This is a genomic window from Bacillus sp. JAS24-2 (genome assembly GCF_008274905.1).
Lineage (GTDB): Bacteria > Bacillota > Bacilli > Bacillales > Bacillaceae_G > Bacillus_A > Bacillus_A cereus.
Genome location: NZ_CP031070.1, coordinates 115,344 through 173,014, shown reverse-complemented (window position 1 = coordinate 173,014; position 57,671 = coordinate 115,344). Strand labels below are relative to the sequence as shown.

The following is a 57,671-nucleotide window of genomic DNA, read 5'->3' as shown; positions in this document are numbered from 1 at the left end:
TTATATATTGATCAACTTTTCCTGCAAGAAGAGCAGCGGTAGCTAATGCGCCTGCTCCTTCTACGACAGCTTTTCCACGTTGTAGTAAATCCTTCATGGCTACTTCCAATTCATCTTCTGATACCGTTACAATATCATCTACTAATTCTTTTACAATTTCAAAGGTTAAATTTCCTGGTATTTTAACAGCACATCCATCTGCTATTGTAGGTGCTTCATAATGTGATACAATTTTTCCAACATCATAAGAAGCTTTCATTCCATGGAAATTAGCAGCTTGAATACCAATAATATTAATTGAGGGATTAAATGATTTAAGTGCAACTGCAATTCCTGAAATAATACCTCCACCACCAATAGGCACAATTACAGTATCAACATCCCACATATCATCAAGAATATCTAAACCAATTGTTCCTTGGCCTGCCATTACCTCCGCATCGTCATATGGATGTAAATATGTTTCGCCTGTTTCCTGGATTATTTCTTCACATTTAACCTTAGCATCATCAAAGGTATCGCCATGTAAAATAACTTCAGAACCATATCCTCTAGTAGCATCAACTTTAGCTTGTGGTGCAGAAGTTGGCATAACAATTTTACTTTTGATTCCAAGTAAATGAGAGGATAATGCAACACCTTGCGCATGATTCCCAGCAGAGCAAGCAATTACACCACGTGCTTTTTCTTCATCTGTTAAATTTGAAATTTTATTAAATGCACCACGAAATTTAAATGATCCCGTTAACTGCATATTTTCCAATTTCAAATATACTTCTCCGCCGGTTTTACTTGTCAAATAGAAAGATTTAACAAGAGGAGTCTTACGGGCTTTTCCAAAAAGAATCTGTTGAGCCTTTTTTATATCACCAATGTTAAGTGGCAAACTTTTATTGATCATATTAACACTTCTTTCAATGGGATATATTCTAACTCTAATGTTGAGCCTAAATTTTCATAGGTAATAGTACCTTTATAAATGTTTATACCAGATGCCAAAGCTGGTTTGATATTTATTGCATTTTCTAATCCATCTTTAGCAATTGCTAATAAGTATTCAATATTGCCATTTGCTAAAGCCATGGTCGAAGTACGTGGGGTGGCACCAGGCATATTTGGTACAGCATAATGAATTACATCATGTTTAATAAATATTGGGTTATCATGTGTTGTATAGTGATCAACTGTTTCAACTGTTCCACCCTGGTCAATTGCAATATCAACAATAACACTACCGGGCTTCATGGATTGAACCATATATTCTTTTACAATTTTCGGTGGTTTAGCTCCTGGTATCAAAATAGTTGAAATAAATAAGTCTGCCTCTTTTATATGTTTTTCTAAGTTTTTAGTATTAGATTCAATAACTTCGACAGAACCATTCGCATATTTTTCTTTTAAATAAGCAATTTGTGTTTTGTTTAGTTCTAAAATAGTCACATGGCAACCAATTCCAATTGCCATATCACATGCATTAATAGCCGCATTACCTCCACCTAAAATGACAACATTCCCAGCGTGGATACCCTCAATACCTGATAATAAAATTCCTTCTCCTTGATGTTGTTTTTCTAGATAATAAGCTCCCATAAAGACTGCACGACGACCAGCAATCGCACTCATAGGCTTTAATAGAGCTAAAACACCATTATTACTAATTGTCTCTCCAGCAATTGCAGTAGTTCCTACTTGCTTCATCGTTTCCACACATTCTTTAGAAGCTGCTAAGTGTAAAAATCCCCAGACAATAAGGTCTTTTTTAAAGTAATGATATTCTGCAGGTAAGGGTTCTTTTACTTTTACTACCATATCAACATCCCAAGCTTCTGCTTGAGTTACTAAACTTGCACCTGCATTTGCATATTCATCATTTGTATATCCAGAGCCTAAACCAGCATCTTTTTGTACTAATACTTGATTACCTTCTTCAACTAACTTTCTAACATTTTCAGGAGTCATTCCTACACGAGCTTCTCCTTTTTTTATCTCTTTTACTACTCCAATTTTCATTATTAACACGTCCTTTCAAAACGAGTTTATTTCTCAGACAATACCAGCGATTACGATTACGAGAGAATAATATAAAAATATATTTATGGTTTCCACATATATTCTTTTTTATCGCCTGATTGCCCCTATAAGATAGCAACATTCAAATTCCCATGTCAATTAATTGTGAGATATTTCACAAAATATCTTTAATTTGCAGGTAAAAAAAAAACATTGCAAAATAATGATTGAACCATAATTTTTTGTATGCTAGACTTTTTCAAGAAGAGCATCTCTTCTGAATTTAAAGAAATTTTGGCTATACACTGCAAATTTGAAAGTATATATTTATGTTGGATATAGATATTCATATCTATATGTTTTATTAAAAAATTCATTACAGATATATATGTGAAGTTTTTCACATATATATCTGTAATGATTAATGTCACTATTTTATTTAAAATTTAATTTTGTTAGTAACATATATTCTATTGGAAATTTTCTAATCCAATGTTCTGTAATAAAATTTAAAATTTCACTAGCAAAAATATTTTATAAACAAACAGGAGACAACATTTAAGTATTTAAACAAAAAACTTAAATTCATTAGAGAGTGTATCTATTCTTATAGAAGAGGAGTGATTACTTTGTCACAACAACAGTTAAAAAAAGAAATTGGTTTCTTAGCCGCTCTAACTACTGTTATTGGTACCGTTATTGGAGCGGGAGTTTTTTTTAAACCAACTGCATTATATGGTGTTACGGGAACTGCAAGTTTAGGTTTACTTGCATGGGTAATAGGTGGGATACTAACCATTTGTGCAGGTCTAACAGCAGCTGAACTATCTGCTGCTATTCCAGAAACAGGGGGTATGATGGCTTATTTAAAACGTACGTATGGTAATTTAACAGCTTTTCTACTAGGTTGGGCACAAACAGTTATTTACTTTCCAGCAAATATTGCAGCGCTTGCTATTATTTTTGGAACCCAAACAGTTAGTTTGTTTGGACTAGATGCCAATGAAAACAAGATGATGATTGTAGGAATAGCGGTTGTTACTGCTACTTTTGTAACCCTTATGAACTTTTTAGGTGCGAAAACTGCCGGAGGAATTCAAATGGTTTCCACCATATGCAAACTATTTCCTTTAGCTCTTATTATTATTTTCGGATTACTACACAAAGGTGATGTACCTTTTCAATTGCTCCCAATTGAAGCTGGAGCTAATAAATCTTTTATATCTGCTCTTGGTTCTGGTTTATTAGCAACAATGTTTGCCTATGATGGATGGATTCATGTTGGAAATATTGCTGGAGAAATGAAAAATCCTAAAAGAGATTTACCTAAAGCAATTATATTAGGACTATCAATTATTATGGTCGTTTATTTATTAATTAATATTGCATTCCTAATGGTTATGTCTGCAACAGCGCTTGCAGGAACTGATACCCCTGCATCTGAGGTAGTGACAATTATTTTTGGTAATATGGGTGGAAAATTAGTTAGTATAGGTATCTTAATCTCTGTATTTGGAACAATTAACGGATATATTTTGACGGGCATGAGAATTCCTTATGCAATGGCATTAGAAAACAAATTACCATGTAGCAAATGGTTTGCTACATTATCTAATAAAAGCAGAATTCCTTATAATTCTGGCATATTTATTTTATTGATTTCTGTAATTATGATGCTTGTTGGTGGTTTTAATACATTAACAGATATGTTAGTGTTTGTTATATGGATATTCTATACAATGACATTTTTAGCTGTTTTCATTTTACGTAAGAGAGAGCCGGAACTCATACGTCCTTACAAAGTACCGTTATATCCGTTTATACCAATAATATCTTTGCTGGGTGGGGCATTTATCGTATTAAATACATTATTTACACAACCATTATTAGCATTATGTGGAATAGGATTAACTGGTTTAGGTCTCCCAATATATTTTAAAATGCGCCATAAGCATACTAATGTTAAAGTAAAGAATTAGTGTGTTAGTTGCACCTGAAATAAACTCAATTATTATTAAGTAAACTTAAGATTATTATTAGTGTTCTTACAACTTTGGAAAAAGAAGAAAAATATGAACTTACAGTTGTCTTGGAAATTAGATAAGATTTAAATAAAAGTTAAATTGATTTTATCAATTTCTAAGGACTTTAAAAGTCTTTGTCATACTTCATGTTCCTTGAAAGAAATCCAAATAATTCAAAACAAAAACGCAGTTTGCAATCAAACTGTGCTTTTTCAACATACAATGAATTACAGTAATTACTTAAAATGCGTTTGTAATCAGCCAAATTTTTAATCTGTTAAAAAATTTTTGTTCCTTTAATTTACAAACATAAAAAGGATGAACTATCAATGATGCTAAAAAATATAACACCGATTGGGTTAAATGACGAAGTGAGTAAAACGTTAATTGATCAAATAGGGGTACCGCCACATCACTATCAAGCTAAGCTCATACAACGTCAATCATAGTAGAGATTGCTTCTTTTTCTAAAGGATACGTGTAGGGAATTTAAAGATTTGCATACGAAATAAACCCTAACGGGTTTCATTTTTTTGAATTAAGCCGCTTGATTATCAGACATGGTACAATTATAAACGACACCTAATATATCAAAGACTGTTTTCTTCCTGTATCGATGAGATTTTCGCCCATTTTGCTGTAGGAGGTTGAACAGGCGAATTAGAATCTTTGATAGCTCTTGGGTGTCTTTCTTACGATTAGTCAATCATTATTTTTAGATTTTTAATCAATTGAATATCGCATATATTAAATTTAATGCAAACTAAATACCCCTAATATGTATTGATTTTTTTACTAGGGGGAATAAATATAGTATGATGAATGAGACTATGATTTCAGGCGGTTAACCGATAATCATAGTGTATATTATGTGTAATAAGGTAGAAGAGAAGCTTCAATAACTTATTTACACATGCGATTGACGCAACTTTATGACATTTGTTATAAGGTTGCGTTTTTAATTTATCATAATACTCAACAATGTGGTTCTGTCCGTAACGACGTAGTTTTATCATGTTCTGGATAATAAGAAAAAGAAGCTTACGCAGATGCTTATTTCCACGTTTATTGATCTTATCTTTGAAAAAAGTTTTTCCTGATTGAAAACGGCGTATATCAATACCTGCAAATGCATTAAGTTGTTTGTTATTCTTGAAGCGAGTAATATCACCGATTTCAGCTAACAAACGTATAGCCGTATTGGGACCTATTCCCGGAAAACTAAGAATAATTGGATATTCTGTGCGACTTTCAGCTAATCGTACCATCTTCGTAATACACTGTTCTTTTTGATGAAGGAGCTCCTGATAGCGTTTCGCGTACGATTTGAGTTGTTCACATAAAACGTCATCTTGACGTACGGCTGGATAAGAATACCTGGCAGCCTCAAGTACTTCCATAGCCTTCTTTTCTGCTACACGGATTGAGATATTTTTATTGGTATTCTTACGAATCTGATTCTTCATGACCGTTTTAGAAAGATTTCGAACAAAATCTGGGTGAGGGAATAATTGAACAAAGTTTAAAAATAAATCTGACTTAGTTATGAAAATCTGTTCCAATTCCGGAAATGTCAATTGAATGACTTTATGCATTCGGCTACGAATCAAAGATAATTCGTCATCCAGTTCATTATAAAACCTTGAGAGTGATTTTAATTGATGAAATAAGTTATCTGTGCCTGTCTTTTCCCTCCGGGAAGCCGTGAAATGTGTGAGAGCTAATTGATGCGCGTCGCTTCTATCGGTTTTATGAATCCGTAAGGAATCGCATTGTAATTTTGCTTCTAAAGGGTTCAACAGAAAGTATTCAAACTTGTTATCTTGCATAAAACGCTCTAGTTGTCTCGAATAGACACCAGTTGCTTCGAACAAAATGTGAGGTGATTTCTTATTTTCAGTCATAAGTTGATCTATTCGTTTTCGGAGTTCTTCAAAATCAGGCTTAGAATGATTGATTTCACTTTCAAAAATACATTGTTTTTGAGCATTATAAATAACCATATAACTTTTTCCCATACTAACATCAAACGCAATTACATGTTGCATATTTTGCCTCCTTATGTAGAATTAAAGTCCTCACCTTACTCTTATCGATTCCCATTTCTTATACACGATCTCAAGGATCCACATACTAAACTGATTCAAATAAGGTAAGTGAAGAAGGTCTGTTTTGGGTACGGATTTAAAATCCCAATATCAAAGCGACCTACTCTTTACTTCTACTATAAAAAAATAGTAGTGTAAACCAATGCATTGGTTTACACTACTAATCTTAGTATGTTTTGGGTGTTGTTTATGAGTATACCACTTCTACTCATCTGGTAGCATAGTAAAAAAATTGAAGCCCGTCAGGGTTTATTTGATATGCCTACTTTTATAAAATCTATAAAAGATAATAAAAAACTATATGGAAAGACCACATTTTGTTTGAAAATATCCCTTAAGTTGATGGATGTGGGGTACCGCCACATGCCCATCAAGCTAAGATTTTTAATTCCCCCAAACGAAAATTTTATGCATCGTTATCGGAAGTTATTCTAATACGATAGAATCTCCAACATTCACTTTTCCTGGTTTTATAACTGATGCATAGACTCCAAAATGATTATTTCTTTTTTGTACAACAGTTTTTAAGAGAGTTTTTTCCAATGTTAATGGGTTAGGATCAATAGTAATAATCATGCAGCGTTCACAGTGTCTTACTATTTTTAGTCCTACTTCTCCTATACGTATACATTTTCCAAACCATGTATCTTCTGCAAAAGGAATATTTTCATATAATGAGAATATCAAGTTTGGACGAAATCTCCTATGGTTCACATCTTGTCCCCACATAGTGCTCATTTCTTGTAATGACGTATCAGTCACAATTAATATATGTTCTTCTTCAATTGCACCTAGAGGTACTTGCTGGGGTGAGTATTGTATATCTTTAATTTTACGATCTGATTTTTGTTCTAATTCTGTAAGTAACTCTTGATCTCCCCACTTGTATATTTTTCCTTCAGGAGAAACGATTTTGATTGGTGGATATGTATCCAAAGATTCTTCTCCTATAAAACTCGCCGTATAACCAATCATTTCAGGAAGTTGTGTTGCGGTTAAATACTTTCCTGGTCTTGTTTCATCTAAAAAAGCATGGCTTCTATCTCCATATAAACCATAGGATGCAATGTAAGTTTGTTGAACATTTTCTCTGCGAAATGATTTTATTGGATGTCTTACAATTTCTTTTATTTCTCCAATTATCATATTCCTACTCCTTTTTTATCTAATCTTATACTTTAATTATATAATCAATTGGAAGTAGTTACCTTATGAATATCGTATACATGTGAAGTTAACATAACGTCCTATTATCGGTAGCAAGATTTTCATAGAATCCTTGTGTTTATAAGGTTTCTTGTCTTTCTGTCTATATATATCTTGTATACAGGATTTTATACATGGTTGATATAGTGTGGATTCTAGGGATACCCACTATTCTTTTTTTGCATAAAATTTTGTATAAAAAGTAGTTAGATTAGAGTGTTTAGTCCGGTTAATTTTAAAATATAATTGAAAATCCTTCTTTAAATTTAAAAAAGAAGGTGTTACCTTTAAAAAAAAGAAAAAACATTACATAGCAACTGAAGAACATCTTGGAACAGAGGGAGGACAAAACACGGCTCAAACTTATTGGGGATCCGAGGTAGCCAAGAATTTAGGGATTGCCTCAAGTACTTTGCGTAAATATTGTCTTGCCCTGGAGGAAGCTGGGTACCCTTTTGATCGCGGGAATAATAATTCTAGAATTTTTTATTATAAAGACGTAGCAACTATAGAACGGTTAATAACAGCTATGAACAAGAAGAACGTAACACCAGAACAGGCTATAAATTTAGCAATAGCAAGTGTTGAAGAAGACGAGATAGCAACTGTTGCTATAGATAGTGTAGCAGATACAGAACATATAAAAGTATTATCAGAACGTATAGAACGATTGGATCAACAGAGTAAACTTTTACAGGAAACTGATGCTCAAAGGATAATAAGAGAAGAACAAAGGGATATTCAATTAATGCAAGTATTAAGAGAAATACAAGATAGCAAGCGTTTAGTAGCAGTTTCAAAACAAAAGAAGTCATTTTGGAGTCGCTTGTTTGGTAAATAAATTAAAATCTAATGGTAAAGAGAAATTAGCATTTTGTTGATGAGTTCCTATAATGAGTTTTTATATGGCGTCTTGCCAACAAAACGTGAATTTTGTACGTTATCAAGACTTAAATCTAGAAAACATTTAAAAATAAAAGCTCCTAACATATTAGTCATATACAATATGTTAGGAGCTTTTATTTTTAGTAATGAGTTTTGAAACTGAATTTGAATAGTATGTTTTTCTATTTATGGGGAGTCAAACCAACCAAATAAAGTAAATAAATTATGTATTGAATAAGTATAAGTACATAGACTTTTTGCCACTTTTTTCGTTCCTTTTGCTGTAACTTTTCAAAAGAATAACCGGCATATTTTTCCAACTTAGTAATTTGGTATATATATACATTCAGTCCGAAACATAAAAAGAATCCGATACATGCCCATAAGATGGATTGTTCTGTTTTATATAGATGAACAGAAATATAGATTTGTGAAGCGAGCATGACTAGTCCAATTGTCCAGAGTAAAGTTTCCATCATTGTTCATCCTTTCTTATACTTACAAATAACCAATATATGATAAGTTGTAATATACTGATCCATCCGATGAATAAGAGAGCTTCTATATTTAACGTTTTCCATACTTGAATTAACAATGAAAATGGCTCAATAAAGAGATGAACAGAGTGAAAGCGGAGAAATCGTCCAATGTAAATACCGAAGCTAGAAAGGAGAATCAACATCAAGAGTGCACCTTGTTTATATTTGAAATTGCCAAGTAAGGATTCAATTTGTTTTAGCATAAGTGTATAATAAAAAATGCTAAGTAATACACCGGCTGTTAAAATAGAAAAATTCCACCACTCTTTAAGGAGTAATTCTTTTTTATAATCAAATTTAAAAATATTTAGATGAATTAAATCTGTCACAACGTAAAATACATTAGGAGACAGTAATATGAAAATCCCATAAAAAGCTAAACTACTGGGGATATCTCGCTTTTCTTGTATTTTAAATAGTGGTAATAAAAAAGAAAGCTCTAGAGCTGAGAAAGCAAGAAACATATTTAAAATCAAAAATGATGAGTACTTTACATCACAAATAATAAGTAGTGAAATGTATATAAAAAAACTAAGCCGCGCTTTACTACGTTCGTTCACAAAAAAACTCCTTTTAATGTTTATCTTATTTTTATACTAGCAAATTGCACATAAAAGCACATCTTACATTTTCGTAAGGAATCGTTACCATACCCCATTGTCACTAAACATTTTAATCAAGATTGAATATGTTACAAATAATAGAAATTGTTTGACAGACTATAGATGCAATCTATGTCTAGGTATTAAAAAAACTTAACATGGCGAATTTCGGCTTTTTTCTTGTCGAAATAAACATAAATAAAAAAACATTGTAGTGGGGAATCTACAATGCTTTTTTAGGTGTCTCATTATTTCAGTGTTTAATTGTTACTTTCTAGTGATTTGAGAATAGGAGAGTTTGAAGTGATAACTTATTGTTTCGGTTTAGTTTTCTTTAAGTGATTTTTGATGTTACACTTACGATGTTGAACACTCCATGTTTCAATAGGATTTATAAAGATGATTTTTTGCTCTTGTTTAGGGGTCTTTTCTTCAAATTTACAACTTTTGTTCCATTTACACCACTTCATTGTAAATTGTGAAGAAGAATGATCGTCTTCTCGATTAAACAAGTGCGAAAGGTCCATCTTGCCATCTAGTATTATGGTATTGTTAGTTGATAACAAAGCAAAGGTTGTCCAACGTTTCTCCAATCTCTCCTACTCCTTTTCATATATAGGGGTAATCATTAGGGCTGACCATATCACTTTAAGAAAATTGTAAGATAAGGTTTTTCTAATCTATAAAAAGACAATAAACAGCTTGGATTTTTTGTAACTTATAAGGGATACAGATTAGAAAACAGAAAAAAACAAGTTAAGCAAATTCCGACATATTCTTTGCTTGGTTATTTTACAAAATGTTGGCAATAGATACGCCTATAAACGTGTTAAATATTGATTTTATAAGAGGCAAAGTTATGCTCTTGAAGGTATGCCTTTATAAACAGTGGTTTGCTTTTCCTATTACGAAAGTAATATTCTATTTGACATTAAAAAAATGTTGATTTTTCATTGCCAAATAGTCCTTATTTAGCTAAAAAGTAGTCTTAACGTGTACTAAATACATCTGAATGTGTCTAAACGTACAATTTTCTTTTTTTGATATGGTAAGGCCATATAGTGCCTAGAGCTTAATTTACCTAAAATGTGTTTGCCTTTTACCTTACACTTATAAGTTTATCCAAAAGATTGCTATTCAACTATCGATTTTCCTTACAATTCATCTTACATTTTTGTAAGAAATAAATTATTGAAAATAGCGAATGAGGAAGAACTTGCAGGGATTTTAGTGCATGAACTTGGTCATTTGAAATACGGAGACAGTAAACGTTCCATTATGGCGCATACGTTGAATATAGGGAAACAGTAGCTACGTAGCTATGGCAACAGTTTTATCTGTTTTATCGAATCGTATGCCAATTGTAGCTGTATTAGCGGCTCTTGCAGAAGTTGTTTTAAAAGCTATGCAAGTGGTTTTACATCGAGTTGCTGATTTATCATTTCGGGTAGTTGGAAGAAAAGAAGAAGTTCGAGTGGATGCTTATGCAGTAGAATTAGGAATGGGAGCAGGTTTGCTGTCCTTTTTGGAAAAAAATAGAAGGGACATAAGGTTCTTCAAAAGGGATCTGGGCGTGTTTAGAAGCGACACATCCATCTGTAGCATTTCGCATTGAACAAATAGAAATTGCATTAGAAGAACAACAGTAAAAAGAAATCATACAATAAATAAGAGGATTTATGATATAATAAGTGTTCATCACTAGTTAACTTAAGGGTTGCATTCTTTTAAAAATTTCTTTATATATTTTACATAAAGAGATTTTTTACGTTTATTTATTTGAATTTATGGTAAGGTTAATAAGACTACATTTGAAAATGTGGGTTCAAGTTGCTGTATTGACTGAATTGTACTAAAAAACCAATTCCATTACACGGGAATTGGTTTTTTAGTGTGAAATTTTAGTATATGAATTGCTAGCCTTAAGGAGATTTCTTTCTTTATAGTCTAGTATAGCTAAAATAAAAAGAAAATTCAAAAATAAAAGGATGAATATTTACATATTTTCAAATTCATATAAAAAATGTATATATATAGGTTACAATAAGTAGTGAAACACTCTCCTATGTTTCTAGTGATTGTATCTGTTATCTGTTTTTGTTGCGAAATCTGTAGATAGATTTCGCGCTTTTTTATTTGTTGTTTAAATAGGATCGGTGTGATTTTTTTATAAAGGGGGAGATTAGTATGTTTGGGAGTAAAGAAAATGATATTAAAGAAAATGATATTAAAGAATACCTTATACAAGAAGGTTATGAGATCAAAGAATATTTAAGAAAAAATGGAGATTGGTACCATTTTAAAGTACATACTTTTTGGTCTGGAACGCACTTAGTAAAAGTAAAAGATGGAGTATTTGGTTTTAGAATAGAAAAGCATAAGTAGGAGGTTTATCTCGTGTAAGTATACTTGTAAGTGTACTTACACAAATTAAAACTGCATAAATACTGTAACTAGCAAAATCAAGGTTATTATTTTAAAAGTTTTTACATTGGAGAATATCTATATCTTATTATGGTTAATACATTTTATAATTAGTTTATTAAAATTCATATGTAATAAAGGTGATAGAAAATGGCAGTAAAAAAAGAAAAGATAACGAGAAAAGTTATTTGTGGGAAGTGTAAATCAGATCAAGTAATTGGTAACAAACGTGGGTATAGTTTTAAAAGAATAGCTATAGTTTTGTTTACTTGTGTTCTATAAAGTAATTTTTTTAATCAATGCTAGTTTAGATGGGGAAAACATGTTTATAGCATTATCAATGGTAATTTTTTTCTGTTTTTCAATTCCTGTAGGGGTACTGTCAGCATTTAGGAAAAAACCACGCTAAGCAAATTTAGATAAGAAAAGAGCCGCATTTTACCCTGTTAAGAGTAAAGCGGCTCTTTAATATTTAAAAGACGTAAAAATATAGTTTGTATAAATTAATTTAATTGTTGTAGAAAATTTAATAAGTTTTTATGAATACGTAATAATGTTTGAATTTCTGTTTCCTGAAGTTGTTCTAATGCTAATGACATAGCTTTATAGGAAGTAGAATTTTCAATAGCTTTTATTGATGTTTCTCGACCTTGCGTTGTTACTTTTAATTTTACCTCTCTACGATCTTCTGATGAGGGCTTTCGTTCGATTAATCCTAGATTCACTAATTCATCCACATTTACACTCACTGTACTTTTAGGGACTGAAAGTCGTTTTGAAATACTTTTAAGAGTAATATTAGGAATTCCATAAATTGTGTTTAAAATTCCCATTTGTAGTACTGTTAATCCTAAACTAGAGGCATTTTGATTTGTAAATTTTATAATTTCTTTATTTATTGCTACAAATGACTGTACAACTTCTTCTTCTTTTTTGAGGCTCTGATTTTTTTGTATCATTGTAGTAACTTCCTCTCTTTTTACATGGTCCAACGATGAACAGTTTATGAATGTGCTATTTATTATGGACTATTTTCAGAGGAAAGTCAATTAAACCAATCTCAACATAAATCTACTTAATTTTAAAAGTAATAAGAACGATTAATACAACACAATGTAACTTGTGTTGCATTTAAAATGAGAAAAACTATTCAAATCGGTTGCTAACGCAACACAATTTACTCAAAATAGTCTACGTTTGTATGCAACGAAATTTAAAACAAGGATAAAATAAGGTGAAAACAACTCAAAAACTCTTAGCGTGGTTTTTTTCCAAAATGCTGGCGATACCCCAAATAGGAAATACATATTCAACATTTTTTTATTAATCCATCAGGGAATTTCTCTATAGATAAACATTTAAATAAAAATATATGCATTTATACTGTTTGTGGGGGATAATGGCTATAATTGATAATCAAATTCAAATAATAGAGCACCATCAAGTATTGTATCTCAACTAGGGGTACCACCCCACATCCATCAACTTAAGAATTATATAATACCCTTAGTTGTCAGAGCGCTGGTACTAATCCAAATTCCGTTATCGGCAATTAAAAAAATTCAATTTTTTTAATTATAAAAGGAAATATGTTAATGAAAAGTAAGGAGACAAGTCATGCCTTTTCTAAAAAGCAATTAGGTCCGTACAATGATGCATTAAAGTGATTCGGAATTCAGAAGGGATTTTTGATGCTGAAGAGAGTGCAAGGGATCATCCATACATGCTCATCAACTTAAGAATTTTCACTATCAGCAAGTGCCAAAAAACGTTATTCTTTCTAAAAGATTAACGTTTTTTATGAATCTTTCGATTTAAAATGTTGTCAAAATCAATATGAAAAGTTAACGGAATTCAAGTTCTGTTAACTAAAATGACGAGTGGCCCCAAAAAGAAGTAATCGTGACCGTGGTAGTGAACGCAATAAGTTTGTACCATTTTGTTTAGGAAATCCGAATAAGTTCCCTAAACGCAGCTACGCTGGTACGGGGCTAATAAGTATTATAGCGGGAGTATTCTGCTTTGATGAAGGAGCTGGATTATCGTTTTATTAGTAAAAAATATGTAGCTTGTAAGTATGGAATTCTTTTTTGTTATTTTGTATACTAATTTTGAGTTTTTCTTACAGTCAGCAATTTTTTGTACTATGCAACAATCAAATTTTTTATTGTCTGTTGTTATAAACAGGCTCTAGTGTATATTTACATAAGAGCCTGTTTGCATGTGTGTCACTCTTTTATGTACAATGAAAGAAAAACATCTTATGAGATGGAGAGAGGAAAACCCATGTCCAACCAACAATTAGTGAATTTGCGCATTGATTTTGCTTTTAAACAATTATTTGGTACAAGTGGGAATGAAGATATTCTTGTTGCCTTTTTAAATGCAATGTTACAGGATTCGTTAGAATCACCTATTGTTTCTTTACAATTAGAAGACCCACATTTGCATAGAGAACATGAAGAAGATAAGTTATCAATACTAGATATTTCAGCTACGCTAGATACAGGCACAAAAATAAATGTGGAAATCCAATTGAATAATGCACACAATATGATAAAAAGAAGCCTATATTATTGGGGGAGATTATATACATCCCAGCTACAAAAGGGAATGCCGTACAGTGCTCTTCATAAAACCATTACGATTAATTTGTTGAATTTCGTTATGTTTCCTGAATATGAAGTATTCCACACAACAGGAATCCTATGGAATCAACAACAACAAAAGGTATTGAGTGATGATATCGAAGTCCATATTGTGGAGATTCCAAAACTGATGCAACATTGGCGGAATGAACAGGTTAATCCCTGGGAGGATTCATTTGTTCGTTGGTTGTTATTACTTCCAGCGAATGAAGATGAACAATTAACCCAAACATTGGAGGAAATTGCGATGAACCAAGATCCGATTTTACAAAAAGCAATGAATAAATGGGAGCGTATGAGTCAAGATTCTTCTTTCCGACAAGCGTATGAAGCAAGGGAAAAAGTTCTAATGGATGAGGCAGCAAAGTATGCTCATGCCCGCAAGGAAGGTATTGAAGAGGGGAAAATACAACTCATTCGTGGTATGAGTAAAAATGGAATGACGATAGAAGATATTGCGAAGTTTACAAATTTACGTATAGAAGAAATACGAAATATTTTACAAGTCTAAAAGATGAAAAAACAACACCTACAAATATTGTAGGTGTTGTTTTTTGTGTTCGTTACCTTGTATTTTATAAGTTTTTATCTAGCCAATTATCGATTTTAGGATCTAGATGTATTGAAGCAGCATTTCGTTTTAACTCTTAAACGAATAACTTATCATTGTAGTCTGTTGCTAATTTAAGGTTATCTACAATTGAAGTGAAGACCTGTGTTTATATTATCTGCCAGTATGGCCATGAGCATATTGTACGACTTTATCCTGGCTGAATTAAATTACGATCTTAACCACCATGATTTCCGTGTGCATATTGAATAACATCAATAGCTTTCTGTGTTTCTGTAGGGGATTGGGCACCAAACATTAAAGTAAAAACAGTAATTACACCAACTAAACCAAGAATTGTCTTTTTCATTTTAATGCCTCCTTCTCAATAGCTTTTTTTCCTGCCTGAGAACATGAATAGAAATAATGACTTGCTTTAACATGGTTATTTTCTTTATAAAATGCAGTAGCAAGATATTCTTCGTATTCCTTAATGAATTCAAAAAGTTCTTGCACTTTAAAATATGATACGCCTTTTAACACTGTCCTTTCAAGTGCTTCGGCAGGAAAATCTCCATTCATTGCATCTAATATTTTAAAATGGTGAAGATACTCTATATTTTCAATCTCTTGACAAACAGAATATCCTTTTGCTATGAGATCTTTGGCAACGGAGTGATTTCCTTCCTTCATGTGTTCCCTTGCCTCAATAAAAAGTGCCTTATAATTGTTAGGCATTTTTTGATTTACTTCTGAAAGATATCTAATAGCTAATGGCGAAAGGTTTTGAGTAGCATACATTAATCCTAAATTTTGACGCACCATTAAAATAAATTGCTCTTCGTCTATTTTTTGGAACATATCCATTGCTTTCGTGAAATATTCTTCAGCGAGCTCCCATTCTCTCAAATGAGTACAAGCTAAGCCTATAAGATTATCACAGAATGCTACATTGATCTCATACCCAGCATGTTGAGCAAAGATTTCTCTTGCCTCTGATACTTTTTTATAAGATAGGAGCCCTTGATATATATCATAATGGAAGGCTCCAACTTTATAATAAAATTCCGCTTTTTCCAATTCATCAGGAATGCAGTCTAAAAGTTTTTCTGCTTTTTCATAATTCTCTTTTGCGATTTGATATTCGCCAATAGTAGAGGCATGAATCCCTTTGAAAAAGTGATAATAATAAGCTAAGAAATTATTAGTAGGCATATCAAAAGCCTCAACTTTGTCAAAACTGCTTTTTGAAACGCTTAAATTATCAGTTACAAATTGATATCTAAAATCTAGTAGTGAGTAGTAAAGCAATAAATTTTGATCTTCTTCAATACCATGAATCTTAGAATCGATTATTTCTTTTAATCGATGAGCATTACCTATACGCCTTGAGCGAATTTCAAGATACCAATTATTTAGAAGCTTTGTAATTTCATTATTCTCCTTAGTAGAAACAATCATAATATATTCCCCCATCCTATAGAAGTCTGCTAATGTTATATATTACCATTGTAGCAAAATAATCAGATTATTTGAGAGTTAAAGATTTATTTTTCAATAAAATTCAGAAAAAATAAATTGATTCAAAATAACCCTCTTACATTTAACCCCTATTTCTCTCTTTGAAATTTCACGCAAACGTGATATCTTAATCTATTGGATAATGAAATTTTAAGTAGTACGGATGCAATAGAAGAATGGGTAATTGAATCATCGACATTACGTAAAAGAATAAATGATTTCCCAAAAGGTTCAATTCGTAAAATTGGCACGACATATGCTGTGACTCGATTTGGAATGCGCTGTGTCTGCGGTTCAAATAAGAAATAAGTGAAAATAAAATAGGGGAGGTAGCGATTAATGAGGAATCACACAAGGAATTCTGAAGGTCAATTACTACAAACAAATAAGAAATGGTCTCACCCGAAAGCAAAAACAGCGTGAAACCATATCAAATTGGCTGAGAGAGGCTTATATAGAGAAGATTAAGGTTTCATAACCTTAGATTAAAACCGTGAGAACATGAGGATGTTTTAGAGAAGGTAATGAGTAAAATCTATGATCGTGAAATTTGGATTCCAGATTACGAATTAGAGAAGTATTACAAAGGGAAAATAAATAAATGGTATAACAAACACATTTCATTGAAAGAAAAAAATGATAAGGAGGAGAAAATATGAAACATAGTATCGGAAATGTCAGTACATCGTATATAATCCGTCTAATTTTAAATGATTTAGACACACTTATCACAGCAGGAAAAATGCAATTTACTTTCTGCTCAGAATCCGGAAAATCCTCTGTGGAGAAGCTAATTGCGGATTGGTTGGAATGGTTTAATGATTACCCGGAAGGTATGTCACTAGATGAATTAAAAGAAATTGAAAAAGAAATAGGAGAATTGATGGGGAGTATGTCAATATGGTCTCATCATTCAGAAGAAAGAGAAGAATTTATAAAGAAATTCAGCAGTTATTTTGGAGAATATATTGTTTTTTCAACTTAGTCAAGGATGTATACATAGAAGAATTGAAAGATAATTTATCGTCTTAACATCTTAAATACCGTATGTTCTGATGATGGAATATATAATCTTGAAGAATATAGTTAAAAATTTACAAGGATGATGAAAAATGAAATTAGAGATTGAAAAGTTTATTAGTGAACCCGAATAGTGGTACCTGAAAAAACACCTCCATTAATGGGAATCACTTTATTTTTCTAGGGATCTTTTAAATACAGAAACACCTCCATTTAGATTAGATGGATTAAAAATATTGTTTGTAAAATAATGTAAGTCAGATGATGGCTCATTTAGGTGTTAAGATAGAATGCTAAATTACGGTATGTTTTTCACGATATTATCTAGAAATTAATGAAGTTATTTTTTGAATAATTTGGTGAATAGCTTTTTTGTCATTTTAAATTTTCTACAATTCTAATTTCCTTCTTATTATACAAGAAATACCCTATCGACTAGACTTTTTTAAGTGTCTAGTCGATAGGGTATATTTTAAAGAAACCTCTCCTTTTTTTATTTATAGCAAAGGTTTTTAAGAATTTGTGAATTCCATAGAAAACAATCGGAATATCAAGTAAAATATTATGTATTGTTTTATACATTTCAAATGTTATTTTGTTGTTGTTTTTGTAAGTGTATGAGTGGAAGTATCATCATGAATACTACGATTGGAATGGTAAAAGAGAAATATTTCAGTTCTTATTATTCTCTTTGATAATTGTTTGAAATAATTTTAAATATTCATATATTAAGTAATATTTAGATGTTTCGATTGATTATATGCAATGAAAAGTGAAGGTGTTATTTTTAGGTTTCAAACTGCTATGATTCACATTAAAAGAAGTGTAAGGAGGAAGGTGTATCTACTAAAATAGCGAGATATACCAAATTAAACATGAGTATTAGATTTAATAAAAAGGTAGTAGCATTAACAGCTGGATTAACCGTATTATCCTCACCGATGGTATCGGTTGCAGAAGAACAACAATCAGTAAATAACTATCAATCCATAAGTGTTCAAAAACAAGCTGGAACAGCTTCACTTCAAGTATCAAACGAACAAGCTTTAAAAAGCATTGAAGAGAGTTTTGAAGGAGTAGACGGACGCGGTGGAGGTAGTGTCGATAATAAGAAAGTGGATAGTCTTCAAAATTCAGAAGGTATTTATGAAGAAACGGGTACATTAACGATCCCTAAAAATTCAAATAGAACAAAACGTAGTCTTTCTTTCTCAGCACCTAAAGTTTCTAGTACTATAAACGGTGTTCCATTTACTGAATGGATAGTTCCGCCAGGAAATGAGAATATTCGTCCTCAAAATCACATGATTCCAAGGTATATTACAATTCACGAGACTGATAATAAAAGTGTAGGAGCAGGGGCTAAAAACCACGCTCAATATTTATATAACCAAGCAGTAGGGAACACAGACCGCACTGCATCATGGCACTTTACGGTAGATGATAAAGAAATTTATCAACACTTACCGTTAAATGAGAATGGATGGCACGCAGCAGACGGTAATGGCCCAGGTAATAGAGAATCTATTGCAATTGAAATTGCAGTTAACAGTGATGGTGACTACAATAAGGCAGTAGATAACGCTAAGAAACTTGTAGCATATTTAATGAAAGAAACGGGTGTCCCATTAAATAACATTGTAAAACACCAAAAATGGAGTAATAAAAACTGTCCTGCTATTATGATTAACAGTGGACAATGGGTTCCATTCGTAAACGGTGTGGAAGGGTATTATAATAAATTTTATCAACCAACAGACGATATAACAGGAGGTTGGTATGAGCCAGCTATTCGTGATTTAAATAGAAGAGGTATTATGGTAGGAGAAGGAAACGGTATTTTTGCACCTAATAGACCCGTAACAAGAGCTGAGTTTGCTCAATTAACCTCTAAGTCTCTTAGTCTTCCAGCTGGAGATGCAACGTTTAAAGACTTAAATGATGCAAATCCAACTTTACGAGATGGTATTAAGCGTACTGCAAGTGTGGGTATCATTTCTGGAAGAGGAGACGGTTATTTCGACCCTAACACACCTATTACAAGGGAAGAAGCAGCGGTCATTGTAAATAGAGCTTTACAGTATAAAGGAATAAATGGACCATTGGTAAACTTACCATTTGCAGATAAAGATCAAATTATTTATAAAGAAGCTGTACAAAGATTATACGGTTTAGGTATTGTAAAAGGGATGGGGGATAATCTGTATGTCCCTAAAGGAACAACAACTCGTGGTGAAACAGCAGTATTCATTTTAAACATGCTTCAAGTAATTGAAACTGGTAGTGTTCAAAAAGGAATTGGTACGGCTGAAATTAATGGTATTGGGGTAAATGTTCGAAGCGGGGCAGGAGCTGACCACCTTGTTGTTAGAAAAGCAAGCAAAGGTGAAAAAGCTACAGTATACGAAGAGAAGAATGGTTGGCTAAGAATTGGAACAGATGAGTGGGTTTATAATGAACCTAGTTACATCGTCTATAAGAAGGATGTAAATTAAATCATACATCCGGTATTTCATTTATTCTCAGGCAATGGAGAGCATTTTCAACATTGCCTGTTTTTGTTTTAGCCATTTTTAAAGGTTATATAGAGATTTGAAATGAAGTTGCATACATGTATTCAGTTATATAAGACAAAGAGTAATAAAAAGAATTAGCTGAAATTGGAGTTTTCAAAACTGATGCAACAGTGCTGGAATGAGCAGGTTAATCCCTGGGAAGATTGATTTGTTCGTTGGTTGTTATTACTTCCAGCGAATGAAGATGAACAATTAACCCAAACATTGGAGAAAATTGCGATGAACCAAGATCCGATTTTACAAAAAGCAAGGGAAAAATACAACTCATTCGTGGTATGAGTAAAAATGGGATGCCGATAGAAGATATTGCGAAGTTTACAAATTTACGTATAGAAGAAATACGAAATATTTTACAAGTTTTTATCTAGCCAATTATCGATTTCAGGATCTAGATGTATTGAAGCTGCATTTCGTTTTAACTCTAAAACAAATAACTTATTATTGCTGTCTGTTGCTAATTTAAGGATATACTTTTTTGTCTAAAAGGTGTCCATTTTTATGTCGTTCTACAGTAAAAAAGGGGGAAGACACTTTGAATTGTCAATTTTACATTAAATTCGAGTTTAACTTACAATTGATGAGGTGACAAAATTATGATATAATAAAAAGAAACCTGGGCAGGCTTTACGCTCAGCACCAGGTTTCTTTTTTCGTTTCATTTATTAGTATGTATTTATAATATCAAATTTTAAAAAAACATGCAACTATTGTTTATTTGTATTTTGGGAGGTTTCCAAATGGAAGCAAAATTAAATAACTCATATTTGGCTGAAAATAAAAATATTCAATTAGAAAGCCAATGCTTATTTATTCAAAAATGGCGTGAATTACTTTTTCAAAAAACAATTAATACATACCAATTTAGGTTAAGAAATTCACATTCCATATTAAAAGAAACCAAAGAGGTTTTAGAATTTATTAAGTCTGATGTTTTATCTCCAGCCAATTTGCAAGACTTAATTTTAGAATGCAGAAAACACCTTCAAAAGGATTTATGTCTTAGAAAGCACTTTCCTGAATTATTAAAAAGTCTATTGAAGGAGCTTAAAGTGATAAGAAAGAATGAGACTACTAAATCGGATATTTTAAAATTAGAATATCGATTGAATTATGCACTAAAAATTATTTCTGGTAGTTACCTTGATAAAATTATAAATGAACTAGAATACTCTATTAGTAATTCTGAGTTCGCTAATGTAGAAATATTAACGGAATTTTTATCTACAGAATTAATTAATACTGGTTGGTCAGCAAGAAGTTTACACCGACTTGGTAATGTCCTATTTTTAAATAGTAAAGTGGCATTTGAGGAAAAATGGCAGAGGTTTATTTCAATAATTAAATCTAATCCCGGCCTTTTTCATTGCTATTTTAAGTTAAATGAATTTAATGATCAGTACACACTTTTGGAATCCGTAGGAATGACCGTTGTTAAAGGTGAAGATATTTTAATTTCTTTTCCTAATATTAATGATAATCATATAGATAAAGATGCATTTTATATTGAGGAAAAAGCAGCTGCATTTAATGAAGATCTTCATACTGCAGCTGAAAAAAGTAGAAATCAATTATCTGAGAAACAATCTATTCTAGCATACTATAAAGTAGATTTAGGAGCGTTTAATAACGTAATTTTAGTATTTCCTAGTGAAGAAAAAAGTGTTAACTATGAAATACTAAAAAAGGAACTTCCCCTAGAAAATTCGCAACTTGAAAATATAAATACCATTAGGTCAGTTCTAGCAAATGAATCTATAGATATAAAAAGTAGGCAGCGTTTAATGAACTTTTTCCGACAATATAATTTATCTGTTGAATCTTTATCTACCGAAACAAAATTTACAAACTTGTGGTCAGCATTGGAGTCATTATTAATCACTGGACATCATGAATCAAATATTGAGCACATTAAAAAAATAGTACCTTCAGCAGTTTGTAGTGAATATTTTCAAAGATTATTATTAAACTTTTTAAATGATTGTTACCGAGCTGGTATAACTGTTAAATATAATGGAGAAATAATTAATACATCTTCCCCTACTATTGAAGATATTGAAAAAGTGTATTTTTTACTGACTGATGAAGTATCCGTTGAAATTTTTAAAAGTGAAATAAATGATTATACTCTTTTGAAACAAAGAATAATTGAGTTATCACATGATTTAAGTAATAGTGAAACATTTAAGGAATCTATTTCAAATCATTTTAATAATTTAACTTGGCATATTCAAAGATTATATCGAGTAAGAAATAATTTAGTACATGCAGCAAGAACTGAAAAAGACATTAGTTTTTTGATAGAGCATCTTCACTTCTACCTGAGATATACTATTGAATTGATAATAAATAAATTTAAGGATTTTCAGTTTAATAGTTTAGGAGAATTGTTTATGACCATAGAAGACAATTATTATTCATTAATTGCAGTTTTAGAAGATAATATCAGAAATTCTCCTAAAGGTCAGATTATTAGTTATGATTCAGAATTGATATTTAAAGGTCCTATATTTATTTAAATTCAAATTGTAGTTTAAAATTGTATTTAATGTAAAATTAGACAAATTTATACAAAACAGTACATTGATTATAAAATCCAATGTACTGTTTTGAAGTTTGAGGTGAAAAAATTGAGCAATCGAGAAAAACAAGTGTACCAAGCACGTGTAGAACGTCATAAGGAAAAAATGCCGTGGTATATTATTGAATATATTGAAGAGAAAACGAACCTCTCCCCTGCTACTTTGTATGGGTACTTAATTGAATATGAAATGTTTTTACAATGGTTAATCTCCTCTCGTCTTGCTGTCGTAGATGGAGAAGTTGTAACGAAAATACATAAGGTGCCAATTGAAACGTTGGAACACCTTCCTCTTAAACAAGTAAAAAGGTTTAAAAGCTATTTAGAGAGACAAGGTAATAAAACAAAGGCAGTTATACGAACATTTTCAGCTCTAAAATCATTATTTAACTACCTAACAAGCAACACTGAAGATGATAATGGAGAATGTTACTTTTATAGAAATGTTATGGCCAAAATGGAAATTCATAAGGAAAAAATTGATGCTGCAGCGAGAGCAAAGGAAATTTCAGAAGTTATTTTCCACAATAATGATGACATTAAATTTATGCGCTTTTTATCTAACGAATATGAGCAAATGCTGCAAGAAAACGCTCCTGGTAAGTTAAGATTCTTTAAACGAGATAGAGAGCGTGATATTGCTATTCTAAGTCTAATCTTGGGTACAGGTCTTCGGGTATCTGAAGCAGCTAGTTTAACTATTTCTAGTATTAATTTTCGTACTCGTTACATCAAGGTTATACGTAAAGGAGATAAAAAATCATCTATTTTGGCTACACAAACAGCTCTAGATGATGTTCAAGAGTACATTAAAGTACGTGCTAATCATTACAAGTGTCCTGATGATGAGGATATTCTATTTGTAACGAATTATAAAGGCTCATACGCGCAAATATCTGTTAATGCTATACAAAAACTCACAGAAAAATATACTAGGGCATTTGACGAAAAAAAGAGCCCTCACAAGTTGCGTCATACATACGCAACTAATCATTACAACGAAAATAAGAATCTTGTTCTGTTGGCAAATCAAATGGGACACAACTCAATGGAAACAACATCCTTATATACAAATATAGATGATTCTAAACGTCGTGAAGCCATTGAGCGTTTAGAAAAACGTCAATTGGAGGATAAAACATAAAATCGAAATTCTAGTTTGCTGTTAGTTATCATGCTTATCAAACCCTATTAATGAATATTGATGGGTTTGATAAGGCATTTGCTAAAATCGCAGAAAAACTAATGATATTTAGTACTAAAACTCATATCCAATATTTTTTATCCTAACTTTATTTTGTGTTTAATATCATTTTATTTAAATACAAAATAAACCAATTTAACCCTTGGTTATGATTATATCAGCAAAATGTCGAGAGTAAATTGGTGAATGTTTTGATTCGAATATAGAATATATCTTTTATCCCTTCCCCCCTATTTGTTTGACTGTTTCTATAGTTAATTGAAGGTGTAAATAGTTTCTTGTTTGTTTGTTCGATCATTATTCTTATTATTTTAAATATTAGTTAATCCAAATTGATATTTTTATAGGTTTGATAACATTTTGTGCACTCAAAAAATTAAAGAGGAACGGCTTTTATAAAAATACTACTCATTCTACAATCAAACATTTCAATAATTACATAGAACAAGATCATCACCATGTGAATCACCGATTTGCTAAATCCTCAGGATTTCAAATACTTCGCTATGCTTCACGTACAATAAAAGGAATGGAAACGGTCCATACCCTATATAAACAAAGACGAAGTCTCCAATCAGACTTCGTCTTTTCGACGTATAACGAATTACAAAAATTATTAACGGCTTCGTAAAATTCAACAACAATTCCTTCACCTTTTTATATGTTAAGAAACTTTGCAACAGACCTTGAAAACAACCTCTCATTAAGATTTAGAAATATCAACAAATCCTTCTCCAAATACATCACGAACATCGTGTATAGCGATGAAAGCATTCGGATCAGTAGATTGAACAATCCGTTTTAACTTTATTACTTCTTGCTTACTAATAACAATATAAAGAATGTCTTTTGTTTTTTTTGTGTAATAACCATAACCTGAGTATACGGTGACCCCCCTGTCCATTGATGTAGTCACCTGTTTGGCAATGTCATTCGGTTTATCAGAAATAATCGTAATGGCTTTTCTCGGATTCAAACCTTCAATCACAAATTCCAGCACTTTCGTTCCTACATATAGCATAATAATTGTCAACATCAGCTTTTCTGCACCAATGATGAAATAAGATGAAAAAGCAACTATTAAATCGAAAACTAATAGACCATAGCTAATGCTCCAGCCTAAATACTTATGTGTCATCCTTGCTAAGATGGTAGTACCTGCTGTTGTTCCGCCAACCCGAATGGTTAGACCAATCCCGCACCCTACAAATATTCCCCCAAAAATGGCATTTACCATCAATTCATTAGAAGCAATATTCCAGCCTGCTGTCAGATAAAGAAAAAGCGAATTGAAAACTACAGCAATAATCGTATAAATCATTGTTACCGTATCCAAAAATTTATATCCAATTATTAACAAAAGTGTATTCAGAATCAAGTTGATTAAACCTGGTGACCACTCAAATAAATAGTAGGTAATAATCGTGATACCAGTTACTCCTCCTTCACCAAGCTCGTTCGGGATAACAAATAAATTAACACCTAACGCAAAAATAAATGCTCCAATAATGATAAAAATAATGTCTGTGGTTCTTTTTTTCATACACTGCCTCACTTCTTATAAAAATATAGATTCTGTTGCAAATTTTTCTAAACTAGGATAAACTCTGAAAAAAGCAAACGAGTAGCATAACAGATGAGATATTTTAAAGAAAAACAATTCAAACAAGATATTATTTTGGTAGCTATTTTTCTTTAAGTTATCGTGATGTCTCTGAAATTCTGAAAGAACATAGCATCTCGGTTCATCCAATAGCCATTATGCGCTAGGTTCATGAATATGGAAATTTGATCTATCAAATTTGGAAGAAAAGGAACAAAAGAGCACAAATATCTTAGAAAATGGATGAAACCTATATAAAAGCCAAAGGGAAATGGCGCTATTTATATCGTGCAATAGATAAAAAGGGACAAACACTGGGTATTCAACTTCGTAAGAAACGGGATACACAAGCTGCGTATGCTTTTATGAAACGACTCGTTCAAACTTTTGGAGAACCAGCGGTTCTAATAACAGATAAGGCCCCTTCTTTACTTTGTGTACTCAAAAAATTAAAGAGGAACGGCTTTTATAAAAATACTACTCATTCTACAATCAAACATTTCAATAATTACATAGAACAAGATCATCGCCATATGAATCGTCGGTTTGCTAAATCCTCAGGATTTCAAACACTTCGTTATGCTTCACGTACAATAAAAGGAATGGAAACGGTCCATGCCCTATATAAACAAAGACGAAGTCCCTAATCAGACTTCGTCTTTTCGACGTATAACGAATTACAAAAATTATTAACGGCTTCGTAAAATTCAACAACAATTCATTCACCTTTTTATATGTTATGAAACTTTGCAACGGAACCGATAAATATATAGGATCAAACATAGATGACCATAAAAACGATTCTTTTGAGCATATGAGTTAATCTTATTTTTAAACTAAATACTTGAAAAAACCATTTTAAATATAACTATTGAAAGCGTTACATCTGAAACCTATTATATCCACCTAATTTACAGAACACCTATTGCTTGATTACTGTAATTGTAACAACTAATCATAATTGCTACAACAAACTTTCAAAAAATAATCTCAAAAATGTGACTTGTTTCGACAATTAATGAAAAATATTGTATGATATATTAAAAAATACGACTAACTTATCATATGGTTAATATCACCAAATTTAGTGGCTTTTTTATCGGACTATCTATTTCTATTTTTAGGGTTTAGTTCACACCTCCTCTTGTACTTAATCATTATATGCTAACAATTAATGATATCTATTAAAATAAACACGCATTTTCGTAATTATGGCATATGGAACTAATTTTTTTATTCTCCTCTTATTGTAACCGCTCTCTTTTCATCCGATTGTACAGGATTGTTCATTTTATGATCATTTACATACATATCTATCCCCCTTCTAGAGAATTAGTTTTTTTCTGTTATTTTATTAACCTATGAGTCTGTTATGTCATAGATTTTTATTTTTCAGATCAACACTCACCTTATACATAGCTGACGGTTCCGTTGCAAAGTTAAAAAATAGAAACAGATATTGATAAATAGGGAGCTCAATTTAGGCAGTGACTAATAATCTATGTAATTATTTGTACGTTGAAAAACCGCAGTTTGGTCGCAAACTATGGTTTTGTTTATATATAGCATTGAATGGTTTCAATTCCTTTTATCGTACGTGAAGCATGGCGAAGGCTTTGAAATACTGCGAATTTGGAAAACCGTCGCTTGATATGCCTAGGATCCTGTTCGATGAGATTGTTCAAATGCTTGCTTGTACAATGAGTGGTATGCTTATAAAAGCCGTTCCTCTTTAATTTTTTGAGTACACAAAGTAAAGAAGGGGCCTTATCTGTTATTAGAACCGCTGGTTCTCCAAAAGTTTGAACGAGTCGTTTCATAAAAGCATACGCAGCTTGTGTATCCCGTTTCTTGCGAAGTTGAATATCCGATGTATGCCCATCTTTATCTATTGCACGATATAAATAACACCATTTTTCTTTAACTTTTATCTAAGTCTCATCTAGCTTCCAAATTTGATAGATAAGCTTCCCGTATTCATGAACCCAGCGCATAATGGTTGTTGGGTGAACTGAGATCCCATGTTCTTTTAAAATTCCAGAGACATCACGATAACTTAAAGAAAAACGGCATTAGTAAACAATGGCAATTCAAATAATATCTTATTTGGATTGTTTTCCTTTAAAATATCGCATTTGTGTTTCTCCTTACTTTTTTTCTAAAGTGTAGTCTCATTTAGAAAACTTTGCAACAGAACCTTACAACTTATTATCGAAGGTTTGTCTTGAGATAATATATACTTTTTGCGGAAATAGTTGACAAGTCAAAAAATAATCTATATGTTTGACATATAATTAAATAGTCTCTGTTAGGTGAGGCTCCTGTATAGAGAAACGCTGCTGCCCAAAAATGTCGAGAGACGCCAATGGGTCAACAGGGATGGTCGGAGAGAAGGCCATTCTTAATGTAGCTGGTTTCAAACCTATGCTGTACAGTGCTAAAACTCAACGAGGGAGTGGTCTGTGATAAATTAGAAAAGCATCTCTAAGATGATAACAAGAGATTGTATTCTAATGTTTATTTGTGATTTTTCAAAACCTTTACTCCCTATTGAGTAAAGGTTTTTTATGCTTATTGCCAGCGACATCAACTTCTTTGTGCTATTAACTAATTTGTTATTCAACGATGCAACGTGATATTTCTATATTAGCCGCTAAACCTTTGCTCATAATAACTATGTTAATTCTAAAATATAACGTGAAATTAACAGAATATCATATATTTCGAGGGGATAATTAAACGGAATTCAAAAAGAAAAAACTTCTAGAGGTTTATATATATACATGGGTGTTCAAAAATATTAAAATATTTTATCCAAATCATGTTCTTATTTGAAAAACCAAAAATTTTGTTGCGTTTTAATTGTTATCATAACTACTAGGTTAAAAATAATTTCTTAATATAAAAATAGATTAAACTCTATAAGAGGTTAATTGATTAACAATAAAATGATATTTAGGACATAATCGCATCTTTTGTGAAAATTTGCATATTGGTGGTGTTATTTTGTTTTCTGCATTTAAAAGATTTTTAATTGGTAGACCGCTTAAATCAACTTCATTAGGGGAACAGAAGTTAAATAAGTTCAAAGCACTTGCTATTCTTTCTTCTGATGCACTTTCCTCTGTTGCTTATGGAACAGAACAAATCTTGATCGTCCTTGCAACAATTGGAATTATTTCTTTTTGGTATTCAATTCCAATTGCGATTGGGGTACTTCTCTTATTAACAGCGCTAATTCTATCGTATCGACAAATTATTTACTCCTATCCACATGGAGGGGGGGCCTATGTTGTTTCAAAATCTAATTTAGGCGTTAATGCAGGGCTCATTGCTGGTGGCTCATTGCTAATAGACTATATTCTTACGGTGGCAGTAAGTGTCTCTGCAGGAACTGATGCAATTATATCCGCATTTCCTATTTTACATCAGTATGCTGTACCTATCGCTGTTATATTAGTTATTTTTATTACGATATTAAATCTTAGAGGTGTAACAGAATCTGCTTCTGTTTTAGCTTATCCGGTTTATCTTTTTATATTGGCACTCGGTGTTTTAATTATTATAGGTCTCTTTAAAATTATAACAGGTCAAGTGCCTGCCACATTACATCCCCCTATTGGTACAGCAGTACCAGGAATAACAGTATTTATATTGTTAAAGGCATTCTCATCGGGCTGTTCGGCATTAACAGGAGTAGAAGCCATTTCGAATGCCATACCTAATTTTCAAAAACCTGCTGCTAAAAATGCAGCTCAAACATTAGTTATTATGGGAACTATTCTCGCTATTATATTTACAGGGGTTACCTTCTTGGCGTATTGGTATGGAATTGCTCCAAATGATAAAGAAACGGTTATTTCTCAAATTGCTTCTAATATTTTTGGAAGAAACTATTTTTACTACTTTATTCAAGGAATAACGGCTTTAATTTTAGTGTTGGCAGCCAATACGGGCTTTACTGCATTTCCTTTATTAGCTTACAATTTAGCATCAGATAAATATATGCCTCGAATGTATTTAATGCGTGGTGATCGTCTAGGCTATTCAAACGGTATTATTACACTAGGAATTGCTTCTATTCTTTTAATTATTGCATTTAAAGGACAAACTGGGCAATTAATTCCGTTGTACGCAGTTGGTGTATTTCTTCCCTTCACTTTGTCACAAATAGGTATGATTATAAAATGGTTTCGGGACAAACCTAATGGATGGTTAATAAAATTGATTATTAACTTACTAGGTGCAATTATTACTTTAGCTGTACTTCTGATATTTTTTATTACGAAATTTCAACAAGTATGGCCTATTTTTGTCTTTTTACCAATGGTTGTCTTAATATTTCATCGTATTTATAAACATTATAATGCAGTAGGTGCACAGCTGCAGGTTAATTCAAATGAGGTTCCTCAAAAACTTGAGGGAAATATTGTTATCGTACCTATAGCGGGAATTACGAAAGTTGTTGAACAATCTATAAATTACGCTGAGTCCATTGGAATTACCGTCATTGCTGTATATATAGCATTTGATAAAGAAAGTGAAATAAAAATGAAGGAAAAGTGGAAGGAATGGAAACCGAATATTCGTCTTGTTACAATAGTATCTCCGTATCGAAGCTTAATAGGACCCATTATAAAATTGGTTTCTAAAATTCAAGATAAAGCAAATCAGAATCATTATTCAGTTACTGTTCTTATTCCACAATTTATTACGAAAAGGGGTTGGCATTACTTTTTGCATAACCAATCTAGTATTTTGTTAAGAATGTATCTCCTTTATAAAAAAAATGTAATTGTTTCAACAGTTCCATATCGATTTAAAAAATAAGAGCGTCCTTCTCGTGGTGCTGTTATAAATTTTTTCAAAAGATAAACAAATACCTGAATGTATAAGAGGATTTTATGTGACTACAAGTAATTACTGTAATTCATTGTAAAGCATCTTCATACATTCTCCACTTGCTAACGTGACCTTATTAACATTACGAGATACAAAAAAATCCTGCATGTTTCAAACATGCAGGATTTTTTCTATTCTTCGTTCTTCATAAAGTAAGAAACAAAACGAAGAATTTCAAGGTATAACCATACTAATGTCATCATGAGCCCTATTGCACTATACCACTCCATATATTTTGCTGCCCCACTACGTGCACTATTTTCAATTGAATCAAAATCTAGTAATAAATTTAATACAGCAACGACAATCACAACGGCATTAATAATGATGCTGACTGTCCCACCTTGGTGAAGATATGGAACAGTCAGAACAAAGGTGTTTAGTAAGAAAACAATCAAATACATAATAAAAATGCCAAGTGTCGCAGCTGTTACACCGGCACGAAACGTTTCAGTTACTTTTATTATACGAGTTGCATATAATACTAGGGGTATATGTAGCAATGGAACAAAATCACGCAACAAGCATTAGCGGACATTAGGAACCTGTTCCTATAAAGAATCAGGTTCCTTTTTGATTTTGTTGTTTTCTTCATATATTAATGTACGTAATTGTCCACCTTTTACTTCTTCTGGAAGAATAAATGAATAACGACCTACTATATTAATATATTTATGTCCTAATGGTGAAAGTCTAGATATATCATCATTATCAATCATATGACCGCGATTTGGGAGTACTTGTAACGCAGATTCTATATATCTTGTATTCCATACAATAATTGTATTTACTACTAAACCTAATGCTCCTAATTGGTCTTCTTGTCCTTCTCGATAAGGTTGATGAAGTTCTCCACGTTTGCCGTAAAATACAGCTCTCGCTAAGCTATGCCTTGCTTCACCTCTATTTAGTTGATTTAAAATTTTACGACGATAATTTTCGTCATTTAAATATAAGAGTAAATAACACGTTTTGAATATTCTCCTAAATTATCCAATCGCCCGCCCTAACATGGTTGGTTTCCCATTATACTGTAGTGTTTGGATAAGATGTGTTGCATTTATTTTATTTAGTTTCAGGGATCCCGCAACACGAAGCGTGTCTTCCCAATGACGATGTATGAGTTCTTCACGAATGCGACTTTTAGACAAATTATTTAAAATTCCATAATCTGAGTTCACATCAAAACGCCAAAGACGTGATTCACTGATATCAGCTCAACGAGGACTAAATTGATAACCTAATGATCCAAAGAGCCCCAAAATAATACCACTATAACCAGCTGTATCTGTCATAATTTCTTTTGGTTGTAAATTCGTATTTTGTTCTAACACACATTGAAGCAAGTATAATGAATCACGAATTGTGCCTGGAATCACCAGACCGTGGAGTCCTGTAAATTGATCACTCGTATAGTTGTAATACGTAACACCACGACCAGAACCGAAATATTTAGGATTTGGACCAGAGTGTACGGATTTTACTGGTGTGATGAAACGTAATCCATCAGCTGAAGCAATTTCTCCATCACCCCACATATTAGCCAAATGTAATTGGCTATGAAAATCTACAAGTTTCGCATTTGCTTCTGAGAGTGTTTCTGCACGAAAATAATTTTGTGCAATCCATGTCAGACGATCACGTTCTAATGAAGGAACCCCATCTTGAACTAAAGGCCTTAACCCAATATTGCATGCTTGAGATATAAGCAATGCACAGATACTTATAGGAAACTCGTTAATTCTTGATTTAGCCTCACTAATATGTCGGAAACTTTCCATAAATCCTGTCCAACGATTCACTTCTAGTAATAATTGAGTAATATCTATATTTGGCAACATAGTATGTATTTGTTGTTTTAGTTTTTGTAGTGATTCAGGTTCTGGTTGCTTGTCTAAAGGTGTCAGAACAATTCTCTCTTTATCTGCAAATGTGTTTATTTGAACCGCGGGATTATTATCCCAATTCTCAATGACTTGATGATAAGTTTGTTCTAACTCTTCTTTCAAAGGTGTCAATGATTCATAAGAATTTATTGACCAGTCTAATGAGCGAAGAATACTAGGGCGAATACTTTTCCATTCTTTGCCTTGTAATAATTGTGCGCGAAGGTCCCCGTACTTTTCACTTCCTACTATGTATAGATCATGTCGATGCAAAGCTTCTAATACTTGTTCCAATATCCAATACGTATATACTCGATGATTTACAATTCCGGAATCTTTATCAATTACAACCTTAGACCAATTTGCATTCAAACCCACAAGAGGAGCCTTTTTCCATCTTTTCTTATTGGATTTCCCATGCTCTTTTACAAAATTTCATGCTTGCAAGATGGGTAATCCAGCGGGCGTTGCTTGTAATTCAATTTCTTCCATGAGTAAAGGAAGAAATTTTCGGATTGTGCCATAATGTTGTAACAATCCTGAATAGGCTAATGTTTGATTTGGTGAATAGGTGAGTGAATCAACAATTTGGACAGCTTGTATTAAATCCTTTTCTGGGATTTTTTCAAACACTGCCGTTTTTGGATGGACAGAAGGATCCTTATGTTCCAATAATGTTACACAAGCTTCCCGTAATTGACGCGCTGCCTTATCTAAATCCTTAATTGTACGAAGACGTTCCTTTTGTTCCTTTCAATACGTCTTAGCAAATAAATCTGTTAAATATCTATCTAAAACATCTATCACATCATCTTGAGCACTTTGTGTGTAAATTTTAGTAAATGCAACTAACATAGCGATACGTCGTTGATAGGGCATTCTAGCAATTGCTTGTGATCTAACAGCGACTGTGTGACGCGCGAATTGTTGTAATCTTTTTGAAGGAATTCTGGACACATCCCAATTTTCAGCTGCACGATCGCGTACTGTTGATACTAACAATGTTAATACGGATACACCAGGTAATAAAATTTTTTGTTCGATGCATCGTGCTATGGCTAAATCAAATAATACACTTGGCCGTTCATTATATAGCCAAGCGCGTGCATATAACCATCTGATGAATCGCCAATGTGCTGGATAATCTGTAAAGTTTTTATATCCATAAACAGAACGTATCTCTCGCATTTGATCCCACTGACTTCGTTTATTGCGATAATGAGAAAAGCTTTGAGCATCTAAATGAAGTTGATTTGCTATATATGTAATAACCGATTGTGGTACATCTGTAGGATCAGATAAAAATGTCCCTAAGAACCTAACGGTTCCTAATTGAACAGCAAAACCAAGTTGGTTATGCTGTCCACGACGATTCCATATCAGTTCTTTGTCTGTATCATCTAACCAAAAATATTTTGCTAATTGCTCTGATGTTGGAGTTTCACAAAAACAACCATATTTCCTCTCTTGCTCAGGTGTTAAAAAATCGACTGGCATAATCTTTGTCCCCCTGTTACAATTATTAGTTTGTATCAAATGACAAAATGCAATGCTATTTTATTTATTGCAAAGCAAGAGAAAGGGATACAAACGCGAATCTATATCGATTGAGGGTTGGAAGCTTTCGGATTTTATTTGAAATAAATCATGACGAGAAAGTCATATACATACAAGCAATTGGAAATCGTGGTGACATCTATAAGTAAGAATCCAATACGATTCTTTTTCCTTTAAAATAAAAAGACTTTCCGAAAAATCGAAAAGTCTTTTCTTTCTTATGCATAAAAACAACGCTTGTATAAAGGACAATTATATTTTTCTGTTGGAGTTGTTACATTTTGGCTACTAGTTGTTTCCTCTAATCAAACTATCTTACATATAAGGAGTATATACCCTGCTATAGATAAATAAGTTAAAACTAATATCCCAATATATATTCTATTTTTCATATTGTACTTACCTGAAAAGAAAGTATTATTTTCCTACTGTTGTAGATATAGTTCCTTCTAATTTTTCTACATTAGCTTGATTTAATTCATTATTCATTTCTTCTTTTTGTTTCTGAGCTTCTTCATCCGTTAAAATTCTCACATCCATTTCAACATAATTGTTATTCAGTTCTTGTGATTTTTGAACTTCTGTATTCGTTAAATCATCTTTTCCATTGTTTTGATCAGAACCTGCCGCAAACGCTTGTGTTCCTAATAGGCCTCCCCCCACTAAAACTCCTACTGATAAAACGCTAATAATTCCTTTTTTCATATATAGACACCCTTTCTTGAATAGATTTATTCTTGCTACATTAAGAATAAACTATCCACCTGGATTCTATCTGGAGGTTACTTGGATTTTACCTATTATTTTTATATAAACCATTTACTCTTTTATAGATGGATGAATAGGAATTGTAACAGTAAAAGATACCCCCTCCTCAGTATTTTTTATAGCGTATTCCATAGATAGCGTATCGAAAATTTGTTTTACAATATATAATCCTAAACCACTTCCACCTGTGTTTCGATTTCTTGATTTTTCGACGCGATAAAACGGGTCGAATATACTAGAAATATGTTCTTCTAAAATAAAAACACCTGTGTTTAAAACTTGAAATTTTATGGATTTATTAACAATATCGTGTATTAAACAAATATACACTTTTTCAGATGGGGGGGAATATGTGAATGCATTATGAATAATATTTTTTATTGCTTTTTCTAATAATTTATAATCTGTACAAACTGCAATATCTGTGTCTATCTCTTTTATGATTTTAATGTTTTTTTCTATAGCGAAGAATTCAAGTTTTTGGGTTGTTTTATGAATCAATTCGTGAATCTTAATATTTTCCAACTTAGGTTTAAATGTGTGCTGCTCTAATTTTGAAACCTCAAGAATTTCTCGAACTAATTGCTCCATATCTTCCATAATCTCATGGGATTTTTTTAAATATATATCACGATCTTTATATATCCCCATCTTACATATCATACCTTCTAGTTGACCTTTTACCGCGGTAATCGGTGATTTTAGCTCATGTGAAACGACAGAAAAGAATTCTCTCCGTTTTGTTTCTATTTCTCTTTCTTTTTCAATATCATCTTTTAACTGAAGGTTAGCTTGATTTAATTTAAACATTGTTTTTTGTAAATTTGTAGACAGTTCATTTAAACTTTCGGACAATTCACCCAACTCATCCTGAGAATGCACCTGAAGTTTTTTAGTAAAATCTAAACCCGCCATTTTCTTAGCTACTCCATTAATATGTAATAATGGATTGGTAATAAACCGAGAATAAGCATACGCGCCTAAAATTGAAGTAATTAAAACCATCATCCCAATATAGGGAAAGAATAATATTAAAACTTTTGAAACCTCATTTATAGGTTGTAATGTTGCATACACAGTTATCATTAAGCGTTCATTTTTAAATTGTATAGGTTTTGTAACATTGTAAGCCTGAGGAATTGGATTTGATGTTTCTTCATCATTTGGCATAGAGATGATATGTGACTCGATTTTAATGTTTTTTTTCATATCGGAAGAAGAATGGAGTTGGGGATAAACGACCTTCCCTTTTTTATCTTGAATGGTTATACTAGCGTTATTGTTTTTCACATATTGATTCAAAATAGGTATGGCTTCTTGAAATTCTAGTTGTTTAGATTTGGTTAATATTTGTTCCACACCTGTTTCGAGCTCATTTAATTTATATCTTTCATAAAATGTAGGTAAGAAGAAATATAAAGTTAAATAGATAACAAACGAAAAAAGTACTAAAATGAATGATGTTACAAGAGAAAGTTTAAGAGTAATGCGTTTCATGCTTATAAATTTCCATGCTCTATTCATCAATTTTATAGCCAATTCCTTTTACTGTTTTTATGTAGGTAATCCCTAATTTTTTTCGCATATTTTTAATATGCGAATCCATCATTCTGGTTTCATCCCCGTATTCATAACCCCAAACTGTTTCTACAATACTTTCTCTCGTCAAAACTTTGTTTGGTTTCTTCAGTAATAATTGAAGAATTTCAAATTCTTTTGTAGTCAAAGAAATTTCTTTTTGATTTACATATACTTTATACGATTCAAGATCCATTTGTAAGTCTTTAAAAGTTAAATAATTACTGGCATCATTACTATTGCTCCGTCGTAATACGGCTTCTACTCTTTTAATTAAAAGCATAAAAGAAAACGGTTTTGTAATATAATCATCAATTCCTAAGTTGAATCCCTTTATTTGATCTTGCTCTCCTTCTAGTGCGGTTAACATTATAATTGGAACATTGGATTCATTTCGTATTATCTTTGCCACTTCATAACCATTTAGATTGGGCATCATCACATCAAGAACAATTAAATCAAATGTTTGTTTATTAAATTGTTCAATTCCTTCCAATCCATTTGATGCAACTTCTACATTATACTGTTGTGCAAATAGTACCTGTTGAATGACCTCTTGGATATTTTGATCATCCTCTATAACTAGAATACGATAAGACATATTCATATCACCTACCTCTTCTTACATTATAACTTTATAATGTGGAGTACATATGAATTAAAAGTCCATTTTCGTATAGGTATTTTATGTGAAAATGAATATTAAAATTACTCATCTTATTTTATAAATACAAAATATTGATTTAATTAATACATCACCCAACTTAATAAAAAATGATATAAAAAGTAATCCCATATTTTCTGAATTTATAGGATTCCTAATGTCCGCTAATGCTTATTGCGTGATTTGGTTCCGTTGCTACACAGACCCCTAGTTTAACTATATCTAGTATTAATTTTCGCACTCGTTACATTAAGGTTATACGTAAAGGAGATAAAAAATCATCTATTTTGGCTACACAAACAGCCCTAGATGATGTTCAAGAGTATCTAAAAGTACGTGCTGCTCGTTACAAGTGTCCTGATGATGAAGACATTCTATTTGTAACGAATTATAAGGGATCATATGCGCAAATTTCTGTTAATCCAATACAAAAGCTTACAGAGAAATATACTAGAGCATTTGATGAAAAAAAGAGCCCTCACAAGTTGCGTCATACATACGCAACTAATCATTATAATGAAAATAAGGATCTTGTTTTCTTAGCAAACCAAATGGGACATGATTCAATGGAAACAACATCTTTGTATACAAATATTGATGATTCCAAACGCAGTGAAGCTATTGAGCGTTTGGAAAAACGTCAATTGGAGGATAAAACATAAATTCGAAATTCTTGTTTGTTAGTTATCATACTTATCAAGCCTTCTTAATAGATATTGATAGGGTTTGATAAGGTATTCGCTAAAATCGTAAAAAACTAACGGTATTTAGTACTAAAAAACTCATATCCAATGTTCTTTAGTAAACTTGACTATCGTTAGATTAAAAATAAAATTTCAATGTCTTTTTTAATAAACCTATCCATCCTTTTCAAATATTTTAAAAAATAACTTTATTGTTACTTAACATATAGGAAAAATCATCTATTACTTGATTTTCACAAGATTTATTCGCTAAAACTCAATCTAGAATTGTAAAGTCAAGGCTTATGAATGAAAAAAGCTCGGTTTTCCCTACTTAAAATATAGAGTGAACCGAACTTTTTTTAAATGAAGAAAAGTCATATTATGTGAGTACATCATAATTTCTTGGTGTTCCCGCACCTTTCAGTATACAACTTAAAAAGTAGTGATAATTCTTTGCATTACTGTATTTTGTTGTACACTCAAAGGAAGGGGAATTCCTTCCCTTGGCTAGTTCAAAAAGTTTAAAGAATAGGGATCAATCATGTATATGATTGATGTTACCTAATATAACATAAATGTTTTCATACGATGTGATAACAATATGAATATAAAGTGAACTATAAAATTTCTTGTAATCTTGCCTTTTTATCATCTTAATTAATCTAAGATAAGTTTTATGATCTCACCGAAAGCCTATTTTCATTTTTCGTGAGTTACTCAATTATTTAATAAAAGAACACATTATTATTCCCGCATATAGCTTTATACAAGATATTGTAGGGACAGCTATTACATCTGAAGAACAACGACTTATAAAGATTATACAGAACCATCTATCTGAAACTGATAAACAACAATTAAAACAATTACTATATAATTCTTCTGGATTATATGAGATCACTAGAATAAAACATGAACCAAAAGATTTTAGTATAAATGAAATTAAGCGTGAAATTGAATTTTGGAATAATATACGTCCCCTTTTTTAACTGGTCAAAATGATTTTACCTCAACTAAAAAATTCTAATGAAAGCATTAAATATTATGCTTCTTTAGCAGAATATTATTCCGTATATAAATTAAAACGGCTTAATGAATACCTTATCTATATTTATTTACTGACCTTTATTTCCTATCGTTACAAAAAAATGAATGATAATTTAATTAATAGTTTTATTTATAAAATGAGAAAATACACCGATGATATCTTATCCTTTGCTAAAGACCAAGTACATACCTATTATACAGAAAATCAAGGGAATTTTAAGAAAGTAGGAAAGGTTTTACAAGTTATAATAGATGAAAATATTTCAGAGAATACAGCATTTAAAGATATTCATGCGACAATATCCCAAAATTTATATGGTTTTTAGCATCCAAGCCAGTATGAAGAATTCCTTATCAAACTTTTGCGGAAAATTAATACAGAGCTAATTAAGAAGGAATGGAACAATATTAAACGAATTATGCTGTTTCTCGCTTTAAAAACGACTACTCAAAATGTGATTGTTCGAAAGTTAAGTTCTTATGCGCGAAAAAATCAAACAAAACGTGCGTTGTGGGAGTATGATAATATCATCAAAAGTCTATATTTTTTAGAATATATTGATTCGCTCTCATTACGTCAAAACGTTCAAAAGGCGCTAAACCGTGGGGAAAGTTATCATAAATTACGACGGGGCTGTATCTTTTGCAAATTTTGGGAAACTTCGTTTCAAGACTGAACAAGATTAGCAAATCTGGAATGAATGTAGTAGGTTGTTAACCAATTGTATTATTTACTACAATGCGAGTATTTTATCAAATTTATTAACGAATTCTCAGAATAAAGGTATCGAGATGAACATACTAAAGTAAATTTCACCGGTTGCCTGGCAACAAATCAATTTATATGGCCGTTATAAATTTAGCAAATCCCCAACAGTGGTAAATTTAGAGACAATCATTGAGAACATTCACTTGAAGAAGAATAAGATAGAATATAATTTGGTATGTTTTATCTTATTACCCTTTTTCAGGGGATAGGCAAAAACACCCTATATAAAAGAAACCACAGTTTACAGCCAAACTGCGGTTTTTCAACGTACAAAGAATTACATAAATTATTAGTCATTGCCTAAATTATGCTCCTCATTTATCAATATCTGTTTCCATTTGTTTACTTTGTAACGAAACCTACACCTATTAAGCAGCCATTTGTCCGTTGTTATTTCGCTTCCAGTACTTTGTAATATTAGATATCGTCTTAATTCCAAGACCTTCCCGAATTTTATCGCCATCTTCTGGGTTTTCTATTGTTAACAGACCTAACACACCTTCAAATTCTAATAGAGCTCCGATTCCTCCCAGGACTCCGCCAAGGATCTTTGGTCCTTCTAGTATATATGCGCAATCTGGACAAGTAATAAAAGGCCTTATTTCTGCTGGTTCTTTTGCCCTTGAATTCACCCTATTAACATATACAATTAGGTCTTCAGGTTTTGTATTCGAACTATCCAGAAGTGCGCTATTGCTTGCATAAACTTCCGCATGAGAACCAGCCCCTTTTGTCATTTTACTATAAATCTTTCTAACACCTTCCGGCATTTGCTCAGGAACTAGCTCTTTTATTCTAGCATCCATTTTTTCTGGTAAATCGCCTCTTATTTGATTAATTGCAACATGATATTTTTCTGACTTCAAGTTATATGCAACTGCAACTGCAGGACCAAGCGCTTTCATTGCCTTTTCTAATTGTTTTTTACTACAACCTTCAAATTCTTTTTTATAAGTATTCTCATGATTTACAGCAATCTTTACAAGTTTAGTTGCTAAATTATCAAAATTCCCTCTAATGTCATCCCATTTTATATCAGTATTATTCATTTTTAATGAAGAGAGATTTACTTTCATGTTAGAGAGATCTGTTTGCGTTTCAATTTCAGCAACTTTTTGAGGGGATAAGGTAAAGATATTTGGTTTTTCTGGTAGCAATCCCATTTTATCTATTGAATTTATGGGGTTATTCCCGACCATTCGATATAAATTTAATCCATCTACTGTGCCAGCAGGATCCGGGTTCAACCAGCGTCCTAACCATGGCATATAATACCTATATCCGTAATAATACAGACCTGTAGCATCTAATTCCTTCCCTGAATAGCGAGTGGCTTTATAATTTGCCTCTACCTCTGTCCGAGCTGCCCACAAGGCTGTTCCACCATATGGATAAAATTCTTCCTTGGTTATTATTTGACCTTGCATATTCGATTCCATTACAGATGAACCTAAATGATCATTGATGTTGTACCGATACTGATCATTTTCTATACCATTTGGTTGAGTTTCATTCTCCCAATGTAGAATCCTTACTTGTGCTACCCCCGTATCCACAGTAATTACATGTAGGAGTTCTGTGACATTTTCACCAGTTTGACTTGTACGTAATTCTAGACCCGGCAAATAGACAGAAGTATCAGTTTGGGTGGTATTCTTTGTCTTTCGGATATTCCGTTTCACTAATCGCATCCCTAAACCATCGTAGATATAGCTTTCCCTATCGTTATCTTCCTCTTCGCGTACAACCATATTGACACGGCATAATTGATTACGTGTATCCCATTCCATAGGTATCCCTGGAAGTAAATGTTTTTGATTACCTGCTCTATCAAAAGAATTTGCAATATCTGGTATTTTATCCCTTTGACTCCTGATACCCCTGTTTGAAGCATCATCGATAGAAATATCCGTGGTATATTGACTTGCTCCTTTATGGATCAGCTTTATCAAGTTGCCCGCACGATCATAACTATACTTCTCAAAATAATTCACATATTGACTATCATCTAAAGGAATTGGTGTTATTAATGAAGGGAACGATTGCTGCTGACGAAATACATCAGCTTCGCGTCCCGAACTAGAAACCAGTTGATATAAAGCGTCATATGTATATTGGCGCTTTGATTCAATCATTTGATTTCGGAAAAAACGAATTGAATCAGCTTCATTGCTAATGGAAAGGATATTACCTACTGGGTCATATTTATAATAATAATCCTGCAGTACATTCCTCTTTCCAGAGGATAGCTCACGTGAATCTTTTTTTCTCATTAAGCGCTGTGTACTTTCTTCATATAAATATTCTGTCAATATACCATTACCAGCTTCAGTTTTTTGCACTTGCCCAGCAGCATTATATTCTATCCTGTTTGCAATACGTTGTTCTGTTTGCCCTTTTAATGTAAGACTAACAGCTTTTGGTTGGCCAACAACATTGTAAGTAAATGCCTGGAGATTGCCCTTGGCATCTATTTGAGCGGCTTTTTTTCCTTGTACATCATATTGCCAGCTTATATCATAGGTGGCAGCATTAAGAAAATCAATCCAAGTACTTTCACCGTCTGCGCTCCAATTGCTAAGTTGATCAATATTCTTTAACAGTTGACGACTTTGATCTAGTGGCATTCCAGATAAAGCGAAGCTTTTTGTTTGAATCCGACCTGCGGTATCGTAATGACGCACCAACTGACCACATAAATTGTTGGCTTGTGCATCTATTTCGTTCTCACCGTAAATAAAACGCTCCCTATAGGTAGGTATTCCATTACCTACCTGTTTTTCCAACACAGCTGTTGGTCTTCCTATTAAATCGTATTCCATAGTTGTTTGTGTACAATTTGCATCCATAAACCAAGTTAGTCGTCCCTCTATATCAAAGAGTTGTGTCTTCCGTCCAGCATCAACACTTTCCGTACACAGTACATTATCTTTCAATGAAGTACTGTACCTCATATTCGCTAGTGTACTCCTGTTGTTTTGATACTTTGAGAATAGACGAGGATCCATACTACTATCAAAGTTCCCTAACAACGTATAGGTGTTTCGAGTAATATATTCATCTATCGGGTCCTCATCTATAACACGATTATATTCAAGGGTACGAATCTGTAAGCCTCTATTATCTATAACTGAAATCGTGGGTGTACCATTATATATAGACTTTGTATTCATATTTTTACCCTCCCTCGTTTTACCGTACAGAAACGGTAGAATAAATAGTGATAAAAAGCAAGGGACGTAAACGTCCCCTGTAAGGCGGCAAATCGAATTTGAAGATTAAATTCTCAAAGCTAAATAAAACCTATTAAACAAGACAATAAATGAATTAAAAATAGATTTGTAATAGGAAAGGAATTCCTCTGGATATTTACTGCTTTTCTATCGCTCCAATATTCCATGTATCATTTTCGTCCTCATTTACTGTAAACCAAGGATAAAAGGTATTTCGCTTCTCATGTCCTTTTGCGTTAACTTCCCTTATTTTCCGTGATAAAGCATCGTAGTAATAATTTGTTGCATACATTGAGCTACTGACGTCTTTGTTGCTGACATAATGCCAATCATAAAAATAAAAAGGTTGAAAACTTTGAATCACTGCACCTTTTCCATCGTAATTGACACGTTCCGAAATAATCCATCTAGCTCTATTTTCTTGCTTCGTTGTCTTTCCTGTAACAGTGTTTAAAATATCAGGTTCTGCTTTTTGAGAACTTTGTAACATCCGTCCAAACCCATCACTGAAAATTATTTTTGACTGAATTTGCTGAGATGGATCATCTGGATAACGATCTGCGTTTAAAATTAAAGCATGTGACGGATTACGTATTGCACCACTTAACAAATTTGAAACAGATGGGGATAATTGGGCTAATGCCTGTTGGCAGCGCCCCCGAGCTCTTATGCTACCATCTGGTGTAATAAAGCGATTGGCTATCAGGAAGTTCCACTGTTCTTTTTCATTTGAGACAAGTTCAGAAAGTTGCTCAAATGATACTGTGCCCATCCAACTATTCGCATCGTATACATAACAAGATGCAACAGGTAAAGGCGGTACCAAAGCAAGTGCCTGTTCAATCGTCTCAGGTGGTAAAAATGCTAATTCTGGGCTAAAACCTACATCTTTTCCTTTTTCTGTCCCCAAAATACGACTATATATTACCCTTCCGAGAGCATCCAATTGAACTTGACTCACATTGTGATTGGCATCGGTAATTTGATTGGCTTGCAAAAAGCGATAATCATGTGCAATCTGCGTTTTATTTTTCACAGCGTCTTCAGCTGATGTCACCACACACCAATTATCATCCCATGAAAATACCTGCTCTCCAGTTAAGATAGAAGTTTGTTGCCCTACCATTCGATAAAAACCCTCTTCATTTGTATAACGAGTAAATCCTTGTTCTGCTACTAATACATCTGGTTCATCTTCAGGTCCCAATATCCGTGTACTTTGTTTATAACCAGCTGATGTAAGAAGCGATTTTAACTGTTGATCGCTAAGTGTTCCTTCATAGGCTTTTAAACAGACTTCATCAAGAACTGCACTCCTCATATAATAGACCAACGCACGTAAATCTGGTTTGTCTTCACCTACATAAATAGTCTCTGTTTGCCCACCATAAGCCTGTTCCTGCGCAGGAGATTGTAAAGCACCATCATCCCCTAGTAACTCAGTACTTATGCCTTCACTAGGTACACTTTCAACAGGATAGATAAAAGTATCTAAGCGGGTCTGATGAGGTATTCCCAGACGCCAGTTCTCAGAACTTGTAAGATGATACGCTTTTTCTCTTTGCCGTGTAAAGCGTAGTAACATCTGTTGAGAATCATAGCTGCTACTCCAACTAGTATCTGGTAGTGTTTCAGGATACGGGTTTTCATTTTTCTGTTCCCGACGTGGGTAGTGAATTGTGACACTTTGTGTTGAAAAACCATACTCATCGAAAAATTGCTGTATTTGCTGCGTGCATTGTGGATCAGAAGAAATTTGCTCATAATTATAAGTAAGCTGTTCTAATTGTAAAGGCAATACAACACATTCTAAATCAGTACTTTGTATCAACCGTACTTGATAACGGTAGCTCTCCACTAGATAAGGAGATGATTCCAAAATATCTCCTCTAAAGATTTCGGAACGTAGTGACATCCCCTTTAATGAGCGATACAGCCAATATTCTTGCTGCGCATTGAGGGAATCGAGCGGCACATCCTTTTTTACCGCTGAATCAAAAATCGTAAAGCGGGTCGGCTTTAGTGAAAAAGCGTCGTGATCCCCCTTCCAGTATTGATGCAGAGCGCGATATTCATCCTCTCTTTTCCCGGTGTGATACCAAGTACGGGTCAATACTGGCGGAGTTTGTCGGCTAACCCTTCCTTGGGAATCCCGCTCTTCTTCCACAGTTTCAATGTAACTAAACCCCGAAAATTCTTGTTTGGTCCGGTCATAAATGCCACCGCGATAAGTAAATGTCTGCATTCTAGTACTGCTGTTGATTTCATCCATCGTTTCTATGCACGAAACAACGTTAATCGGAAACGGCAAAGCGCAGACAGCCGCTGGGTCAGACTGTTTTTCATCAAGCCAATATTGAGCGGAACTTCGGTAAAAGAATGAACTAGAGTATCCAATATTATTCGTAGTTCTTTTCAATAAATAAGGTTTTATCGCAGATACATCCAAATACCAGCTGCGAGAGTTCATATAGGGCACATTCAACACTAGGTTTGCTTTACCTGTCCCGTAAATATCAGCAGGAAAAAGCCGGCACAAATGATCAAAATACACACCGTCAGGCAGCGGAATTCTTAATGGAGACGCAAAACTATTTCCAGAAAGATTTTGATAAACGAAAAGTGCGTCATGAGTAGCGTAAATCAGATCGGATGTACCAGAACCATCAAGATCTGCAAGATATACACGGTCAGGATTAAAGTCGCTTTCATTTATTGAAAACCCTGGAAGTTTCAGCGGGTCGCCAAACACCCCGTTTCCAAGATTAGGCCAACATGTGACGCTATCATAACGAATGCGTACTAGATGGGGTTGTCCGGATCCCAACATATCGCTGAATCCTACCAGTTCTTTTTTGTTTACACCTTCTATAGGTAATTGAATACCTGCTTTCTGCCATACTTCACATGCGTACTTGAATCCTAATTCTTCTCCTGCATAAAACCGGATACTTTTTGGTCCAATCATGACTAAATCAGGTAAACCCGATCCAGTTACACTTAAAAACCGTGCCTTAGGATGAAAAAATTCTGTTGGCAGAGCTTTAAGCGGTACGAAATCAGACCATTTTTGATTCGGATTCATAGCATAGCTCCCGGTAACCCCATTTTGTGCTATTATCCACTCAAGATACCCGTCACCATTCATATCCATCAGCATCCCGTTTTTATTGTTTACCGGGATTTCAGGCAATGAACCCCAATCCTCATAGGTTATTCCATCCGTTGTTTCACCCCGGGCGGGTGAACGATAATACCAATGATCTTTATTCTGATATAGCAAGCCTGGTATACCTTCCCCGTATAAATCAACAAGTTGATATTGTTCGCCGTTCCCCGATTCATGCACAGGTAAAAAAGGTTTCCAATCAGAATTGTGCTGGATGTCAAATCCGGTATAATCAAATTCCAGCGGTGCCATACTTCGTATCGTTCCGTCCGTTTCATAAGCCAGTTGCTGCAAGGCAGTTAACATTGAGACGGCGGGGTTTTCATCGTATTCCAGTTGCATCTGCCACACCAGTCTCGGCTCTTTTCCAAGCTCCGCAAAGTTATGAAACATCAAGATTTGATGACATAAACGGCAGGTTCGAATCTCAAATCCATATTCATAACGGGAATAACAATCTTTGCGTGCCAACCATTCCCCTTGGGGCATGTATAAGGGTGGGACATCCACTGATGGAGCATTCTCGCCATAATCCAGTACGACCGAATAAAGCCATTGATCATCCGCAGGAAATTCTCCATTCCAGGCATAAAGGGAATAACTTGCAGTTTTATTTCCATAACGGATATATTTAAGATAGCGATTAACCCCATATTGATGATTGTCCTGATCCAGGTTTCTATTCTCATTGTTTTCTTCTTTATATTGATAATAAATATGTTCTCCAAAGGGTGATAAAGACTCTTCCAATAACCATTCTGCTATTTTAGTAGAATCGTCAGGAGATGCTATTCTAGATTGGGTATTTTTACCGAAACAATGCAGTATCCCATCAGCAGAATGAATTAGCCAAAACGGCGCTGTTTTACTGCCTTCTTGTGTTTCCCAGTATTCTAATAAATGAAAGACTCCCTCAATCCGAGGAAAATAGCGCGTAACAGTAAAAATCTCGCCTAACGATATCCCCTGAAACGTATCTGTTTGGCGGGTAACGACCTGCCCTTGTTCGTTTCTTTCGGGAACAAGCACTTCCCCATCCGGACCAAGAAACTGGTCTTTGGACGTATAACGGGGGATTCCGCTATTTGTTCTTCGACGAATAGACATCACTCCTATATTCCAACCCATTCCAAAAGGACCGTTGCCATTTCCGCTATTATAGGAAAGGCTTAGATCAGGCGTGAGATATCGGCCAGAGGTTACAGGCAGTGGCACGCTAAAACGTGCCATACCGTCGGAACCAGGAGCGGAGGTGGTTTCCCCCATTCCCCTAATAGCCCCCCCACCTTTTGGCAACGATAGCTCTACACCGGCATTTTTAGTTTGTGACATGTCTTCACTCCTCCTTAAGGGGCATGTCTTACACATGCCCCTTCATCTATCTGACTACTAAACTATTTCATTACATATCGAATGTGAAATACGATGTCATTTAGGCTTTCTACCAAGAGGCGCTGCTCCTCCTTCTGAGCGGCATGAAAAATGGATAGACTGAGTGTGCCAGATACATCCATACCTTCAAAAGGCAGAAAGCGGCTATCGTTGAAATCTGTTATGAACAGGCCACTGTCATCCACACCATGAGAAAGGGCAACGGTTTCGCCGCCTAGCGTTAAAGTGGCTTCCACATCTTGATAAGGACCTAATAGTGCCGGTAAAGTAACCGACAGGTTTTTGATCTTGCGAATCTTTTCAACTTGGTTGTATGAACGATCCAAACCAAGGGAAGATAGGGCAAGAGTTGCAGTCAAAATACCATTTTTTAGTTGTACGCCAACTCCGTTCACCGTTTCGGAAGTTTTTCCAGCTAAAACATTCTTAACTATCTCTACAAAACTAGACTCTTGATTTTCTTTACGGATTAGGGTATCTAAAGATACTGTTTTTACTGCTTCCATCCCCCGCTTGTTTTCCTCCAGCCACATATTCTCCAGTTTCTGAAGCTCCACCATCAACACCTCACCGGCAAGCAATCCCTGATAAAGGTCATTCCAGGCAGGAAGAATGAATATTCCAACCGTTTTATCCTGACCTATTTCTTGCTCTAAAGCATTTTTAGCCATCAAGCATAAGGGCAATGTTGCATCATACATTTGATAGTAAAGAGACGATAAACGTCCGGCCATCCAGTTATACAGAGCTTGATTTGTAAAACGGGTACTTTGCATCTCGAAAACGGCTTGAGCATGTGCCTGTTCCGTTTCAGCAAGCACAAGTTGTTTTCGCGCCATATCTATCTGTTCCTTCAGGGCTGAAATTTGTGAATCCAACTGTGCTGCTTCATTCTCAGCAATATCCCGCTGCAGCATCCAATCTTCCCGGCGACGGCGATAGCTTTCGCTGATATCCATAATATTTGCTGCCTGCTCCATTACACCGGCGCCAACTTGTAATCCCTGTGCTATAGCAGTGCTAACGGCTCCCCAACGGGAACCTCCTACCGCTAAACCAAATATGTTAGGAGCCGTATCCAACCCGCCGGCGATTATTAGTGGCAATATTGAGCTTGTATTGATGATTCCAGCAGTAGTGCGCAAGGCAAGTGCGGTGGTTTCATTGTCCGACATCACGTTTTCTACCAAACCGGCATAATGCGTCTTTCTGGATTCCGCACCTACTTTTGCTGTCATTGTCGCTTCAAGACTTGCTTGCAGTGATGCCGCATTTTTTTCCTGAATATCACGGGTTTGTTTTTGTACAATCTGTTGCTGGGTTTGTAATAACACGGTCATCGCTTCTATGTCCTGCTTATTCAAGGCATTTTCCAACGTGTTTCCGAATTGGATGACGTTGTTAACTGCCGTGCGTGCCTTATCAATTACCAGAGGGAAACGATAGATACTCTGGGATTTTTGGGCAACACCGTTATTTCCCTCCAAACCGTCTCCTGCGCTATACCGAATCTGTAAATCACGGGGATTCACCGGTTCATCAAATAGCGGCAAATAAAGCGGCTGACCGTCCAAACTCAGGTTGTGGCGCAAGTTGTATAAACGCAAATCAATCTTATCCCAAAAGGCTAACAGTTCATCATTATATGGCGGCAGGAAATGCCCGTTTTCTGCATATAGTAAGGCACGTAACGTGTGGATTGGTGTGATCTGTCCATCACTACGCGTCGGTTGAGCAGTCATCGCATCAGCTTCACTTTTTAGCTCTGGATTAGGCCAGCTGTTATTGATGCGAATGTCTGGACGGGGGCCAAGAAGTTGGCTAGCCTGGATGTAATACATCTTGGCTTCGGTTAGGGTATCCCGTTCCAGCATCCGATACGCATTATCACCACGACTGATCAGGTAATCCAAGGTATGCGTAAATACCGCCAGCTTGTAATGCATCGGATTAGCCGTGGCAATTTCGTCCGGATCGGTGGTTGCCAGCGACAGGGTATCATCCCACTCTGTATCTTCCTGCAACGGAACTACGTTCCAATAACGTACATTTCTACTTTCATCGGTTAATAGATTGCCGTATTCATCACGGTATCCTGCACTGTTAAAAATGAATTTAAACCATCGTTCCGCCAATTCATACCGCTGCTCGGTTTGGAAACGCGTTGCAACAAAGAAAGGAATATGGAAAAAGATTTCCCACAGATACATTCCGTAAGGCCCATAGAAAGCCTTCGTACCACCCAGCTGATTTTTTCCCTGAATCGTATAGTCAAAAAGATCGTCAAGATTTTTTTCCAGTAAAGCGGACAGATCGATGTTATTTTCTAGGGTAAGGGCGAACCTTGTTCGGATATTACTTCTATCTGGTGGCACATAAAGTGGGCCCTGAAAAAAGCCATAAGGTCCCTTTGGTTGTAGGAAGTAAAAGAAAAAGTTAAGATATATATGTCTATACTCCGTATCCACCCTCAACGATTCGTAATCATTTATCGTAATATTAAATTCTTTAGTTTCCCCCGGGCCAATTTCAACATCTCGATACTTGCATGTAGCGTCGACAAAATTATTTCTTATACTTATTTTTGAATTTGAAAGTGCTGTAACGATAAGCTGACTAGAAGTGTCTATAGAAATGACCATTTTATTACTGGTGTGATTTATACTGAAAGTTGGATCGGGATAATTCACTTTAAATGCATTAGTTATAGCCTTACTGTTTGAACACCACACCCCAGCATTATTCAAATACCAACTATTGGTGTACAGTATATCATCGGCTTCTCCACCATCCTTTTGTTCTTTCTCTATTGACTGCCATCGAATATAAAGTCGGTTATTCTCCCAATAAGGCACCACAATATCAATCGCCTCGCCAATATTGGCAGTTATTTTTTTCCATTGGGACCATTTGTCTGGGATCAGTTCGTAGCTATTGACCATTTTCAGCGTCAAGCGGCGCCAATAGTATTCATATGGTACCGTTTTGGTACGACCCACAAAGAATAATACACTTTCATCATCACCTTTATTTACACCGATTGTTTCTAAGTCTGCCAATCCTTCATATTCAGTCAGATAGATTTGCAGTGCGTTCTTTACGTTGTCATCGGTAATTCTTCCCTGGCTGATGTTCTGCTCCAAACTTTGGAACAGATCGGTTTTGTTGTAGCGCAGTGACGGGTCAATATAGCTGCCCGCATAATATTTCAAACGTTCCTTACCGGACCAAGTAGCATAACGCTTGTTATAGGTATCCCAATTATCCAGGAATTTCCCCGCTGCAAAAAAGCTGTTGCCTTGTGTAGTCAGCTTACCCTCATGGCCCTCGATACAGCGATTAATATATAACTGCAAACTGCTGATAGCTTCCGCTATCGGCGATGTTTTCACTAATTCGCTGATCTTAGTATCCAGTAGCAAGTATTCATAAAGACTATCCGCATCGGTAATCTTGTCCTTGAGTTTTTCCGGGACATTGTTGGCGATATAGTGACTGACCAAGGCATCCCGGCGGGCTTCTTTAATTGATTGCAATAGAGTTGACGTAGACATACTCTTGCCACCTTCCTTTGTACATGTTGGTTTAAGCTTGTACGGTGGCCATCAGGCTTTGGGCCACCGAAATGATTAAATCATTGTTTTCTGATGCTTCATCCTGTTTTTCCATATCAACTAGTTCTCCTAACGTTCTGCTGCCAACATTTAGTTGACGTCCTACGTTCACCCAGCTTTCCAGTGCAAAAACCTGCTCAAAATTCTTTGGATATTCGTTTTCTCCTATTAAGTAGTGATTCATAGAAGAAGTATAGTCTTCATTCCATCCATGAATCTTTGCAAGAAGCTTTACCGCATCGTCAGGTATAATAGATTTCGAATTGACCTGAGCAAAATAGCGCATTCCTTCATTACACGAAACCTGGATTCGCTGTTGCCACCCTTTTAAACGGGACAATACGAGCAAAAGATGCAGGGAAGGTAGTGGCACCGTATTTTGTCCTTTGAGGAGTTGCTCGGGATGTTCGACTACTAACACCAGATCTTGTTCGGTTAACCCGCTCCATTGGACAATCATCACATATTGACTCATCTGTTGACACCATTTCAGCAAATCAGCTCGTTCTTCCAAAGCGTCCAGTTCATCTTTATGATCAGCATGGAAATACTCTTGAAGATGGTTCCAAAAATTCTGCAACGTAAATTCTTTAATTGTTTTTTCCATCCAGTTCATAACTTGTGCCATCAAATTCGCTTTCAAGTTAAAGCCTGCCGCCAGTGCACGGTATAGCTTTTTCATGTCTTGATCATCCACTTTGGTAACCATCGCATGGCCACTTGTGGATTGATATACTCTTTTCAAAAAATTGTATAGCTCCGGTGTAGCTGTACTACTGTAACGGTTGGTAACCATAGCTTGTAGGGAGACAACATCAAGCTGGTGGGCATCCATCCATTCAAGAACAATCTCGGTGTCACGGATGGTATCCAAAGTCTTAAGAGTCGCACTTCCTCCAATTACCCTAAGTAATGTATCCTCACCACCCGACATCAACTTCCACAGAAGCTCAGCCTCGGTAAAACTTAACCCCAGCATTTGAGGGATTTTTCCTAGACGATACAGCTGGGCAACTGTTGTTGCATTTGTGTATATTTGCTGTACGTTGTCACCAAAGCAGTATTTTCCTATACGAGCGAACTCATCTGCGGTAACCCCCATTGCCCCACAGCAAATCGATTCATATAGGTCTTGTTTACTAACTTCAAATTGCAAAGAAGTGCCTAATGGCAAGGTAGTTGCCTTGTCAGTAGTACTAAAAATAGACTGATAAAAACTTTTCTTGCCTGCTTCCGCATACATATTCACTTCACCGATAAAAGCCACGAACATATCCGTTGTGATTCCATAACGCTTCTTGAGCCTTGCGAATTCGGCTACAGCCCCAAGCACCGGTCTATCGAGAATGATCTCACTCCCATGTTCGATTACGGCACGGCTAGCATTGGAAATTAGCCAATCCAACTGTTCAAATGAAAGACCTGTACTGTGCGCTAGCCGGACAAGCTTTTCCGCCCTTCCCGCCAGTGTCACAACATTCTCTGCCGCAAAGTTTAAAACGGGAGTATCTGTTATATTGCCCGTGCTATCATACTGTTTCACCCACAAAGGGGTTTCTTCTGTACCTGTCAGAAAAACAGCTCCATATGTTGAAACCGGAACACTCTCCCTATTTTCATATTTTACAAAACGACTTTTGTACTCATTGCTTTTAGTTTGATAATCTTTCTGCATGGTAAGTTCCAGCAGCTTGTTGAAGTTCAAACCTGTTTTCAGGCAGAAATCATCAACAACATTTAATGCAGTAGCCAGATTTGCTGAAGAACGTTTCATGCCAGTCGTGACGTTGTAGTGGTTGGCAATGTCCTCTGGTGTCGGGTCAGGGTTAACCAACAGGCGGAAGCTGTTGGGTGTTAAAGAAAGAGTTTCCCTCGCTGACGGATCCGGAGTAGTATTGGCAACAGGCGGCATTATGTCAATGATGGAAATGGTATCATCACGGCCAGATTCCTGCTTTCTCAGGATAAAAGTCAGTGCTTCAGCTGAGTCAAAATTAGGTGCCAACTGACTGCCCCCGTCGCTTACAATACTTTCACCCGGTCCCAAATAACCGCTTCCTGGGACAAAAATGCGTATGGATGTATCGGTCACCCTTTCAATCTGAACAGGCAAGTAACTGCTGACAGGGGTACTGTCGGTCCCTTTATTGGTCATGAGGCAGTAAGGTCCGCCAGCATTGTTGGCTTGTCTGTCGTCGTTGGCTAGATAACAATTTGTCAGTAGCTTTCCATCAAGGGAAACATTGTCGGCAACACGCAGGAAGTAATTCCCCTTACCACCCCTGCTGCTGTAATAAACTAGTTGAAACTTTGCTGGTACGACTGCCAAGGCTAGTGGCTTTCCGATGGTGATTTTAGCGCTTATGATTGAACCTATATCGCTTTTATCCGCAAAAAAGAGTCGTTTGCCACCGGTTTCTAAGTAAAATTCCTCTCCCATTATAAACACCGGCTCATCGGAAGCTTCTTTATTTTTGGATGTCGGCTTCCATATCCCTTTTATCCGGTGGGCAGTAGTAGAATCCTGCAGGATGGACTTACGCTTTGTATCCAACAAGGTATCCCAAATCCCCCGCAAATTGGTTAAGCGGGCCTCAGCAACGGCATTGATTTTCGCGAGATCATCATCATAGGGAAGGGGCATGGGATAGTACGTATCCTTCAGGGAATTCATCTTGCCAGAACCGTTAGACTGCAGAACGTCCAGCAAAATATCCAGGGAAGATACCTCTTTGTTCATGTTGTCTGTGCCTAGGATCAGCGACTGCAAATCAGGCCGGCGGTTGTCAATATGAAGCTTGTCGTCCGTATTGTGCAGCTGCCGTGCAATTTTGTAGAGCACGGTCAGGTAACGGCCCGGTGAAAAAAGCGATTGTATGGAGGAAGCTTCCGCATAGCCTTCTGGCGATCGCGGCGGGAACAAGTCTTCAAAATCCGCTCCTCCTCCAAGACTGCGCCCTAACGCGGTACGCATGCCTTCCAACTTGGTATTGGAGGACAATTTAGGAATACCCCGGGCAACAGGGTCATTGTGTAGCTGCCACGCCTTAAAAAGCATCATTAAATTTTCTTTTCTTTGAACAGCTAGCTGATGAATCTCTTTAGCGTCGGAAGAAGGGATTTTTGAATTTTTTTCTTGAAAATCTTTCAAAGTTTCAGATGTAATATCAAATATTGTTTGATAACCAGATTGATTAAGCGCAGTTGTTAATTCCTCGGTTCCAAGTCGGAATACACTCGCAACGTTTTCTTCTTTTGACATGGTGAATGCCTCCTCTTTACATCTATGTAGAATAGAGTATTGATTATAATTTTGAATAACCAAACAGGCCAAAATAATATTAGATATCAGTAGCTATTTTTGATATTTCCCATTCAATATATCCTCCCTTCGTTGCAATAAAGGATAGCATAAGCTTTCCAACAAAAAGCGTAGATATTTTCCGTAAATTATTTTCCAGAAGGGTTTCTTTGCCCATCCCCCTTTTCAGGAGATGGGCAAAGAAACCCTAATATTATTTATTTCATTCATCTGTATTCCACCTCATCATGCAAATTTGTATAATATTTAACTCTCGTAATTGTTAAATTTATATTGGTTTTTATATTAAACACAGCACGTGGAATTCATGTGAACATTCTGTGCATTCGGATCAGGTAGATAATAGATATCAATTGCCTCTCTTTTCTTATCGCCGTCGCTGAACCGCACTCAATTTGTTAGACGCATAACTAACAATTGGAGGTGCGGTTTTTATTATTGAAATAAAACGAAATGCCGTTGAACATTATTTAAATACAAATGATTCCTTTAAAGTGACGGCAAAAAAATATAACGTGAATTATTATTTATTAAAAGAGTGGGTAGCACGTACTAGAGAATAAGGGATAGAGTCTTTAAATTCTAAATGTACAAGATACGATGTTCGTTTTAAAATGGAGGTATTGAATTTTATGAATAATACAGGAGCTTCGCCCCTACAAGCGGCCGCTATGTTCAATATCCCATCAGCTCGTATCATTAAAAATTGGAGATCAATGATAGAAAAACAGAGGATAGATGCTCTTCGTAAGACAAGTAAGGAGAGTTCCACTGTGAAGAAAAAAAGCTATTACACCTATAAAAAAGAAATAAAGACTCTCAAAATGATTTACAATTAGAGATTGAATATTTACGCATGGAAAATGCTTATTTAAAAAAGTTACATGCCTTAATTCAGGAGAAAGAAAAGTCACAGACACAGAGAAAGCGTACATAATATTCAAGTTAAGGTACGAATATAAAATTATAGACTTAATTAAAATAGCTAGAATTGCTCGTAGTACGTACTATTACTGGGTAAAACAAATGAATCGTGAAGATAAGTATACAGACCTAAAAGAAAGTATTAAACAGATTTTTCATGAACATCAGGGGCGATATGGCTATAGACGCATCACACTCGAATTACGTAATCAAGGCTATACCGTTAACCATAAAACGGTTCTTCGTTTAATGAACCACTTAGGACTAAAATCATTAGTGCGCATAGCAAAGTCCCGCTCATATCGTGGGAAAGTTGGAAAAGTCGCTCCAAACATTCTGAAACATGATTTTAACGCCTCTAGGCTCAATGAGAAGTGGGTTACAGACGTAATTGAAGTTCATTTGTTTGGTGAAAAGCTCTATTTATCACCTATTCTGGACTTGTTTAATGGTGAAATTATTTCTTATAATATTGAAAAACGTCCAACATTTCTCTTAATTGAAAAAATGTTAGATCGAGCTTTACAACGTTTGGGTAAGGGTGATACTCCTATTCTTCATTCAGATCAAAGTTGGCACTATCAAATGGATAAATATCAATATACTTTAAAAGCACATAGTTTAACGCAAAGTATGTCCCGCAAGGGAAATTGTCTAAATAATGCAGTCATTGAAAATTTCTTTGACTAATTAAAATCTGAATTACTTTACCTTAAAGACTTTGAAAGTATGGAACACTTTAAAATAGAATTAGAGAATTATATTCATTACTATAACCATAAAAGAATTAAAACAAAATTAAAAGGAGTGCCCCCTGTAAAATACGAGGGCACTGAAAAATTTGCGTTTTTTATAAATAAATTTGTTTTAGGGAAAGATAGGGCGCTTCTTGTTCAAATTTGAACAAGAAGCGCCCTAATTTTTTGTCTATTTATTACCCTTTTTCATTCAGAAGCTTCAAGATTCTTTTTAGATTGACAGTGAATATCGTCGTTGCTTCCTGAATTTGCATGCCAAATGAACCCGAGGCCGATGCTTGATCGTACCCGTGTTTATTTTTAAACTCACTATTTTTTGTTTCGATTTTATAGCGTTCTCGCGCTAAGCGTTTAAATTCTTCTGTTTCTTGAAAAGCTTGTTGGTCTAAATGTTCATCTGATTTAATGGCAATAGAATAGGTTTTAGTTTTTGCGCCTTTTTTAAAACATCCTTTTCAGAGTGGACAGACCTTACATTTTTCAACGTCAAAAAAATAAACCATTCTTGCACTTGCTCCTGGATGTGAATCTGTTTTTTTACTTTTTCTTTTTGCTAAATGTCCTACTGGTCATACAAATAAACCTGTATCGTTATTAAAGTCAAATCCTTTTCCATTTGCTCGCCCATTTTGAGTAATCATTGAATTTAACTTAGAAATCAGTTGAATGCTTTGTTCTTTTGTATAAAGTAAATTGTTTTTTTCCCTGAATAAGCCGTGTCAGCGATGAATGTTTCAACTTCCATTCCTGTTACTTTCCTTTTTTCAATTAGTTCTTGTAGGTAATGTCCATCTGATTTTTCGCCTGTTGTAACGACTGCTGCTGTAATAATACGTTCATCACTAATTGCTAAATGTGTTTTATAACCAAAGAAAGAACTGTCTGCTGTTTTATGTCCTACTCGTGCATTGGTGTCTGTTGAATAATTTAGATGTTCTTACATGTCTTTTACAGCTTCTTTTAACACGTTCAATTTTTCCTTTACAGCTGGTAGATGTGCGATTTGGGGTTTGTATCTATCAACATAATTTAAAAACATACATCACTTGACACCGAGTAAATTATTATTTGCACTTTTCATCGCTACGTTATATCTTTATTGAGATGGGTCATTATCACCTGTTAATATGTCAAATAGTTTTATTTACCGAAAAAGAACCGATCTTTATTTACTGAGTGTTGGTTCTTTTTTGTTTTTAAGGAAGTTGGAGTTATTTTTTCTAGTTAATTTCATGAGAAATTCACGAGAACGCCACAAAATATAACTATACTGAAAATACGGATTCAATAGAGAGGAGAAAAGAGACTATGGGATATTATGATAGACCAAATATAAATAAAGAAGATACTGAAACAAAAGAATTTAGAAAATCAAATAGCAAGAAAAGATATCTGTTTACAGGTCTAGTTGGCGCTGTAATTGGCGCTATTTCAATTAGTTTAACTGCATCATATATACCTTGGAACGGAAGCGTTTCAACATCCCTATCTGCTAATTCTAAGGTAAAAGATACTACGATTCCAATTACAAATAAAGCAAAGAAAGAAACTGATTTACCTGGCATGCTTGAAGGCGCGAAACAAGTCGTTGTAGGTGTAATCAATATACAAAAGGACATAAATCCATTTAAAATGGAGCAAACAGAACAAGAACATGAAGCTGGATTAGGGTCAGGGGTAATTTATAAAAAATTGGGAAATAACGCATATATTGTAACAAACAATCACGTAGTAGATGGAGCAAATAAGCTTGCAGTTAAACTAAGTAACGAAAAACAAATTGATGCAAAATTAATTGGTCGAGACCCTTTATTAGATTTAGCAGTTTTAGAAGTGGATGGCTCTACTATTAATAAAGTGGCTACCCTAGGCGATTCAAGTAAAATCCGTGCTGGCGAATCTGC

Annotated in this window: 30 protein-coding genes, 16 pseudogenes and 1 riboswitch (2 of these 47 cut by a window edge); of the genes and pseudogenes, 22 read left to right on the top strand and 24 right to left on the bottom strand. The window is 34.3% G+C overall.

Annotated elements, in window-relative coordinates; genetic code table 11:
* Together tdcB and ald are read right to left on the bottom strand one after the other, a co-directional pair.
* Nucleotides 1-901 carry the 5' portion of a bifunctional threonine ammonia-lyase/L-serine ammonia-lyase TdcB gene (tdcB, locus tag DN407_RS30900; protein WP_149217180.1) on the bottom strand. 101 nt of this gene lie to the left of the window's left edge, so only the first 901 of its 1,002 coding nucleotides appear in the window; it begins with the start codon at nt 899-901; the stop codon falls past the left edge of the window.
* Nucleotides 898-2,010 (bottom strand): alanine dehydrogenase, encoded by a 1,113-nt coding sequence (gene ald, locus DN407_RS30895; protein WP_149217179.1) that lies wholly within the window; start codon nt 2,008-2,010, stop codon nt 898-900. The genes tdcB and ald overlap by 4 nt, the downstream gene beginning before the upstream one ends.
* 629 nt (nt 2,011-2,639) lie before the next feature.
* Here ald and DN407_RS30890 point away from each other — a divergent pair.
* Complete coding sequence (locus DN407_RS30890; protein WP_149217178.1) at nt 2,640-3,989, top strand: APC family permease; 1,350 nt, start codon at nt 2,640-2,642, stop codon at nt 3,987-3,989.
* 583 nt (nt 3,990-4,572) lie between these two features.
* Here DN407_RS30890 and DN407_RS30885 read toward each other — a convergent pair.
* The 3 genes and pseudogenes from DN407_RS30885 to DN407_RS30875 all read right to left on the bottom strand — a co-directional run.
* Nucleotides 4,573-4,728 (bottom strand): annotated as a pseudogene (locus tag DN407_RS30885) (IS4 family transposase); the annotation flags it as partial.
* Between the two features lie 142 nt (nt 4,729-4,870).
* Nucleotides 4,871-6,082, bottom strand: a complete 1,212-nt coding sequence (locus DN407_RS30880; protein WP_149217177.1) for an IS110 family RNA-guided transposase — start codon at nt 6,080-6,082, stop codon at nt 4,871-4,873.
* 486 nt (nt 6,083-6,568) lie between these two features.
* Nucleotides 6,569-7,288: an MOSC domain-containing protein gene (locus tag DN407_RS30875; protein WP_149217176.1), complete on the bottom strand. Its 720-nt coding sequence runs from the start codon at nt 7,286-7,288 to the stop codon at nt 6,569-6,571.
* Nucleotides 7,289-7,658: 370 nt separating this feature from the next.
* Between DN407_RS30875 and DN407_RS30870 the strand changes: the two genes are divergently transcribed.
* On the top strand, nt 7,659-8,189 hold the full coding sequence (locus tag DN407_RS30870) for a DUF3967 domain-containing protein (RefSeq protein WP_149217175.1): 531 nt from the start codon (nt 7,659-7,661) through the stop codon (nt 8,187-8,189).
* A gap of 226 nt (nt 8,190-8,415) precedes the next feature.
* Here DN407_RS30870 and DN407_RS30865 read toward each other — a convergent pair whose 3' ends face one another.
* The 3 genes from DN407_RS30865 to DN407_RS30855 all read right to left on the bottom strand — a co-directional run bounded on the left by DN407_RS30865 (nt 8,416) and on the right by DN407_RS30855 (nt 9,967).
* A complete protein-coding gene (locus tag DN407_RS30865; RefSeq protein ID WP_149217174.1) occupies nt 8,416-8,709 on the bottom strand; it encodes a hypothetical protein in 294 nt (97 codons plus the stop codon).
* Nucleotides 8,709-9,332 (bottom strand): DUF1361 domain-containing protein, encoded by a 624-nt coding sequence (locus DN407_RS30860; protein ID WP_149217173.1) that lies wholly within the window; start codon nt 9,330-9,332, stop codon nt 8,709-8,711. Before DN407_RS30860 ends, DN407_RS30865 begins: the two co-directional genes overlap by 1 nt.
* Before the next feature lie 353 nt (nt 9,333-9,685).
* Nucleotides 9,686-9,967, bottom strand: coding sequence for a hypothetical protein (locus DN407_RS30855; protein WP_149217172.1), 282 nt, complete (start codon nt 9,965-9,967; stop codon nt 9,686-9,688).
* A gap of 598 nt (nt 9,968-10,565) precedes the next feature.
* Here DN407_RS30855 and DN407_RS30850 point away from each other — a divergent pair.
* From DN407_RS30850 to DN407_RS30840, 3 genes are all read left to right on the top strand, one after another.
* Entirely contained in the window at nt 10,566-10,685 is a 120-nt protein-coding gene (locus DN407_RS30850) for a M48 family metalloprotease (RefSeq protein ID WP_255446555.1), read from the top strand.
* 10 nt (nt 10,686-10,695) lie between these two features.
* Nucleotides 10,696-10,989, top strand: a complete 294-nt coding sequence (locus DN407_RS30845) for a M48 family metalloprotease (RefSeq protein WP_255446554.1) — start codon at nt 10,696-10,698, stop codon at nt 10,987-10,989.
* Between the two features lie 572 nt (nt 10,990-11,561).
* On the top strand, nt 11,562-11,759 hold the full coding sequence (locus DN407_RS30840; protein ID WP_149217170.1) for a hypothetical protein: 198 nt from the start codon (nt 11,562-11,564) through the stop codon (nt 11,757-11,759).
* A 542-nt stretch (nt 11,760-12,301) separates the two neighbouring features.
* On the opposite strand, the gene DN407_RS30830 is transcribed toward DN407_RS30840, so the two are convergent.
* Entirely contained in the window at nt 12,302-12,757 is a 456-nt protein-coding gene (locus DN407_RS30830; protein WP_149217169.1) for a MarR family winged helix-turn-helix transcriptional regulator, read from the bottom strand.
* 609 nt (nt 12,758-13,366) lie between these two features.
* Here DN407_RS30830 and DN407_RS30825 point away from each other — a divergent pair.
* Nucleotides 13,367-13,465 (top strand): annotated as a pseudogene (locus DN407_RS30825) (HXXEE domain-containing protein); the annotation flags it as partial.
* Between the two features lie 619 nt (nt 13,466-14,084).
* Nucleotides 14,085-14,957: an Rpn family recombination-promoting nuclease/putative transposase gene (locus tag DN407_RS30820; protein WP_481748649.1), complete on the top strand. Its 873-nt coding sequence runs from the start codon at nt 14,085-14,087 to the stop codon at nt 14,955-14,957.
* A 277-nt stretch (nt 14,958-15,234) separates the two neighbouring features.
* Here the strand turns inward: DN407_RS30820 and DN407_RS30815 are convergent, their stop codons facing one another.
* Nucleotides 15,235-15,366 (bottom strand): Phr family secreted Rap phosphatase inhibitor, encoded by a 132-nt coding sequence (locus DN407_RS30815; protein WP_149217167.1) that lies wholly within the window; start codon nt 15,364-15,366, stop codon nt 15,235-15,237.
* Entirely contained in the window at nt 15,363-16,457 is a 1,095-nt protein-coding gene (locus DN407_RS30810) for a Rap family tetratricopeptide repeat protein (protein WP_179955852.1), read from the bottom strand. Before DN407_RS30810 ends, DN407_RS30815 begins: the two co-directional genes overlap by 4 nt.
* Nucleotides 16,458-16,643: 186 nt before the next feature.
* Here DN407_RS30810 and DN407_RS32600 point away from each other — a divergent pair.
* The 8 genes and pseudogenes from DN407_RS32600 to DN407_RS30770 form a co-directional block, all read left to right on the top strand.
* Nucleotides 16,644-16,826, top strand: a pseudogene (locus DN407_RS32600) (helix-turn-helix domain-containing protein); the annotation flags it as partial.
* 30 nt (nt 16,827-16,856) lie between these two features.
* A pseudogene (locus tag DN407_RS30800) lies at nt 16,857-17,176 on the top strand (transposase).
* Nucleotides 17,173-17,549: pseudogene (locus DN407_RS30795) on the top strand (hypothetical protein). The pseudogenes DN407_RS30800 and DN407_RS30795 overlap by 4 nt, the downstream one beginning before the upstream one ends.
* A gap of 863 nt (nt 17,550-18,412) precedes the next feature.
* Nucleotides 18,413-20,032, top strand: a complete 1,620-nt coding sequence (locus DN407_RS30790; RefSeq protein WP_149217165.1) for an S-layer homology domain-containing protein — start codon at nt 18,413-18,415, stop codon at nt 20,030-20,032.
* 165 nt (nt 20,033-20,197) lie between these two features.
* A pseudogene (locus tag DN407_RS30785) lies at nt 20,198-20,481 on the top strand (Rpn family recombination-promoting nuclease/putative transposase); the annotation flags it as partial.
* A 369-nt stretch (nt 20,482-20,850) separates the two neighbouring features.
* Nucleotides 20,851-22,629, top strand: a complete 1,779-nt coding sequence (locus tag DN407_RS30780; protein ID WP_149217164.1) for a hypothetical protein — start codon at nt 20,851-20,853, stop codon at nt 22,627-22,629.
* 111 nt (nt 22,630-22,740) lie between these two features.
* A complete protein-coding gene (gene xerS / locus DN407_RS30775) occupies nt 22,741-23,835 on the top strand; it encodes a tyrosine recombinase XerS (RefSeq protein WP_149217163.1) in 1,095 nt (364 codons plus the stop codon).
* A gap of 421 nt (nt 23,836-24,256) precedes the next feature.
* Nucleotides 24,257-24,526 (top strand): annotated as a pseudogene (locus DN407_RS30770) (DDE-type integrase/transposase/recombinase); the annotation flags it as partial.
* A 72-nt stretch (nt 24,527-24,598) separates the two neighbouring features.
* Here DN407_RS30770 and DN407_RS30765 read toward each other — a convergent pair.
* Entirely contained in the window at nt 24,599-25,438 is an 840-nt protein-coding gene (locus tag DN407_RS30765) for a YitT family protein (RefSeq protein ID WP_149217162.1), read from the bottom strand.
* A 93-nt stretch (nt 25,439-25,531) separates the two neighbouring features.
* Here DN407_RS30765 and DN407_RS30760 point away from each other — a divergent pair.
* A pseudogene (locus DN407_RS30760) lies at nt 25,532-26,145 on the top strand (IS6 family transposase).
* Nucleotides 26,146-27,005: 860 nt separating this feature from the next.
* Here DN407_RS30760 and DN407_RS30755 read toward each other — a convergent pair.
* Nucleotides 27,006-27,597 (bottom strand): annotated as a pseudogene (locus tag DN407_RS30755) (IS6 family transposase).
* A 198-nt stretch (nt 27,598-27,795) separates the two neighbouring features.
* Nucleotides 27,796-27,960, top strand: a riboswitch (M-box (ykoK) riboswitch).
* A gap of 544 nt (nt 27,961-28,504) precedes the next feature.
* Between DN407_RS30755 and DN407_RS30750 the strand changes: the two are divergent.
* Nucleotides 28,505-30,328, top strand: a complete 1,824-nt coding sequence (locus DN407_RS30750; protein ID WP_149217161.1) for an APC family permease — start codon at nt 28,505-28,507, stop codon at nt 30,326-30,328.
* Between the two features lie 203 nt (nt 30,329-30,531).
* Here DN407_RS30750 and DN407_RS30745 read toward each other — a convergent pair.
* Nucleotides 30,532-30,894 (bottom strand): annotated as a pseudogene (locus tag DN407_RS30745) (Bax inhibitor-1/YccA family membrane protein); the annotation flags it as partial.
* A 57-nt stretch (nt 30,895-30,951) separates the two neighbouring features.
* Nucleotides 30,952-33,783 (bottom strand): annotated as a pseudogene (locus DN407_RS32835) (Tn3 family transposase).
* 101 nt (nt 33,784-33,884) lie between these two features.
* Here DN407_RS32835 and DN407_RS33060 point away from each other — a divergent pair.
* Nucleotides 33,885-33,992: pseudogene (locus DN407_RS33060) on the top strand (type II toxin-antitoxin system RelE family toxin); the annotation flags it as partial.
* Nucleotides 33,993-34,260: 268 nt separating this feature from the next.
* On the opposite strand, the gene DN407_RS30730 reads toward DN407_RS33060, so the two are convergent.
* The 3 genes from DN407_RS30730 to DN407_RS30720 all read right to left on the bottom strand — a co-directional run bounded on the left by DN407_RS30730 (nt 34,261) and on the right by DN407_RS30720 (nt 36,790).
* Nucleotides 34,261-34,548 carry a hypothetical protein gene (locus DN407_RS30730; protein ID WP_149217160.1) on the bottom strand — a complete coding sequence of 96 codons (288 nt, stop codon included), beginning with the start codon at nt 34,546-34,548 and terminating at the stop codon, nt 34,261-34,263.
* Between the two features lie 114 nt (nt 34,549-34,662).
* Nucleotides 34,663-36,135, bottom strand: coding sequence for a sensor histidine kinase (locus DN407_RS30725; RefSeq protein ID WP_149217159.1), 1,473 nt, complete (start codon nt 36,133-36,135; stop codon nt 34,663-34,665).
* Nucleotides 36,128-36,790, bottom strand: a complete 663-nt coding sequence (locus tag DN407_RS30720; protein ID WP_149217158.1) for a response regulator transcription factor — start codon at nt 36,788-36,790, stop codon at nt 36,128-36,130. The genes DN407_RS30725 and DN407_RS30720 overlap by 8 nt, the downstream gene beginning before the upstream one ends.
* 269 nt (nt 36,791-37,059) lie before the next feature.
* Here DN407_RS30720 and DN407_RS30715 point away from each other — a divergent pair.
* Nucleotides 37,060-37,515 (top strand): annotated as a pseudogene (locus DN407_RS30715) (tyrosine-type recombinase/integrase); the annotation flags it as partial.
* Between the two features lie 1,349 nt (nt 37,516-38,864).
* Nucleotides 38,865-39,564: pseudogene (locus DN407_RS33055) on the top strand (Tn3 family transposase); the annotation flags it as partial.
* A gap of 159 nt (nt 39,565-39,723) precedes the next feature.
* On the opposite strand, the gene DN407_RS30705 reads toward DN407_RS33055, so the two are convergent.
* The 5 genes from DN407_RS30705 to DN407_RS31910 form a co-directional block, all read right to left on the bottom strand.
* The gene (locus DN407_RS30705) at nt 39,724-42,528 is read right to left on the bottom strand and encodes an RHS repeat-associated core domain-containing protein (protein ID WP_149217157.1); all 2,805 of its coding nucleotides are present in this window, start codon (nt 42,526-42,528) and stop codon (nt 39,724-39,726) included.
* A gap of 196 nt (nt 42,529-42,724) precedes the next feature.
* Nucleotides 42,725-47,089, bottom strand: coding sequence for a SpvB/TcaC N-terminal domain-containing protein (locus DN407_RS30700; protein WP_149217156.1), 4,365 nt, complete (start codon nt 47,087-47,089; stop codon nt 42,725-42,727).
* A 62-nt stretch (nt 47,090-47,151) separates the two neighbouring features.
* Nucleotides 47,152-50,703, bottom strand: a complete 3,552-nt coding sequence (locus DN407_RS30695) for a Tc toxin subunit A-related protein (protein ID WP_149217155.1) — start codon at nt 50,701-50,703, stop codon at nt 47,152-47,154.
* A gap of 31 nt (nt 50,704-50,734) precedes the next feature.
* Nucleotides 50,735-54,025: a Tc toxin subunit A gene (locus DN407_RS30690; RefSeq protein ID WP_149217154.1), complete on the bottom strand. Its 3,291-nt coding sequence runs from the start codon at nt 54,023-54,025 to the stop codon at nt 50,735-50,737.
* A gap of 79 nt (nt 54,026-54,104) precedes the next feature.
* Complete coding sequence (locus DN407_RS31910) at nt 54,105-54,242, bottom strand: hypothetical protein (RefSeq protein ID WP_179955876.1); 138 nt, start codon at nt 54,240-54,242, stop codon at nt 54,105-54,107.
* A 277-nt stretch (nt 54,243-54,519) separates the two neighbouring features.
* Here DN407_RS31910 and DN407_RS30685 point away from each other — a divergent pair.
* Nucleotides 54,520-55,912, top strand: a pseudogene (locus DN407_RS30685) (IS3 family transposase).
* Nucleotides 55,913-55,943: 31 nt separating this feature from the next.
* On the opposite strand, the pseudogene DN407_RS30680 reads toward DN407_RS30685, so the two are convergent.
* Nucleotides 55,944-56,782: pseudogene (locus DN407_RS30680) on the bottom strand (transposase); the annotation flags it as partial.
* 293 nt (nt 56,783-57,075) lie between these two features.
* Here DN407_RS30680 and DN407_RS30675 point away from each other — a divergent pair.
* Nucleotides 57,076-57,671, top strand: the 5' portion of a protein-coding gene (locus tag DN407_RS30675) for a S1C family serine protease (RefSeq protein ID WP_149217153.1). Its footprint extends 634 nt past the window's final position; only the first 596 of its 1,230 coding nucleotides appear in the window; the start codon lies at nt 57,076-57,078; its stop codon lies off the right edge, out of view.

Coding starts and splice junctions, on each gene's coding strand:
- DN407_RS30730 (WP_149217160.1), bottom strand. CDS start 34,548: ATGAAAAAAGGAATTATTAGCGTTTTATCAGTAGGAGTTTTAGTGGGG.
- DN407_RS30845 (WP_255446554.1), top strand. CDS start 10,696: ATGGCAACAGTTTTATCTGTTTTATCGAATCGTATGCCAATTGTAGCT.
- DN407_RS30690 (WP_149217154.1), bottom strand. CDS start 54,025: ATGTCAAAAGAAGAAAACGTTGCGAGTGTATTCCGACTTGGAACCGAG.
- DN407_RS30820 (WP_481748649.1), top strand. CDS start 14,085: ATGTCCAACCAACAATTAGTGAATTTGCGCATTGATTTTGCTTTTAAA.
- DN407_RS30830 (WP_149217169.1), bottom strand. CDS start 12,757: ATGATACAAAAAAATCAGAGCCTCAAAAAAGAAGAAGAAGTTGTACAG.
- DN407_RS30790 (WP_149217165.1), top strand. CDS start 18,413: ATGAGTATTAGATTTAATAAAAAGGTAGTAGCATTAACAGCTGGATTA.
- DN407_RS30810 (WP_179955852.1), bottom strand. CDS start 16,457: ATGATTGTTTCTACTAAGGAGAATAATGAAATTACAAAGCTTCTAAAT.
- DN407_RS30705 (WP_149217157.1), bottom strand. CDS start 42,528: ATGAATACAAAGTCTATATATAATGGTACACCCACGATTTCAGTTATA.
- DN407_RS30840 (WP_149217170.1), top strand. CDS start 11,562: ATGTTTGGGAGTAAAGAAAATGATATTAAAGAAAATGATATTAAAGAA.
- ald (WP_149217179.1), bottom strand. CDS start 2,010: ATGAAAATTGGAGTAGTAAAAGAGATAAAAAAAGGAGAAGCTCGTGTA.
- DN407_RS30720 (WP_149217158.1), bottom strand. CDS start 36,790: ATGTCTTATCGTATTCTAGTTATAGAGGATGATCAAAATATCCAAGAG.
- DN407_RS30815 (WP_149217167.1), bottom strand. CDS start 15,366: ATGAAAAAGACAATTCTTGGTTTAGTTGGTGTAATTACTGTTTTTACT.
- DN407_RS30725 (WP_149217159.1), bottom strand. CDS start 36,135: ATGAATAGAGCATGGAAATTTATAAGCATGAAACGCATTACTCTTAAA.
- DN407_RS30695 (WP_149217155.1), bottom strand. CDS start 50,703: ATGTCTACGTCAACTCTATTGCAATCAATTAAAGAAGCCCGCCGGGAT.
- DN407_RS30700 (WP_149217156.1), bottom strand. CDS start 47,089: ATGTCACAAACTAAAAATGCCGGTGTAGAGCTATCGTTGCCAAAAGGT.
- DN407_RS30865 (WP_149217174.1), bottom strand. CDS start 8,709: ATGGAAACTTTACTCTGGACAATTGGACTAGTCATGCTCGCTTCACAA.
- DN407_RS30875 (WP_149217176.1), bottom strand. CDS start 7,288: ATGATAATTGGAGAAATAAAAGAAATTGTAAGACATCCAATAAAATCA.
- DN407_RS31910 (WP_179955876.1), bottom strand. CDS start 54,242: ATGGGCAAAGAAACCCTTCTGGAAAATAATTTACGGAAAATATCTACG.
- DN407_RS30765 (WP_149217162.1), bottom strand. CDS start 25,438: ATGAAAAAAAGAACCACAGACATTATTTTTATCATTATTGGAGCATTT.
- DN407_RS30880 (WP_149217177.1), bottom strand. CDS start 6,082: ATGCAACATGTAATTGCGTTTGATGTTAGTATGGGAAAAAGTTATATG.
- DN407_RS30780 (WP_149217164.1), top strand. CDS start 20,851: ATGGAAGCAAAATTAAATAACTCATATTTGGCTGAAAATAAAAATATT.